Source organism: Salinicola salarius (assembly GCF_002179555.1).
GTDB lineage: Bacteria > Pseudomonadota > Gammaproteobacteria > Pseudomonadales > Halomonadaceae > Salinicola > Salinicola salarius_A.
Genome location: NZ_NHOU01000005.1, coordinates 113,219 through 170,008, shown reverse-complemented (window position 1 = coordinate 170,008; position 56,790 = coordinate 113,219). Strand labels below are relative to the sequence as shown.

Sequence of the window (56,790 nt, the reverse complement as noted above, 5' to 3'; positions counted from 1 at the left end):
CCCCAGTTGCCTCTGGGCCTGCGTTTCTATGCCATTGGCAGAGCCACCGCGCAGACGCTCCACGCGGAACTGGGCGTGCCGGCGGTCATTCCCTCCGGAGCGAACGGCGAGGACAGCGAAGGGCTGCTGGAAGTGGCATCGCTCAAGGCGATAGTCGGCAAGCGCCTGCTGCTGGCTCGCGGCGAATCGGGTCGGGAACTGCTGGCGGAACGGCTGCGTGAACGCGGCGCCGAGGTCGAAGCGGTTTCGCTTTACCGGCGTTGTTATCATCCGCCTTCTCCCCCCCTGGACACGTGTCTGGAAAGCGGAGATTTTGCCGCGTTGGTGGTGACCAGCGGGGAAATATTGCAACATTTGGTCACATGGTGTGGCCCGGTTGCGTTGAACCAACCGCTAATCGTCTCGAGTCCGCGGTTGGCTACACTGGCGGAAACGTTGGGGTTCGGCTCGCCTCATGTGGCGTCGGGCGCTTCCCCGGCGGCATTGAGCGCCGAGGTCCGCGCGGTGCTCGATCCGCGGGGCGCCACCTTCGATCAGGGTGATCACGAAAAAGGCAAGCGTAGATGAGCAAGCAAAGCAAAGATCAGCAACCGCCGTCGGCACCGACATCCGGTAGCGAGCAGACATCGGACGGCACGGCCAAACCGACCGGACATGACCCGAAGGCGGCCGCGGCGTCGAACGCGGACAATAGCCAGCCGTCATCACCTGCCGATCCCTCTGCCAAAAGCGGCTCGGCCAAGGCCGACCCGATCAAGCCGGATGTCGCGCAGCCGGCCACTACGGGTGATACGACTGGCGACACGAACGTCACCAGCAAACCGGATGCCACCAGCAAGTCGGGTAAATCCGGCGCTTCCGCATCGAACACGGCTCAGGCGGCCGCTGCATCCGGCGCCTCTGCTCAATCCGGCTCCGCGGGTGGCAAAAACGGCGCCACAGCCGGCAAGAAAAGCGGCAAGTCGGGTCCGGCAACGCCATCCTCGGGAGGCGCGGCCACTCCGCCAGGCGGTACTCCGCCAACGGCTGGCAAACGAGGCAATGGCGCCAAACTGGGGCTGCTGGCCTTGGTTCTGGTCATCCTGCTGGCGATTGCCGTGGCAATCGTCGGATATCTCGGCTGGCAGAAAATCCAGCAACAGCAGACGCAGTTGAGTCAGGTCGGTTCCAATAGCACCACGCTCGACCAGCTCGAGTCGAAAGTCGGCGAGCTCGACCAGAATCGTCAGCAGAATCTGAGAATGATGCGTGGCGAGTTCGATCAGTACCGTCAGAATCTCGACAACACCCTGGACAAGGTACTCAAGGAGCTGGCCCAGCAGCAGCAGGCCGACCCGCGGGAGTGGCTGCACGCCGAAGCCGAATATCTGCTGCGCCTGGCCAACCAGCGGCTGCAGCTCGAGCGTGACGTCGAGGGCGCCAAGGCGCTGTTGAACGCCGCCGACGCGCGTCTGCGCGAGGCGGACAATCCGGCGCTGGTGCCGATCCGTCGAGCCATCCAGTCCGAGCTGGCTTCGCTCGATTCCGTGCCGGTCATCGATCGCACCGGCCTCTATCTGGCGCTGATGGCGCAGCAGGAGCAGCTGGCGCGTCTGCCGCTGAAGCAGGACATCGAGGAGATCGCCGCCGGCGAGGGCGACACCAAGCCGACCGGCGGCTGGCGCCAGCAGCTGGCGACGCTGGGCAGCGAGCTCAAGGATCTGGTGACCGTGCGGCGTCATGACCAGCCGCTGGAAGCGCTGATCACGCCGCAGCAGGAGTCCTACCTGCGCCAGAACGTCCGGCTGCTTCTCGAACAGGCGCAACTGGCGTTGCTGAAATCGGAACCCAAGCTTTACCAGGCGAGCCTCGACAAGGCGATCGAACTGGTCGAAGGCTACTACGCGACCGACAACGACGGCGTGGCCAACTCGATCGACAAGCTCAAGAGCCTGCGTGACAACGAGGTTCGACCGGAGCTGCCCGATATCAGCGAATCCTCGCAGTTGCTCAAGCGCTTCATCGAGCAGCGCTTCGGCAACGGCAGCGGGAGCCAGGGCGGAAGCGGTTCACAGAACGGCGGCGCACAGGGCGGTACCAGCGGATCGGCACAGGGAGAGGGCGCATGAGAAAGCTGATCCTGCTGATCGTCTTCGGTCTGGCGGTCGGCGCGCTGTTTGGGCAGTTGATGCAGTCGCTGCCGGGCTACTGGTTCATTCGCGTTGGCGACACCTCCATCCAGACCTCTTTCTGGTTCGGCTGTGTCCTGCTGCTGGCCGCTTTCCTGATTCTGCATTTTCTGCTGCGTGCATTGACGCGCCTGCGCCGCCCGGTGAGCCGGCTCAAGGTCTGGAATAGCCGTACGCGTCACCGCACCGCGATGAAGCGCACCGTTCGCGGGCTGGTGGCGCTGGCGGAAGGCCGCTGGAAGCGTGCCGAGAAGTCTCTCACCAAGGCGGCCGATGATTCCGGCACGCCGCTGGTCAACTATCTCTCCGCAGCGCTGGCGGCCCATTACCAGGGCCGTTACGAGCAGGCCGACGTGCTGCTCAAGCGGGCGCATCACAGCACCGAGGGCGCCGATACGGCGGTGGGGCTGGTACAGGCACAGCTGATGCTGGATCGCCAGCAGTTCGAAGAAGCCCTGGCGACCCTGACGCGTCTGGAACAGCAACTGCCGGAGCATCCCCAGGTGCTCAAGCTGCTCAAGCAGGCCTATCTCAGCGTCAACGACTGGGATGGCATGCGTCGACTGCTGCCGCGTCTCGACAAGCATCGCTTGATTACCGAAGACGAACGTCGTGAGCTCGACCAGCGGGTCTATCGCGAGCTTCTGGTGCAGGCCGCGCAGCAGGAAGGCAATCTGCCGCGCGTCCGTTCGCTATGGGCGGACATGCCGGATAACCTGCGTGGCGACGTTGAACTGGTCGGGCTTTATGCCGAAGCGCTGATCAAGGGCGGAGAAGAGGGCGATGCCGAGCGCCTGCTGCGCAACGCACTGAAGGAGCACTGGGATACGCGGCTGGTGCTGCGCTACGGTCTGCTCAATGTCGACGCCGCCCGACAGCTGGCCTATGCCGAGAAGTGGCTGCAGGAGCGCCCCAACGATCCGGATCTGCTGCTCACCCTGGGCCGTCTGTCGCTGCGCAATGCCTACTGGGGCAAGGCACAGGAGTACTTCGAAGCGAGCCAGCGCCAGCGCCCGAGCGGGGTCGTCTGCGCCGAGCTGGCACGGCTGTATGCCAACCTCGGCGATCACAGCAAGAGCCAGCTCTACTACCGTCAGAGCGTGACGCTGCTCGACAAGTCGCTGCCGGCGTTGCCGCAGCCCAGCGACATGACGCGCTGATTCCGGCTGACGATCGATTGCTCTCCTGGGCGCCTGCGGGCGCCTTTTTTCGTGCGGTAGGTCACCGTCACCCAGTTTGAGGATCCCACGCATGCATTACGGTATCGATGTCGGCGGGACCAAGATCGAGATCGCGATCTACGACCCGGATTGGCAGTGTCTCGATCGCTGGCGCGAGCCGACGCCGGCGGATGACGGCGAGGCGCTGATGGCGCTGCTGGCCGGGTTGGTGCGAGAGGCGGATCGTCGTCATGGCGGACGCGGTTCGCTGGGACTGGGTTTTCCCGGTGTCCTCGATGAGCAGGGGCATCTGGTGTCGGCAAACCTGCCGGGGCTTCGTCCCTTCGTCCTGGAGACGGCGCTGGCGACGCATCTCGATCGTGATTTCATCATCGAGAACGACAGCCGCTGCTTCGTGGTGTCGGAAACCGGGCCCGGTGGCGCGGCCGAGGGCGTGATGCACGCCTTCGGCGCGATCCTGGGTACCGGCGCGGGTGGCGGCGCGATGGTGGACGGCCGGCTGCTCAAGGGCGCCGGGCGATTTGCTGGCGAGTGGGGGCATCTGCCGTTGCCCGCAGCGGCCGCCCAGCACTATGACCTGCCGCTGTTGCCTTGCGGCTGCGGTCTCGAGGCGTGCCTGGAAGGCTACATTGCCGGGCCCGGGCTGGTGAGATTGCACCGCCATTTTGGCGGCCGGTCGGCCTCCGCCGAGCAGTGGCATCAGGCCTGGCTGGCAGGGGAAGGCGCGGCGCGGCGCGCGCGCGAATGTCATCTGGCGTTGCTGGGCGGCGCTCTGGCCAATGTGGTCAAGCTGCTATCGCCCCAGGCGATCATCATCGGCGGCGGCCTGTCGGCCGTGGACGATCTTGTGATGGCACTGCCGGCGGCCATTGGTGAACACCTGTTCCCAGGTGTCGAGGTGCCCGACGTGATGCGCTCTCGCCTGGGTGATGCCAGTGGCGTGCGCGGCGCCGCCATGCTGGGCGCCGGTATGATGACGACTGCCTGACAACAGGACACAAACGAAAAGGGCCGCCCGAAGGCGGCCCGAAAAGACGAGGGGATTCCGGCTGACGGTCTAACGATCTAGCGTGGCTCGTCCGTCTCGTCGCCATCGACATCGTCGTCGGTGGGCTTTCGATGCGTCTCGTCCTGCGCTCGCTGATTCGGCGTCGATTCGGACCGGCTTTCGCCTTCGATCGCCGTGGGCGCGTCGGTTTGATGAGCCTTCGGCTGACCGGCGGGGCTGCCGTCGATCGTGAAGTCCTCCTGCATGATGCGCAGGTTGGCGGGCGGCGCCGAACCGGTGCGGTCCTGACCGAAGTAGAGCGTGGTATGCGGGAACGGAATCTCGATACCGGCCTTGTCGAAGTAGAGCTTGACGAGGCGGTTGTAGGCGCGCCCGACACCCCACTGATCCCCCGGCGTGGTCTTGATCACTACGCGGATGTTGACCGAGCTGTCTGCCAGCGCGATTACCCCTGCCACCGTCATTGGCGCCAGCAGTTTGTGGCCATGCTCCTCGCTCGCCTTGAGCTCCTCGAAGGCGGCTTCCAGCTGTTCGATGGCGTAATCGATGTTCTCGCGATAGGCGATACCGTATTCGCCGACATGGTTACCGAACTCGCGCATGAAGTTGGAGACGGTATCCACGGAAGAGAACGGCACGATGTGATAGGTGCCGGACAGATCGCGGATCGCCACGGAGCGGATGCTGATGCGCTCGGCGGTGCCGGTGATGCCGCCAGCGGTGACGACGTCTCCGGTGTTCATGGCGTTTTCCAGCTGGATGAACACCCCGGTGATGACATCCTGGACCAGCTTCTGGGCACCGAAGCCGATAGCCAGGCCCAGTACCCCGGCGCCAGCGATGAGCGGCCCGATATTGATGCCGATCTGAGACAGCACGATCATCACGGTCATGATGATCAGCGTGATGGCCAGGGCGTTGCGGAACAGGCTCATCAACGTCTGCGCGCGTGCGGTGGGCGCGCCGCCACCCGTTTCGGGATTGAGGTAGTTCTCGATCAGACTGGCCAGGCCAATCCACACGATGGCAGCGATGATCAGGATCAGAATGACCTGAATCACGGTCGCCACGGTGTGCGATCCCGCGTCGCTGGCGTACCAGGCGGCGAGGTCGAACGCGCCCCAGGCATCCAGGGTGTACATCACCACCGCAATCAGAATGAGGGCGCGGACGATCTTCAGCAGCGTCGGGATATAAGAGTTCAAGCGCGGTTCGAGCAACGGCAGTCGCTTGCGCATGTTGTCGCCGAGGTCGATGCGCCGGCCGATGAGCTGGGTCAGCAGGCCGGAGACGAGCATACCGATGCCGATGTAGAGAATCGTCTTCAACGTCGCGATCAGCACGAACGGTAGCGCGGTTTCGGGATGCAACAGCGTCACGGCGAACACCATGACGGCGTAGATCACGGCGATGACGTGCCAGACCCGCGCGAACAGGCGAAGCGCGACGCGCGATGCGGACAGCTGTGCCGAATCTGCCTTGGCGATGATCAGGTCGCGTACACCGGTACGGTTCTTGAACACGACGCCCAGCGACCAGATCAGCGCAATGAGCATGATCAAGACGCCCACTGCCTTGCCGAAGGCGAACGAGAGGCTGGTATTGAGGATGGGAACGGCCACCAGCATGCCGTAGCCGATGAAGCTGGCCAGTGTCGCCAGGAATCGGTTGCAGTACCTTGCCTGACCGTCCTCGATGGATACCAGGCGCAGCCCTTCGTGGCGCGAGGAGAAGAGTATCCGCAAGGCGCACTTGAACAGCTCGATCATCAAAAACGCATTGAGGAACAGCGAGAGCCGCGTGTCGAGACTGCCGCTTTCGCCGACCAGGAAGGTCGCCACCAGGTTGCCTGCCACATAGGCAAGAACGACGACGACGACATCGACGATGGCCGCTAGCACCACGCCCACGATGACGCGTAACAGGTGGCTGCGCCCTTCGCCCTGAAGCGCCCAGTGACTGAAGCGGGAAAACAGCGGTTTGGCGATGGCGCGTAGAATCAAAAAGGCTGCGACCGTGGCGATGATCACCAGGGCAAGGTCGATCGCCGCACTCAGGAAATCGCTCATGCTGAACGCCGGACCGGCGCTCGCGGCGGCGCTGTCGCTGGTGAAAAATCCGCCGATCATGGCCGCCAGACTGGTGATCTGGCCACCGATATCGCCGGCGAAACTGCTGGTGATCTGTGCCATTCGTCGAGGGAACGAAGTGGCGGTCTCGGCACTCTCGCCGCTTTCGTTGGCGGCGCTGCCAGTTGCTTGGGTAGCTTGCCCGGAGGCGGTGTCGCTACCGTCATTGTTCGCGGCCGCGTTGTCGGCTGCGCCCTCACTCTGAGCTGCGTCGGCTTGCGAATCGCCGGAGGAATCCTGTCGAGAAGCCAGCTGTCGTAGCTGGTCGATCAAGGCTTGCCGCGATTCCGGATTTTCCAGCAGATCCGCCATTGTGGAATAGGCAGGGCCATCCTGAGCAGACTGCCCTTCGGTGCCACTTTCCTGAGCCAGTGCGGGAATAGCGAATATCAAAAGTAGTAACAGTAGCCAGCGACTGAGCCAGCGATCGGGGCGAAGGGCTATCAAGCTCCAACCTCCTTGTCTTGTGGGCGGTTCGATTTCGGCGACACGCAGCCAGCCTAACCATTTTTAGGATAACACTTTATCGGTAATGGCAAATTCACACGCCCATGCAGGGCGATGACCATCTCGTGAGGCTAGCCGATTCGGGTGGGTTTTCCAGAGCGGGGTACGGCATTTGGTCGTTCGACGACTTGCCTCCTCCACCCGCTTTCGATGAGAACGCCACCGAGCCGGTAGTGGTAAACAATGAGGTTACTGGCCCCGGTACGCTGAAAAAGTTCATGCCCGACGGGCGATGTCGAGTCAGGTCAGCGCTGGGATATAGTGACGATGAAGCGAAAGATCAGAGACAGGATCCGGCATTAGGGCGGTGCGGGGCGATGCATTGACGGCGCAAGTGCCGGGCCATGGACGGGCACCATGACCGACGTCGTCATGGATGACGCAGGGCATGCGATGGCGAATGCGCGCTGAACCATCATGACGGCGCCATATCGTCAGCCTCCCGCCCGGAGTCTTCCGTTGCAACCATCAGGGAGCCGTTATGAATTCTTTTTCCGTTGCCGAACGCATCGAGGGGGCACCCGAGTTGATGGCCGAAGCTTCTGCTCGACTGGAAAGGCGCGACTTTTCGGACGTGATCGCCTTGCTGGAGCCGGCTTATGACTCGGGCGTCGACAGTCTCGATATTGTTCAGACACTGATGCAGGCCTACGAAGGTGCCGGTGATGCTGCCAAACACGAAGAGATGATGGCGGCCGCGCTGCAAAAATCCTCCCAGCCGCCGCTCAAGCTATGGATTGCCTACGCCGAAGCGGCCATGACGCGCAAGGACTGGCCGGCGGCTGTCGAAAGATGGCAGGCCATAGTCGATCGTTACACCGTATTCCCTTTCCAGCTCTATATACGTCAGGCGCGTGCCCTGCTTGCGGCACGCCAATTCAGTGCAGCACTTCACGTGGCCAATCTGGCGCTGGAGAAGCAGCCCGGGAATTCGGTCATCGGCGATCTCAAGAATGTCATCGCCAGTCAGAAAGCGAAGAAGTATCAGTTGGCGGGGCAGTCCATCGCCTCGCCGGTCTCCATGCGCTGGGATGCCGACGAGGGTCAGAAGTGGGTGGCCACACTCGAATTCTTTCGCCATTTTCGCATTCACGGACGGATCGAGACCGCTTCGGATCAGCAGCCCGTGTTGATTGCCAAGTCATCCGAGGAGGTCTCGACCCTGGCGCTCACTGTTCGTGAGCCGAGCTTATCGACAGAAGACCTGCCGACGGGAACGGTCGTTTGGGAATTCGAGCACGCGTTGGATCTCGCGCGCGACCTGGTCCTCGGTGTCCGGTTCGAGGATGACGGGGAAGTACACGATTGCGTGCGCTTCTCGTTGACGCCGGTCATGGAAGTCGTCGAAGGGAAAGAGGGGTGGCTCTTCCTGGCCAACGATACCAATGCCAGTATCGATCAGTTCATTGGCAAGAAGCGTCTGGGGGCGGAGGAAAAGCAGCAGTGGCAACGTTTCTCCGCTGAGATCAGACCGCTTCAACGGCAGCGCTCTCTACTGTTGTTGATCGCCAATTCCAAGGAAAAGGTCAGGCCGGAATATTACCCCTACGAGAAAGCCAGCATCACGCCTACCGAGCAGGTCGAGGAGCTTCTCCAGGCAGGAAGGATCGACTACTGCAACCCCGTGGCGGCCATGCAGGCGGAGCTAGATAGCTATTACCCCACGGATACGCACTGGAGTGGCCGCGGTGCTTATCTCGCATTTCTCGCCTGCATGCGGCATTTCGGCTTCGATGACGACTTCGCTTCGCTGTATGCCTTCGAACAGCGGGAAGTCGTGGGTGACCTGGGGTCCAAGATGGATCCTCCCGCCAAATCCCTGTCGACCGTCGCCGTTTTCCGGGAGAAGAGTGGCGTGTCCTGCCGCTTTTCCAATTACCTCCCGGGTACCGGGAACATCACGATCTTCGAGAACTCCAGGCCCATTCATGCCCGGACATTGGTCATCTTCGGTGGCTCTTCGGCTGGCGCGGGGGGGTTCGCGCTGCTGTTCGCCAACGTCTTCCAGCGGGTCGTCGTGGTCAACCTGCCTGGCAGCTATGTCCATGAAATCGTCGATCATGAAGCTGCGGATCATGTGATCCTGCAGACCAACGAGCGCTATCTCGCCACGCCCGGACGCATCATCAACACATTGGCCGAGGCCAATCTCGACCATGCCGTGCGAGGCGTGCCGGCGGCCGAGCGAGCCAAGCTGCTGCAAAGAATGAATCGCTACGCGAGCTGCGAGCCGTATCACGACTTCATGACTAGGCTACTGGCAGGATGAACCCGCGCTTCGGCATCGTGCGGTGGAGGGACGCATTGGTGATGTACCCCTGTCTTGTCGAAGCTTGCCTGGAGTCTCAAGGGTTGGCTCGTGATATGGCCCTTCGGGCTGGCTGGTCGGATCACCGCTAACATAACAAAACGGCCACTCACGAAGGGGCCGGTACCAAGGAACGACAATGCTAAAAGTCACGTTGGGTCTACGTTGCAACGTTTGTGGTGGGGAACGGTTCTTGCTGCCGACGCTGCATGAAGCGTCCGAGGATGTCCGTTGCGCCGACTGTTCTGCGTTCAAATGCAAGAACGATGATCTGGAGCGCGCCATGTCTGCGGTGCAACGACAGAAGGCAGCCGCCATGGCATCGGTTGCCTGAGAATCGCCGTTAGCTGGCTGGCATCTGGAAGCGCGAGCACAAAAAAGCACCCGATCGGGTGCTTTTTCATGTTTGGTGGAGGCGGGGTCCACTGAAAAGCTTGCCTATCTATCCGATTGGTAAAGGCTTTTCTATGGAGTCCTGATTATGTGCCCCCAGATATGCCCCCATTGGTGGCTCGTTGCCCTGGCTTCGATGTCATCGCGTTGAACATGTGCTTTGAACTCGAATGCGTTACCGGGATTGTGATTCGCTGACGTGCTGTAGTGCGATCAGGTAAGCGGCTTCCCCTCCTTCCTCTTCCTGCTCACCTGCTGCGATGCTCAGATACTCACTGGCCATTTCTGGATCGGTGCGCAGCATCTCGACCACTGCCTCATCGTGACTCGCCATAACCTTGGCCCTCTGTGAGTGATTCAGCGAGAGTAGCGCTGAAGGGGGGAGCGGTCGAGCCACTGGAGAATTACAGTTGCTGATTTTGCTGAATTGCTGAAAACAAGGCCCCAAGGGGCCGTCGAGGTGCTGAAAGCGTTGCTGATTTTCTGCTGAAAATGCATTGGTCAGGCTATCGTGCGGGGAAGGTGGGGGCGTTAGAACTGGCGCCAGCGACTGGTTGTGATGTTCGGAGTGAAATCGTTGCTCCGATGGGGCCCGTTCATCAAGTGGTTGGGGCTATCGCCCGTGGTGGTTACGGCAAGCTATTCGGGCTTTCCAATCAATGGGTTGTCTTGCTAGGCGCTGTAATGAGAGAGCCGCTTTCAGGTACGTGGCGTTAGGACGCGGCGTGATTGGCGACGAAACAACAACCAATGCTCTGGAAAATCTCGTAAGTAGCCAAATTCCGCGATGCTCTGCCCCCGTAGTTGGGGTAGGGGGTGGGGGAGGACCCAGTACAAAAAAAGGCGACGGGCGGGTAGCCGCCAGTCGCCAAGGCTGCGCTCGCGGAGCGCAACGCGCTTGCAGTCTTACGATTTGGAGCCGCGCACCATCCCCCGCCAGTCGAGAGGCGCCACGCCGGCATCGATACGGCACTTGTAGCTGACACCATCCACCGTCCAGCCAGTTTGCTGCTCGAGGTAAGGCGTGTCGACGCCATCCAGATACGCAACCTCGACCGTATCGCTCCCTTGAGCCGCGGTGACGTACCAGGATGAGTCCGAGCCGGCATCCAGTCGGCTTTCGACAATGAGTTCTCCCAAACCGTTGACCGGGTTCATGATGCCGCTGTTGCTCTCAGCTCCCGGCACCGAGGTGCTTCGCAGTACTTGCATGGCCGTGGACTCTAGCGCTGCCGGCACGATCACGAAGGCGGGCGCGATGTTCAAGGTGTGCCCCTTCCCGTCTACCTGCATCCGCATCAGCCGCCGGGCGTTGCCAAACGCCTCTGGGTTCAGAGTGTCGTAGCTGGTCACGTTCTTGTGGTCTTGGCTGAACAGTGCCTTTCCGTCGACGAACTTGCTATTCGAGGTCAGCACCGCGTAAACCAGGTCGCCGATCGTTCGACTGGCAGCGCGTCCCATGCTGGCGGGGATCGACTCGAAAGCACTCAAGTCATCGTTGATGATCGCCTGACGTGTGATCGAGAACAGCCCGCCATAGGTGGCCAACGCGATCGGGGCGGCGCGATCATCTGTCGAGACATACTTGTACTCCGAACCTTCTTTCACCACCGGGAGCGATGGAAAACTGTCCAGTCCGGTCCGATAAGCGGTATGGAAGTTTGTCAGTGTCCCCTTCTTGGTCCAGCGCGGATAGGTTTCGCCACTTGCGCCCCAGCCCGCCAGCATCGCTTTTTCGCTGACGTTGATGAGCACATTGCCGAAGTCACTGCTGGTATGCGTGAAGGCCGAGCCGACCAGTTGCATCTTGGTGCCGAACCCACTCACACCGATACCGCGCTCTGTAAGCGAGGCTCTGGCCATTTCCATTAGGCTCATGGTGCGGTAGGGATTGCCGGCGTCCTGCGATCGCTGAAGCCCTAGCCTGTCCGCCAGCGCATCAACCATGCCATCGCGAACGATACTACCGTTGCCAGCGTGCACGCCGTGATCGATTCGGGTTGGTGCTGTGGGTGTGGTGTTAGGGTCTGTTGACGTTTCAGCGCGAACCGCGTTGCTGCGCCAAATGGCGCCAGGCCAGGCGCGGGATGCAGAGAAGGGTGGTTCCCTTTTCCAATCCCGCAACGCCGCATGGCGCCATTTGCCGTGCAACCCGAAGGGCCGGGCCAGTTTTTGCACGGTGCTGCGTTATTCGTCGTTCATTTGGAATGACCAAACTACGCTCCTCACGCCTTGCCCCGCACAAAAACTGGCTCCGGCGCGGCCGTGCATGAAACGTCAACAGACCCTAGCACCGAGAGCTTGAAGGACAGCTTCACGGACTTGATTCGGGGTCTGGCTCATGATGTTGGGATCCTCTTTGAGAGCGGCCACAGCGGGTATATTGGGGAAGGTGTCCAGCAGTTCCGTTACCTGCTGCTCGCGACGTTGGGCCTTGGATTCAGTCGGGGTGGTGATGCTACTCAGGTAGGCCAATGCAACAGCGGTGAGCCGTGGCTTTTCTTGGTCGCTGGTTTCAACGCGGTGAGCAAATCCGGCCTCAACCGCTTCGGCGGCGTTGAACCAAGTTTCGGCTTCCATGATGGCTGCGATCGCCTCGGGCGCTTGCCCTGTGCGATCAGCGTATAGACGGATCATTTCCTCGCTGGCCTTATCGAGTGTTTCGGCAGCCTTCCGCATCTGATTGGCATCGCCTGCCGCGACTGTCCACGGGTCATGGACCATGATCAGACTGTGCTCAGCCATCACAATCTCATCGGCTGCCAGCATCACCAGCGTGGCCGAACTAGCGGCCAGCCCATCCACCCTCGCTGTCACCTGGCCCGGGTAGCTGCGCAAGTTGTTATAGATGGCCAGTGCGTCTGTCACACTGCCGCCGGGGCTGTTGATGTAGACGGTGATAGGAGTGTTACCGGCCAGAGCGTGCTTGACCTCAGCGGCTGTGGTCCCGTCGATAAGGTCATAGATCTCGATATCCACTATCGGCCCTCCTGCTCAGCTGACGCGGCCTGAGCTTCGCACCAGCCCTTGACCGCTTGTCTGGCCAGCATAGGGAGAGTGCAGAACGGCAGCGCGTAGTCGGGTAGCTGTTCGGCCAGCTTGACTCTCTGTTCTTCCAGGGCAGCTACGGTTTCTGCATCGAGATGGACTGTCATTCCTTTCTTGTCAGACATACGACACCTTTACTGGTTAAATATACAGTTAATTTAAATTCTATCTGTGAGAATAATCAATACTTAAGTTCTATTTGATAGAACTTATTCACAATATTTATCCACAGCCCTGAGCTGCTAAAGACTGATCCTGCATGTACTAAGGGCTATCGCTTGACTACCGCCAGCAGTGAGCGGTTCGCTGCGGCTCGGCCGCGGTTGGCTTTGAGGTGATGCTGGGGTTCGGCATCGGCTGCGGCGTGCCAGATATCCACGTAGCGCGTCGCGGTGCGTTCGGCGACGCGAGGCGGCAGGGTGCGCATCCGCTGACAGATGAAGGCTCGATCTTCCGCCAGCAATGCGCAGCGCTCAGCTATCCAGTCAATCCAGGGCACGCGGCCGCCGATCGTTTCTCGCCTTGCCGCTCTGGCCGTTGCATCACCCAGCAGGGCCAGTGCTTTTCGGCTGGCTTCGTCCAGGTCATCGGTGGAGGCGAGCGCATCATCCACAGCGATGGCCAGGTCTGCGCGTTCACGGCGCGACAGTGGTGCCATGGTTTCCCGTAGCTGGTGTGCCAGCCTGGCATCCACGTCGCGACCAGCGTTCACTAGGCTGGAGATGATCGTCTCGATCTCTCGCACTGGCGCGGGGCTGTGCTGATTCTGCTGAATTGCTGAAAGCCCCTCCGTGTCGGGCTTGGCGCCTGCTGAAAACGATGCTGATCGAGTTGCTGAAAAGGGCGCGGTGGTGGCTTCCCATAGCTGGCGCCCTTGCTCTACCAGATTCGTGACGGGCTGGGCATCGTCTGCTTGCGCGTTTGGATCGGCGTCGATGATTTCCCAGAGTCGGCGTCCGGCTTCTACCAGGTCGATCATGATTGAGCCTCCCGAATCCGCCAGCTGGCTGGCTTTCCGTGTTGGTTGCTGCTGGCTATCTGCAGGTGGCCGGCATCAACCAGGAAGGTCAGCAAGGGGCGTGCAGCTTTAGCGGTGCGGTACTCGCTCGGAAGACGGCTGAAGTCATGGCAATGCAGCTCGCCGCCGTGCGCCTGAATCCACTCCAGCAGATCACGGGCCTTGAGTTCGTTTGCATCCTGCCGCGCCTCTCCCGTGCGAACGGCCATCGATTCCAGGTAGTACGACATCAGCAGGCCGGCGCGCTCGATGTGCTGCGGCGTGGGGTTCGGCTCACCCTCCACGACTGCCAGCACGGTGGCGATGCGGGCGGCGTTGTCGGCTGCCTTGCTGGCGAACGCCTGCACGTCACGAAAGCGGCCCTCGGGGCTCAGCTGCCATTCGATGCTGTCGTGGAGCCGTGCCCATGCCTCGTAGGCAGCGCCATCGATGGTGGCAAGCCGCGGGGAAAGGGCGCCGTTCTCATCGGTTGCCAGGGGCTCGCGGATCAACGCCGCCAGCGTTTCCCAGTAGCGGACGATCGCCGGATCGTGGTGGGCGCCGTATCTTGGGTCGCGGCCCTTGAGTAGTCGACGGCCCACCAGGCTGGTTTCCTGCACGATCAGGAACCGCGCCAGGAAGCCTTGGCCCTGTAGCAATGGATCGCCCAACACCTTGGCAGCGACAACGGGTTGCACCATCAGGTGAGCGGATAGCCGGCGGCCTGACAGAAAGCCAGACTCCCCGGCGGTGCCACGGGTCCGGGTGATCGGTGAGCCGTCCCACAGCTTGGAAACCATGGCCACCGTACGGCCGCGGCTCTCGTCGCTCATGCCATGTCCGCCGAAGAACCCCACGCCTTCATCGCTGAATAGGCCGGAGCTTGGATAGCTGTGCTGTAGGTGCCGATAGATACCCTCGGCTGTCGGCTCGGCAAAGGTCATGCTCGGCGTGGCTGGCGGCTGTGGCTCCTGTCCATCGATCTCCGCCAGCTGTTCCTGCAGCAAGGCTTGATCCACTTCCTTCATGGGTTGCCGGCCCTTGGGCTTGCTCGCGTTTACCACAGATTCCCTGCGCATCTCCCACGCTTCACGGGCTGCCTTGTAGCCAGCCAAGGCTTCGGGGTGTCCCTGGCGCTTTTCGGCTTCCAAGTCGCGGATGGGTGCCAACGCCAGCCCGTCGAGGCTGGACTTGCGCTCTCCACTGCCGGCTACGGTCATGCAGAACAGTGAGACGGGGCCGCGACCGATCGGCCCGCGGGCGACATCGACTTGCCCTTGCACGGCCAGTGATGCTGCCGCCAGCACTGATTGGCCGGCCATGCCAGGCGGCGTCTGGACGTGGTAGGCCAGACGCTCCGCTGCCTCTCCCAAGATTGGCCCCAGCGCCTCGAGCGGAAATGCAGGGGATTTCTCCCGCTTCGCCAGCGGGATAGGGTTCAGCTCGAGTACGCTTCCGCGCTCGATTGGCTGCCCCAACTGCTGTTTGACGGCGGCGTGACTCATATGGCGCCCTCCCGTGATGTCTGGCAGCGAGCCAGGTCGTTGAAGTCGGTACAGGAGCAATCCATGCAGGAGAATCGCGGCCAGGTCAGATCCGCACGGATGGCGGCTGCTACCTCTTTGGCGGCTGTGATACCGGGATTGCCTTCGGTATGGCGATCGTTGTCGGCAGCAACGGTGATAGCCACGCTCGCCGGCAGGCGCTGGCGCAGCATTCGCCCAACGATGGCCAGGTTGTTGGCGGTCATGGCAGCGACCACGGGGTAGCCGGTTGCCTCATGAAGAGTTGCGGCCGTCGCCCAGCCTTCGCACAGGTACAGGCGCGATGCAGCCGCCAGCCGGCCGATGATCGTCGCGCAGCCCTTGAGGTGAGCTCGGGGCATGAAGCGCTTGCCACCGTCCGGGCCGATCCGTTGCAGGTTCACCAGTTGGCCGCCAGCAAACAACGGAACCAACAGCCGGTCGCCGTGCTGGCGCAGGCCATGGGGTGCCACCTGCTTGGCGACCAGGTAGGCGTGGTGCCGATCGGCAGGGCTGGCGCTCGCCCATAGCCGTCGGGCGCGTTTGGCTGCCTGCAACTGCTCTCGCTGGCGATGGGATTCCCTCACTTGGCGGGCTCTCTGCGCAGCCTGCCGGGCTTGCTCGGCGGCGATGGGGTCATGCTCGCCCGCCAGCGTCAGCGTGTGTTGCTCGCCGGTGTGCCAGAAGCCATAGACCGCGATCGTATCGGTGGGGCAGACGTACCAGCCCGACAGGTTGCCGCGACGCTTATCCGGTGCGTCGAAGCGATGGATCTCGCCATCGGCCCGAATGGATAGCTGTCCGATGCCGTGAGAGAACAACGCGTCCGCCAGCTGCTGCTCAATGTGATTGGACTGCATCGGCGGCGGTCTCCCTCAGCAGGTTGTCGAGCCGGTCGCGGCGATGCGCCAGCCGGCGGCGTAGATCGCGGAGTTCTTCCGCGTGCCAGCCTTGCAAGCTGCCATCGGCTTGCTCGAGGTCTTCGAGCGTGGCTTCGATCGCGAGACGTAGAGCATCATTCATGGTCGCCACCGTGCTGGCGGGTTGGTTCGAGGCGATCGGCGAGGGTGTCGAGACGCAGCCCCATACAGCCAAGGGCAACGCCCAAACCGGCCTGGCGCTCGTCGCTCAGGAACGGATCTTCATCAGGACTGCGACGGCGCAGGTTGTCTTCGCGCATCAGATCCGCCAGCGCGGTAACGGCAGCGCCGATCTCGCGCAGCTCTTCCAACTGATCGGCGGGGTTGTTGGATTGGTGGCGTGACTTCATGACAGCACCTCCCGGCTTTCCAGGAAGCGCGCTTTTTCAATGTGGTGGTTGTAGCGCTTGAGCCGGACGGCGGCGCTTGAATTGCTGAACAGGGCGGCTTTGGCCATCGCTCGATGAGCGGCAGCGCGTGCAGACGCAATTCGGGTAGGGAATAGGCGTGATGCCATGGGTGACGCTCCTTTGTGTTTGGAGTCGTCCCCGGCTGCGGCCAAGCAGCGGATGGGGGCGACTGTACGCGGGTTGGCCGACCGGTCACAAAGGAAACCGGCACACCGTGAGGTGTCCCGCGCACAGCCGCCATAGCGCATGGCAGGCACAAAAAAAGCGCCCATCATGGTGGTGGCGCTCGTGCGCCTTTGTGAATTCGACCGGCCAAGGTCGGTTACGGATTTTGCCGCAACGGTTGCAGCATATCGGCGCAAGGAGAGTAGGGCAAGCATTAGGCCACCTCCCCGCGCTCGGCTTCCCATGCCTCGAGGTCGGCAAGCCGCCAGCGCGTGCAATTGTCGCCCAACTTCACAGGTGTAGGGAATTTGTCTTCACGTGCCCAACGCCAGATGGTGCCGACGCTGACGCTTTCGCGCTGGGATACTTGACGAGCGGTAAGAAATACTACGGGTGTGGTGGGTGTATCGGGCTGTGACATGCCGGGTTGCCTCGTCGTTTGGAGTGACAAGGCAAGGCTGGCGTTTCAGGAGTGAGATAAGAGGGGAAAAACTACTACGAATTTTTAACCTTTTTGCGCCGGGTCGGATCCTTTATCCCCCATATTCGCATGTCGGCCCATATCGAATTGGGCGCTTTCTCTACCGCGCTCTTGATTGTGTCGGCCGAAACGCCCCGATATCCAAGCTGTTCCAGCTTTTCTGACGCTCGCTCATAGCCCGTTGGAGTCTTCTGGAACTGCCCCGGATATGCATGGCGCCAGGTGTAGAAGTGATTGGCAATTTCGATATGCTTCTCTTCGGTGGCAAGTGCGGATACTGCTTGTGGCGTGTCGGGTTTGATGGCGCCTTCACCGAGCGATGCCACCTTCTGCTTGGCGAACGTCACGAAGTTTTCGTCGATTGTGTCGGTGCTGGAGGTGGGAGGCGGGAAGTTGTGATGCCGCGAGTAGCCGTGCTCGACCAGCGCTTGTCTGAGTGGTTCGCCTGGGTACCGCTCGGGATAAACCTCTCGGACGCTTCGTATAGTGTCCCGATGGATCTTCCACTCGGAAGCGCCAGCCACCAGGTCTGTATGGCCCTTCTTCATCATGTGGAAGAGAACCGCCAGCGCTGCCTGGGGAAACCCATCGAATTTCCAGCGAGTAGCCATCTCTGGTAGTACGTTGTCACGATCGCTGGTAATGCCGGGTTCCATCTCTTCCATCCGCGCTTCGAGTGCGCTCAGCGCCTCAATGGCATTGGCAACGAGCGCATCGTCGATCGGTTTCTGGGTTTCCTCGTAACGCTGCCAAGCTTCCGCGTTCGGATCTTTGGCCGGGCCTTCGACTTGGACCAGTTCACCATCTCGACGAATGTAGCGACCGCCTTCCTTGGGATTCATGTTTTTCTCGTCATCCATCGCGGTTCTCCACACGCCAGCAGGTTTTCAGCAAACTTATCAGCAGGCTTTCAGCAGGGTCCGAACCCCGTAGCCATGCGGCTTTCAGCAATTCAGCAGAATCAGCAAGGGTCATGTGCCAGCTTTGCGCAGCGGGACCACGTTGGTGGTGCCAGCTCGCAGGGCGTCGAGGTAGTCCGCCCACGCCTGCAGCATCTCCCGGCGTTGCTCGAGGTGCTGTGTTCGGTTGTAGGCCCGGCCATTGGGATCGCGTACCGAGTGGGCCAGTTGCTGCTCGATGTACTCGCTGGGAAAGTTGAGACGTTCCGCCAGCACCGTCCGGGCCATGGCCCGGAAACCGTGGGCGGTCATCTGGCCTTTGAATCCCATCGTGTCCAACGCGGCCTTGATGGCGGCATTGCTCATGGGGCGTGCGTTGCTGCGGGCCCCGGGGAACACGTACCGGCTATGCCCGGTCAGTCCTTGGAGGTCAGACAGAATCGCCACGGCCTGGGTGGGCAATGGCACGATCAAGGGATCAGCGTTCTTGCTGGGTTGGAACGCCCATTCGCCGGCCTCGAGGTCGATGTCCTCCCACAGCGCTTGGCGCAGCTCTCCCGGCCGGACGAAGATCAGCGGGGAAACCCTGAGCGCGGCGATAACGGTCGGTGTGCCGCCGTAGCCGTCGATGGCTCGCATCAGTGGGCCTATCTGCTCGGGATCCGTCAGCGCGGCGTGGTGGCCGCCTCTGGCGCTGCGCAAGGCGCCCTTGAGGTCTGGCGTCGGGTCACGCTCGGCGCGGCCCTTGGAGATGGCATAGCGGAATACCTGCCCGCACAGTGTCTTGACGCGGTGGGCGGTTTCCAGATGCCCGCGGTCCTGAATCCGTTTGAGGCAGTCCAGCAGCTCCGGGGCGGTGATCTCGGCGATCGGCCGGCGTCCCAGTATGGGGAAGGCGTCGCGCTCCAGTCGGCGCTTGTTGCGCTGGTAGTGCTCTGGCACCACCTCATGCTGGTGGACCTGCTCCAGCCATTCCACGGCCACAGCCTGAAACGTGCTGGCGGCATTCTCAACGCCATACTGGCGGGTCAGTCGCTTGGCGGTGCTGGGGTCAGTGTCTTGGGCTAGCAGGCGGCGGGCTTCTTCTCGTGCCTCTCTCGCTTCTGACAGACCCACATCGGGATAGACGCCGATCGCCAGGCGCTTCTCCTTGCCATGGATCCGGTACTTCATCCGCCAATAGCGTCCGCCAGCGGGTGTGATCTCCAGATAGAGCCCGCCACCATCCGCCAGCCGCTGGATCTTCTCGCCGGGCTTGGCGTTACGAACGGCCGTGGCGCTGAGCTTGTTGGTTGGGCGAGACATTTGGGGGCACCTCGTGGCGTGGTAGTAGCCATGTGCCCCCAACTTGGCAGGGAGATGCCCCCACGTTGGGGGCATCTCTCATTCTCAGCCAGTGCCCATGGGGCGGGGATTTCCTGCCGCTTTGGGGGCATAAGATCGGGCGCTATGGCGATGTGCCCCCAAATATGCCCCCAAAGATAGTGATATTACAAGGTATGGGATGATATGCCCTGACAACAAAAAAGGGCCCGAAGGCCCTTGTTTGCTGGTCTCATGACACTTCCTGATATGCCCTGAAACCCTTGTTTGGTGGAGGCGGGGGGAATTGAACCCCCGTCCGCCGGCACTCGCCCATCAGCTCTACATGCTTAGTTCCGTCTTTTGATTTAACTCAGTGCTCTCCGACGGGCAGGATGGCACTTCGCGATCTCTCTAAGGTTTAACGAATGTCAGGAGAGCGCTGACATCCGCGGTCCCATCAGCTTTAGCTCGTATCCCCGCCGCGATGAATGGGCACATCGCTTTGGGGCCAGGCTAACAACTAGCAGTTTTTAAGCTGCCAGTGCGCCCTGAGCGTAGTTTTCGTCGTTTGCGACTATTTGATTGCAACGTTGGATTTACGAGATACGTTACGCTCTCGGCATGCACCTCAGGGATTGTCACCGGCGTCGAAGCCATGTCGCCCCCGTACAACTCGTTCATTCTACCAGATGGCGACGAGCCCACGCCATATCAAGTGCAATCTCGAACATTTATGACCGATACCGTACTCAAGCGTGATCCCGCATGACCCGGGCCTTCTCCCGATTCCAGTCGCGCTCCTTCTCAGTGGCGCGCTTGTCGTGAAGTTGCTTGCCACGTACCAGGGCCAGTTCACATTTGACCAGGTTCTGTTTCCAGTAGAGTTTGAGCGGCACGCAGGTGTGGCCCTTCTCCTGCGTCTTCGAGAAGATCTTGGCGATCTCCTTGCGATGCAGGAGCAGCTTGCGGGTCCGGGTCGGGTCCGCCAGAACGTGGGTGCTCGCCGTGTTGAGCGGCATGATATGGCTACCCAGCAACCAAGCCTCCCCATTCTTGACCAGAATGTAGGTGTCGGTCAGCTGAGCCTTACCGGCGCGCAGACTCTTGACCTCCCAGCCCGCCAGCGACAGGCCAGCTTCGAAGGTTTCGTCGATGTGATACTCGAACCGAGCCTTCTTGTTCTGGGCGATCGTGTTGCTGCTTGGCGCGTTGCCTTTTTTCTTACCCATGACACCTCTTTACGGCGATATCCGGTATGCCCTCGGGCGGTATGATGAATGGCTGCACTTTGGCGCGCCCCATTCTGCGCGCTCTTCCGCCAGACGCCAGAGAGCGGTATTGGCGAGTATCGTGTGAAGCCTAGTTATGAGGGCAGCCGTGATACCATTCAAGCATCGAAAACGGTGCCCCATGATACGCATGTCGGGGCGATAAATCAGTGGAGACCTCTATGCCCAATGTGAATCGGTCTGCATTCGTTCGGCATACACCGGAACAGATGTTTGAACTGGTCAATGATTTCGAACGCTATCCCGAGTTTCTGCCCGGATGTCGACGAGCCAGCGTCGTCGAGCAGGGGGATGACTATCTGGTCGGCCGAATGACCCTGGCCAAAGGCGGTGTGGAGCAGAGCGTGACGACCCGCAACGATCTCGAGCGTCCCGAACGCATCGATTTGTCGCTCGTCGATGGTCCCTTCAAGCGGCTTAGCGGCTGCTGGTACTTTCGTGCGATGGGAGAGGACGCCTGCAAGATAGAGCTCGAAATGAGTTTCGAATTCAGCAATCGGCTGCTGGGCATGGCCTTTGGCCGATTGTTCCAGCAGGTGGCGGGCCAGCTCGTCGACGCATTCACGCGCCGTGCCGATCAGGTCTACGGGCGTTAGGAGGCAACCTGATGGCAAATGTCGAAGTCGCGTTCGCAACGCCGGAGCATCAGGTCATCGTTCGGCTCTCGCTCGAGCCCGAGATGTCCGCAAGGCAAGCAGTCATGCTCGCCGATTTGCCGGCCAGGCACACGGCATGGGCAAGCTTCGACTTCGCAACGGCACCGCTAGGTATATTTGGCGAGCGTCTGCCAGCGCCGGAAGACTATTCGCCTCTCGAGGGAGAGCGGATCGAGGTCTATCGGCCGCTCGAAATCGATCCCAAACAGGCAAGACGTGAACGGGCAGCCAGCGTGTCTTCACGTTAGCTGCCATTCATTCATTATAGGAATCGTCAGCGTTTCAGATGCCGCTGGGGCCGATCTGCGGTACCGGTGTGCCTTCACCCGCCCCTTCGACTGCCGGCCCGGGGCCGCCGTCCTGGTTCAGTTCGACATCCGAATCCATATCGCCGGATTTGGCGATATCGGTCAGCTGGTCGTTCTGGAACGTCAGCGTCAGCCGCTTCTGCACGGTGCCGCCGTAGGCTTCGTCAAGATAGAAGACGTAGTCCCACTGATTCGACGAGAACGGGGCTTCCATCAGAGGCGTACCCATGATGTAGGCGACCTGTTCACGGCTCATGCCGGTGTGCAGTTGAGACACCATATCCTGGGTGATGAGATTGCCTTGCGGGATGTCCCTCTTGTAGACGCCCAAGTAGCTGCAGCCTGCGATGAGAGAGACTGCGAGGAGGAGTACGACCGTGCTGATCAGTTTTTGCATTTGAGTCCGTCTTTCACTATCGTTGCGTGGATTGATCATACCCGACACAAGACGCTACTGCGAAGAGCGACCATGGCCGACGAAAACCAAGAATTGCGTAAGGCAGGCCTGAAGGTCACGCTGCCACGCGTCAAGATTCTGCAAATCCTCGAAGCGACTCGCATGGAAGAAGAGCTCCATATGAGTGCCGAGGACGTCTACAAGGCGCTGCTGGAGTCGGGAGAAGATGTCGGGCTGGCCACCGTATATCGCGTCTTGACGCAATTCGAGGCGGCAGGGCTGGTCGTACGACATAACTTCGACGGCGGTCACGCGGTTTTCGAGATGTCCCAGGAAGAGCACCATGACCATATGGTGGATCTGGAATCCGGAGAGATCGTCGAGTTCTATGACGAAGAGATCGAGCGTCGTCAGCGCGAGATCGTCGAGGAACATGGCTATGAGCTGGTCGAGCATGCACTGGTGCTCTATGTCCGCCCCCGCGGCTCCAAGGCCACGCGTCAGGATGGCATCAAGAAGTAAGCGCTACTGACCCGCATTGCAAAACGCCGACCTTAGGGTCGGCGTTTTTCGTTTGGGTGCCTTTACAAGGCCGGGTTCGGGCTGATGCCCCGCTGCAGCCGATACCCGGTGAGTCAGCGCCTGGCGGAGCGGCGCTGGGGCTCGCAGTGCGCGAGTCAGTGCGCCGAGTTCTGACTGGCCGCCAGCATTTCGCGAGCGTGCGCCAACGTCTGATTGGAAAGTTTGACCCCGCCCAGCATTCGCGCCAGTTCGCGTACCCGGCCAGCCTCGTCCAATTGCGCCATTTCGGTGCGAGTCTCGTTGTCATTCGAGCGCTTCTCGATATGCAGATGCTGATGGGCCTGCGCGGCGACCTGCGGCAGGTGGGTGACGGTCATGACCTGGGCATCGCTACCTAGCCGACGCAGCAGTTGGCCGACGATTTCGGCGGTCGCGCCGGAGATGCCGACATCTACCTCATCGAAGACCAGCGTCGCCAGCGTGCTGTGGCTTGCGGCTACGACCTGAATCGCCAGGCTGACGCGCGAGAGCTCGCCGCCGGAGGCTACCTTGGCCAGCGGCCGTGGGGGTTGGCCCGGATTGGCGCTGATCTGCAGGCTGACCCGGTCCAGGCCGTGAGGCTGGGGCGTTTCCAGTGGCGTGACATCGACGGCAAAGCGAGCCTTGTCCATTCCCAGAAACGCCAATTGCTCCTGAACCTGCTGGGCGAAAACCGTGGCGGTGCGCTGGCGCGTCTCACTGATCTGTTTGGCGGCGTCGCGGTACTGCTGGCGCAGGTCGTCGAGCCTGGCTCTTAGCGTTTCGAGATCGTCGTCGCCGCTATCGAGCGCTTCCAGCTCGCCGCTCAGCCGGCGGTGCAGGTCGTGCAGCTCTTCCGGCATGACGTGATGTTTGCGGGCGATGCGATGAATCTCGCCGAGCCGCTCATCGACCCAGGCCAGGCGCTGCGGGTCGAGCTCGGTCGACTCGACATAGTGGTGGAGCTCGCGAGCGGCTTCCTCGAGCTGGATCTGTGCATCGTTCAGCATCACCAGAGCCTCGGACAGGCTGCCGCGATCGCTGCCGGGCACCCGGGATAGCCGTTGGGTCGCCTGAGACAAAAGGGTCAACGCGCCGCTCTCGTCGTGATCGCAGCTGTCGGCGGCGAACTGCGCCTCGCGCAGGCTCTCCTCGAGATGCGCCAGCGTCTCCTGTTCCTGTTCCAGGCTCTTCAGCTCGTCGGCCTGCAGATCGAGCTGATCGAGCTCCTCGACCTGATAGCGCAGCAGCTGGCGCTTGGCCTGACGCTCCTCGTCGTTCTCGCTGCGCTCGCGATACTGCCGGCGCAATGCGTGCCATTGACGATGCAGCTCGCCAAGCTCGGCCACCGCCTTGTGGTGGCCTGCCGCGTCGTCGAGCAGACGACGGTGAGTGTCCTCGTTGAGCAGTGCCTGATGCGCATGTTGACTATGCACGTCGATCAGACATTCGCCGAGCTCGCGCAGATCCGCGATAGTGCAGGGCTGGCCGTTGATCCACGCCTTGGAGCGTCCGCTGGCGGTGACGACGCGCCGCAGCAGGCAGTCGTCCGTGGCGAGCTCCCGCGCCGCCAGCCAGGCCTTGGCGTCGTCGCGTTCGGTGATATCGAAGCGGGCGCTCAGGTCGGCGCGGTCGGCACCATGGCGAACGCCGCCGGCATCCGCGCGCTCTCCCAGGCAAAGCCCCAGCGCCCCGAGCAGGATCGATTTGCCGGCGCCGGTCTCGCCGGTAATGGCGGTCATGCCGGCCTGAAACTCCAGGTCCAGTGTGTCGACGATAGCGAAGTCACGAATGGCGAGTTGAATCAGCATGCTGCCTCCCGGGATCGATGGCGGCCATACGGGGTCTGTTGGGCGATCGAGATCTGGCGGTGAACGATCGGGTCATTACTGTCTGGTTGTTTATACAGTAGTCGAAAACCCCGTTCAACGGCTGTGGCGACGGCTCGAAAGATCGGTGCTTGAGATCTGAATCGATAGCCCCATATAGGCAGACAACTCCGACGCTTGTCGAATCACGCTTTGTCGAATAACCGTCACAACACCTTGCCAGGAGAGACTCATGGCTAGAGATCCGCAGAATCCCGTAGACGAAGAACTCGAGCGCGCCGAACGCGACGGCGAGCCGCAACAGCAGACCACCAACGAGGCGTTGGACGGCGACCTGGAGCAGTTCGCGGAATCGCTCGAACACGAGGCGGATGACATCGAAGGCCAGGCCAATCCCGAAGCCGAAGTGCTGGCGGCCAGGGTCGAGGAGCTCGAGCAGGCGCTGGCGGAGGCCAAGGATCAGTCGATGCGTGCCGCTGCCGAAGCCCAGAACGCTCGCCGTCGGGCAGAGCAGGACGCCGACAAGGCAAAGAAGTTCGCGCTCGAGAAGTTCGTCAAGGAACTGCTGCCGGTCGTCGACAGCCTTGAGAAGGGCTTGGAAAGCATGCAGGAGGTCGACGAGACGCACCGGGAAGGGGTCTCGATGACGCTCAAGATGCAGCTCGACGTATTGAGCAAGTTCGGCGTCGAACAGCTCGAACCGCAGGGCGAACCGTTCGACCCGCAGTTCCACGAGGCGATGACAATGGTGCCCAACCCGGAGCTGGAGCCCAACACCGTGATGGATGTCATGCAGAAGGGATACACCCTGAACGGGCGATTGATCCGCCCGGCGATGGTGGTGGTCAGCAAGACAGCAGGCTGAGACAACAGGCTGAAGAGGGCCGCTATCGGTTCGACTCGGCGCTGTATCGGAATCGTCGATGAGGACTTGAAAGGCGCTTAGCAGCCCCCACATAGCAGTCAATCGCGCAGCAAGCGCCGTCATCAAAACGAATTCAGTCGTCAACGAATAGTTATGAGGTGAGGAATTATGGGACGCATCATTGGCATTGACCTGGGTACGACCAACTCCTGTGTCGCCGTACTCGATGGTGACAAGACCCGCGTGATCGAAAACGCTGAAGGCGGCCGCACGACGCCTTCCATCATCGCTTACACCGAAGACGGCGAAACGCTGGTCGGTCAGGCGGCCAAGCGTCAGGCGGTCACCAACCCCAAAAACACGCTCTACGCCATCAAGCGTCTGGTGGGTCGCAAGTTCAAGGACGACGTCGTCCAGAAAGACATCAAGATGGTGCCTTACGAGATCGTCGAAGCCGATAACGGTGATGCCTGGGTCAAGGTCAACGACAACAAGCTGGCGCCGCCGCAGGTCAGCGCCGAAGTGCTGAAGAAGATGAAGAAGACCGCCGAAGACTATCTCGGCGAGGAAGTGACCGAGGCGGTCATCACCGTACCGGCCTACTTCAACGACTCTCAGCGTCAGGCAACCAAGGACGCGGGCCGTATCGCCGGTCTCGAAGTCAAGCGCATCATCAACGAGCCGACGGCTGCCGCGCTGGCCTACGGCATGGATCGCTCCACTGGTGATCGCACCATCGCGGTCTACGACCTGGGTGGCGGTACTTTCGATATCTCGATCATCGAAGTGGCCGACGTCGACGGCGAGAAGCAGTTCGAAGTGCTGGCGACCAACGGCGACACCTTCCTGGGCGGCGAAGATTTCGACCTCAAGCTGATCGACTACCTGGTACAGCAGTTCAAGAGCGACTCCGGCATCGATCTGTCCGGCGACAGCCTGGCCATGCAGCGCCTGAAGGAAGCTGCCGAGAAGGCCAAGATCGAGCTCTCCTCTGCGCAGCAGACCGAAGTCAACCTGCCGTACATCACGGCTGACAACACCGGTCCCAAGCACTTGGCGATCAAGGTGACGCGCGCCAAGCTGGAATCGCTGGTCGAAGATCTGGTTCAGCGTTCGCTCGGGCCCTGCAAGACGGCCATGGAAGACGCCGGCCTCTCCAACAGCGAGATTCACGACGTGATTCTGGTCGGCGGTCAGACGCGCATGCCGATGGTCCAGAGCAAGGTTGCCGAGTTCTTCGGCAAGGAAGCGCGCAAGGACGTCAACCCGGACGAAGCCGTCGCCATGGGCGCCGCGATTCAGGGTGGCGTGCTCGGCGGTGATGTCAAGGACGTGCTGCTGCTCGACGTCACGCCGTTGACGCTGGGTATCGAGACGCTGGGTGGCGTGATGACCCCGCTGATCGAGAAGAACACCACGATCCCGACCAAGAAGACGCAAACGTTCTCGACCGCCGAGGACAACCAGACGGCCGTGACGATTCACGCGCTGCAGGGCGAGCGTAAGCAGGCAGGTCAGAACAAGTCTCTGGGTCGTTTCGACCTGGCCGACATTCCGCCGGCGCCGCGCGGTGTGCCGCAGATCGAAGTGGCGTTCGACCTGGACGCCAACGGTATCCTTAACATCACGGCGAAGGACAAGGCGACCGGCAAGGAACAGTCGATCGTGATCAAGTCCTCCAGTGGTCTCTCGGACGAAGAGATCGACCAGATGGTCAAGGATGCCGAGGCGCACGAAGCCGAGGACAAGAAGTTCGAAGAGCTGGTCCAGCTGCGCAACCAGGCCGACGGCATGATCCACGCCTCGCGCAAGACGCTCGAAGAAGCCGGCGACAAGGTCGATGCCGAGGAGAAGAGCAAGATCGAGGCCGCGATCAGCGAGCTCGAGGAAGCGCTCAAGGGCGACGACAAGGATGCCATCCAGGCGAAGCTGGATGCCTTGACCGAAGCCTCCGGCAATCTGGCCCAGAAGATGTACGCCGAGCAGGGCGAAGGTGCTGGCGCGCAGGCCGGTCAACCGGGCGACGATGCCCAGTCCAGCGGCAAGAAAGAGGATGACGTGGTTGACGCCGAGTTTGAAGAAGTCAACGACGATCAGAAAAAGCAATAACCACGACGTCTGACGTCGTGTGACCGGCAGTAGCGCGGGAGCCAGTGAAGACTCCCGCGTTGCTGTTTCCACGGCGTCGACACGGAGGCGGACTCAGTAATGTCCCAACGTGACTATTACGAAGTATTGGGCGTCGACAAGGGCGCTGACGGCAAGGACATCAAGAAGGCGTATCGCCGGCTGGCGCAGAAGTATCATCCGGACCGCAATCCGGACGACCAGCAGGCGGCGGAGAAATTCCGTGAAGTTTCCGACGCCTACGAGGTGCTTTCCGACAGCGAAAAGCGCGCCGCCTACGATCAGTTCGGTCATGCGGGCGTCGACGGTCAGGCCGGCGGTTTCGGCGGCGGTGGCTTCGGCGGCGGTGGCTTCGGCGGTGCCGGGGCCGGTGGTTTCAGCGACATCTTCGGCGACGTGTTTGGGGATATCTTCGGTGGCGGCGGCGGGCGGCGCAACCCGAACGCGCCGCAGCGTGGCAGCGACCTTCGCTACAACCTCGAACTCGATCTCGAGAGCGCGGTGTTCGGTACCACGGTCGACATTCGCGTGCCGCGGCACATCGAATGCGGGCATTGCGATGGCAGTGGCGCCGAGCCGGGCTCCAGCAAGGAGACCTGCCCGACCTGTCACGGCCAGGGCCAGGTACGGATGCAGCAGGGCTTTTTTGCCGTGCAGCAGACCTGCCCGACCTGTCACGGCAGTGGCCAGAGCATCAAGGTGCCGTGCCGCAAGTGCCATGGCGAAGGCCGCGTTCGCGAGACGCGCACGCTGTCGGTGAAGATTCCGGCGGGTGTCGATACCGGCGATCGCATTCGGCTCAACGCCGAAGGCGAATCCGGGCTCAACGGCGGCCCCGCGGGCGATCTGTACGTCCAGGTCGAGATCAAGGCGCACCCGATCTTCGAGCGCGACGGCCGGCACCTGCACTGCGAAGTGCCGATCAACTTCGTCGACGCGGCGCTGGGTGGCGAACTGGAAGTGCCGACGCTGGAAGGCCGGGTCAAGCTCAAGATCCCGCCCGAAACCCAGACCGGCAAGCTTTTTCGGCTGCGCGGCAAGGGCGTCAAGCCCGTTCGCGGCGGCCCGGCCGGCGATCTGCTCTGCAAGGTGGTGACCGAGACCCCGGTCAACCTCAACGAAGAGCAGAAAGACCTGCTGCGCAAGTTCCAGGACAGCCTGGGCAGTGCCAGCCGCCACTCGCCCAAGAAAGAGGGCTGGTTCGACGGCGTGAAGCGCTTTTTCGAGGATATGAAGCCTTAAGAAGCATGCGCGCTGGCTAGCTTGAGAGGCCTCATCCGATCAGTCGGGTGGGGTCTTTTGTTTATCGGGAGCTTTCGCTGCCAGTATATCTTGGTGCGGTAATTGCTTGGCCTGCGGCAGAGGTTATCTATCCGGCTCGAGAATCATTGGGCTTTAGGGTCGATGTCTTTCACGGCAAAGCAGCTCAGCAGGGTGCGCTGTCTCAGGCTGAAGTTGTCGTCGCTGACCATCAGGTAGCGATGTTCGCCGATATGGGTCAGGCCTTCGAAGTTGTCCACCGACCAGCCGTCGCTGTTGGAGAGCCTGGCCAGCTCGCTGATCTCGACGCCGCCATCGTCATCGAGATGGGCACGACGCAGCCGGATCACGATCGATGCCGGCGGAGTATAGGCGCGCTCCAGAGTCAGCAAGTCACCATCCAGGCTTTCCATCGCGGTCAGGGCGCTATTGGCATTGGCCGCTAGCGGATAACGCCACGCCTGCCGGTCGTCGAGGGTAAAGAGCCGGGTCACTTTCTCGGGCCAGTCGTCGGGTGGATTTTCTATACCACCCACTAGTCCATGCCCGGGCAGCGACGCAATCGCCTCCAGTCCGCCATTGGATTGGATGCCCAACAATCCCTCGGGACGATGCGTCGGTTCGCTGGCGATACCCGAAGGCAGGAAGCGTTGCCAGCGGGCGTTGCTTTCTACATTTCCCGCCGTATCACTCTCCGCGCCACCTTCGAAACCGATCACCAGCTGGGTGTTGCCGCGGATGCCGTCGTCCGCGTTTTCCAGCGACAACGCTTCGGCGTCGCTTTCGGCGCTTGCCAGAATGGCGCCGTCCTCGCCGCGCAGCGGATAGGTGTCCAGCGGTTCATAATCACGGAGTTCGCCACTGCCATCGAATGTCAGCCGGGCGCGATGCAGCCAGCCTCGGTCCGAGATCAGGAACAGCATCGCCTCGTCTTCGTCCCAGCCGAGACCGGAAAGCCCACCTACCGGCGTGCCATCCTGCCACTCGCCAGGTAAAGACAGCGTGCCGCACCACTCGATGTTCGGCGTGCTCGCCAGCAGGTCCGCCGGGGCGATGGCCGTGCGATGGGGCGTGGCACTGCAGCCGGTGAGCCACGCCACGGTGATGGGTAGCAGAACAGAAAAGAAGCGAGGCGGCATGGGCTGGTGGCTCCCCGAAGTCGTCGACGTCACCCAGTGTAGCCCGTGCCGACGGTAAGACGTCGGCTGATATACTGTTGCCACTGACGATCACCAGCGCAGCCTGGCTGCGCCAAATGAAGGTAACGGGAGGAAGCATGACGCGGATTGCGATCATGGGAGCGGCCGGACGGATGGGGCGCATCTTGCTGGAAGCCACGCACAATAGCGAAGCCGCGCAACTGGGAGCGGCGATCGTGCGTCCCGATAGTTCGCTCCTCGGATGCGATGCCGGTGAGATGGCTGGGCTCGGCAAGCTGGGCGTCGCCTTGCGGGGATCGCTGGATGAAGTCAGGGAGGAATTCGATGTCCTGATCGACTTTTCCACCCCGGCCTTGACCCTCGACAACCTCGCCTGGTGCGCCGACAACGGCAAGGCGATCGTGATCGGCACGACGGGGCTCGACGAAGCCCAGCTGAAGACGCTGGACAGCCATGCCGACCGGCTTCCGATGGTGTTCGCGGCCAACATGAGTACGGGCATCAACCTGACAGTGAACCTGCTCAAGACCGCGGCCAGGGCGCTGGGGGATGCCGGCTACGATATCGAAGTGATCGAGGCGCATCATCGTCACAAGGTCGATGCGCCCTCCGGCACGGCGCTGATGCTGGGCGAGGCGGTGGCCGAGCCGCTGGGACGTGACCTGAAGACCCACGGAGTATTCCAGCGCGTCGGCCAGATCGGCCCGCGCGATCCCAAGGAGATCGGCTTTGCCACGGTGCGCGGTGGCGATATCGTCGGCGAGCATACGGTGCTGTTTGCCGCCGAAGGCGAGCGCATCGAGATTACCCACAAGGCCTCGAGCCGCCTGACCTTCGGCAACGGCGCGGTCAGGGCGGCAGTCTGGCTGGCCGAGCGAGCCGCTGGACGTTACGACATGCAGGACGTGCTGGGATTGAAAGCGTAGCGTTATCGAACGGCCAGGTGCGAACGTCTGGGCGCCGGGGAAGCGCCGTTCAAGGCATCATTGGGTCGAATTGCGTTCGGTACTGGAGCCGGGCGTTGGTTTCCGGTATCATTTCGCCAATTTGGCCGGGCCAGAGCCGCAGGCAATAGAGATTCGCCGCAGATGATGCAGCAGTCAGGACAATAAGCGGGATGAAATCGGTTTTCCGGATTTCGTCCCGCTTTTTTACGACCTTGCGGCGGCTCGCTCGACCAATGCACGAAGCAGGGGCGTGATGCTAGACCTCGACGTAATGTGTTGATGACCAGTTAAGGAGGATGTTGCCTTGAACAGACCCGCGATACTGGCTCTCGAAGACGGCAGTGTGTTTTACGGTACTGCGATCGGAGCTGATGGACAAACTAGCGGGGAGGTGGTCTTCAATACCGCCATGACCGGTTATCAGGAAATCCTCACCGATCCCTCCTACACCCGCCAGATCGTTACGTTGACCTACCCGCATATTGGCAATACCGGCGTCAATCTCGAAGACGTCGAATCGGATCGCATCTGTGCGGCCGGTTTGGTGATTCGGGACCTGCCGCTGATCGCCAGCAATTTCCGCAGCACGATGTCGCTTTCCGAGTATCTGACCGCGCAGAACGTCGTCGGCATCGCCGACATTGATACCCGCCGCCTGACGCGCATTCTGCGCAACAAGGGTTCGCTGAATGGTGCGATTCTGGCCGGTGATGCCGCCCAAGGCGATGACGCCGTCGAGCGGGCGCTGGCGGCGGCTCGCGACTTCCCGGGGCTCAAGGGGATGGACCTGGCCAAGGAGGTCTCGTGCGAGTCCACCTATGAATGGACTGAGGGCGAATGGACGCTGGGCCAGGGTTACGCCGATACCGCCAGCGGTGAGCGGCCTTATCACGTGGTCGCCTACGACTACGGGATCAAGCACAACATCCTGCGCATGCTCGCCTCTCGCGGCTGCCGCCTGACCGTCGTGCCGGCCCAGACGCCGGCCAGCGAGGTGCTGGCGATGAACCCGGACGGCGTCTTCCTGGCCAACGGCCCGGGCGACCCCGAGCCCTGCGACTACGCGATCAGCGCGATCCGGGACGTGCTTGAGACGGATATCCCGGTCTTCGGTATCTGCCTGGGTCATCAACTGCTGGCGCTGGCCGCCGGTGCCAGGACGGTGAAGATGAATCACGGTCACCATGGCGCCAACCATCCGGTCCAGGATCTCGATAGCGGCCAAGTGATGATCACCAGTCAGAACCATGGCTTTGCGGTGGACGAAACCAGCCTGCCCGGAAACGTGCGCGCCATTCATCGGTCGCTGTTCGACGGCACGCTGCAGGGCATCGAACTGACCGATCGTCCGGCGTTCAGCTTCCAGGGCCATCCGGAAGCAAGCCCGGGGCCTCAGGATGTCTCGCCACTGTTCGATCGCTTCGTGACGATGATGCAGCGTCGTCAGCAAGCCGCTTGAGTCAGCAGCGGCGGTTTGGAATTCAGTCTATCGGGTCGGCGCCAGCCGCCGACACCCTCATTTTCGACGAGTGTTAGCGCATGCCAAAACGTACGGATCTCGACAGCATTCTGATCATCGGCGCCGGCCCCATCGTTATCGGGCAGGCGTGCGAATTCGACTACTCCGGGGCCCAGGCCTGCAAGGCACTGCGTGAAGAGGGCTACCGCGTCATCCTGGTCAACTCCAATCCGGCGACCATCATGACCGATCCGGTGATGGCCGATGCCACCTACATCGAGCCGATCACCTGGCAGGCGGTGGAGCAGATCATCGAGAAGGAGCGCCCGTCGGCGATCCTGCCGACCATGGGCGGGCAGACCGCGCTCAACTGTGCGCTGGAGCTCGACAAGCACGGCGTGCTCGAGAAGTACGGCGTGGAGATGATCGGTGCCAACGCCGATGCCATCAACAAGGCCGAAGATCGCGACCTGTTCGACAAGGCGATGAAGAACATCGGGCTCGAGTGCCCCAAGGCCAAGGTCGCCCATACCATGGACGAGGCCTGGGAAATCCAGGCTTCGCTCGGCTTCCCGGTAATCATCCGCCCCTCCTACACCATGGGCGGCTCCGGCGGCGGCGTGGCCTACAACAAGGAAGAGTTCGAAGAGATCTGCGATCGCGGCTTCGAGCTTTCCAACAACCATGAGCTGCTGATCGACGAGTCGCTGCTGGGTTGGAAGGAGTACGAGATGGAGGTCGTTCGCGACAAGAACGATAACTGCATCATCGTCTGTGCGATCGAGAACTTCGACCCGATGGGCGTGCATACCGGCGACTCCATCACCGTCGCGCCAGCGCAGACGCTGACCGACAAGGAGTACCAGATCATGCGCAACGCATCCCTTGCGGTGCTGCGCGAGATTGGCGTCGAAACCGGTGGCTCCAACGTGCAGTTCGGTGTCGATCCGGACACCGGGCGCATGGTCGTGATCGAGATGAATCCGCGTGTGTCGCGCTCCTCGGCACTGGCCTCCAAGGCGACCGGTTTCCCGATCGCCAAGATCGCCGCCAAGCTGGCGGTGGGCTATACCCTGGACGAGCTCCAGAACGACATCACCGGCGGCGCCACGCCGGCCTCCTTCGAGCCGTCGATCGACTATGTCGTCACCAAGATTCCGCGCTTTACCTTCGAGAAGTTCCCGCAAGCCAATGATCGCCTGACCACGCAGATGAAGTCGGTCGGCGAGGTGATGGCGATCGGCCGGACCTTCCAGGAGTCGATGCACAAGGCGCTGCGCGGCCTGGAAATCGGCGTCGACGGGCTCGATCCGAAGATCACCGACTTCAATGCCGAGAACATGGCGCTGATCAAGGGCGAGCTTCAGGCTGCCGGTGCCGATCGGATCTTCTATATCGCCGACGCCATGCGCAGCGGCATGAGCGTCGACGAAGTCTTCGCGCTCACCAATATCGACCGCTGGTTCCTGGTCCAGCTCGAGGATCTGGTGCTGGCCGAGGCAGCCGTCGCCAAGCGCTCGCTGCACGACTTGAGCGCCGACGATCTCTACCGTCTCAAGCGCAAGGGCTTCTCCGACGCGCGTCTGGCATCGCTGCTGGGCGTCTCCGAGAGCGAGTTCCGCCAGCGGCGTCAGCAGCTCGACATTCGCCCGGTCTACAAACGGGTCGACACCTGCGCGGCGGAGTTCGCTTCCGATACCGCCTACATGTACTCCACCTACGAGGAGGAGTGCGAGGCGGAGGTCAGCGATCGTCAGAAGATCATGGTGCTGGGCGGCGGTCCCAACCGGATCGGCCAGGGGATCGAGTTCGACTACTGCTGCGTGCATGCGGCGCTGGCCATGCGTGAAGACGGTTACGAGACCATCATGGTCAACTGTAATCCTGAAACCGTCTCCACCGACTACGACACCTCGGATCGCCTCTATTTCGAGCCGGTGACGCTGGAAGACGTGCTCGAGATCGCCGACAAGGAGAAGCCGGTCGGAGTGATCGTGCAGTTCGGCGGCCAGACCCCGCTGAAGCTGGCGCGTGCGCTGGAGGCAGCCGGCGTACCGATCATCGGCACCACGCCGGATGCCATCGACCGCGCCGAAGACCGCGAACGTTTCCAGAAGATGATCGACAAGCTGGGCCTCAAGCAGCCGCCCAACGCGACCGCGCGCAGCTTCGAGGATGCCTTTGCCAAGGCCGAGAAGATCGGCTATCCGCTGGTCGTTCGTCCGAGCTACGTGCTCGGCGGCCGCGCCATGGAGATCGTCTATACCGCCGAAGAGCTCGAGCGCTACATGACCCACGCGGTCAAGGTCTCCAACGATTCGCCGGTACTGCTGGATCATTTCCTCAATGCGGCGATCGAGATCGACATCGACGCGGTCAGCGACGGCGAGCAGGTGGTGATCGGCGGCATCATGCAGCACATCGAGCAGGCCGGCGTGCACTCCGGCGACTCCGCCTGTTCGCTGCCGCCGTACTCGTTGCCCGCCGAGGTGCAGGACGAGATGCGCGAGCAGGTCAAGCGCATGGCGGTCGAGCTCAACGTGGTCGGGCTGATGAACGTGCAGCTGGCCTGGCAGGATGGCGAGATCTACATCATCGAGGTCAACCCGCGCGCCTCGCGCACCGTGCCGTTCGTCTCCAAGTGTATCGGCACGTCGCTGGCGCAGATCGCGGCGCGCTGCATGGCTGGCAAGACGCTGGCCGAGCAGCAATTCACCCGCGAGATCATTCCGGGGTATTTCAGCGTCAAGGAAGCGGTGTTCCCGTTCAACAAGTTCCCGGGTGTCGATCCGATCCTGTCGCCGGAAATGAAGTCGACTGGCGAGGTGATGGGCAGTGGTGCGACCTTCGCCGAGGCCTTCTACAAGGCCCAGCTGGGCGCAGGCGAAGCGATTCCCAGGCTGACCGGCGAGCGCCAGGCATTTCTCTCTGTGCGCGACCCGGACAAGCAAGGTGTTATCGAGGTAGCGCAATCTCTGCTAGCCTTGGGCTTCAGTTTAGTGGCAACGCGTGGCACGGCCAGGGCTCTGGAAGAGGCTGGTCTGTCCGTTGCTGTCGTCAACAAGGTTTTTGAAGGCCGTCCGCATATCGTCGATCTGCTCAAGAACGACGAAATCGCCTATATCGTGAATACCACGGAAGGCCGCCAGGCGATCAATGATTCCTCGGTCATCCGGCGCACTGCGCTGGCCCGCAAGGTGCCCTATGCCACGACGCTGGCGGGGGCGCGGGCCGTTTGCATGGCACTGGAGTATGGCAACGAGATCACGGTGCGGCGGCTGCAGGAACAGCACGCAGGAGTAGTTCATGAATAAGGTCCCGATGACCGTCCACGGCGAGCAGGCCTTGCGCCAGGAGTTGGAGCAACTGAAAGGCGTCGAACGCCCGCGAGTGATCAGTGACATTGCGGAAGCCCGGGAACACGGCGATCTCAAGGAGAACGCCGAGTATCACGCTGCCCGCGAGCAGCAAGGGTTCATCGAGGGGCGTATTCAAGAGATCGAGGGCAAGCTGTCGTCGGCGCAGGTCATCGACGTGACCAAGATGCCGAAGACCGGCAAGGTAATCTTCGGCGTTACCGTCGAACTGCTCAATCTCGAGACCGACGAAGAGGTGTGCTACCGGATCGTCGGCGAGGACGAGGCCGATATCAAGGCCGGCAAGATTTCGGTCACCTCGCCCATCGCACGAGCGCTGATCGGCAAGCAGGAAGGCGACGTGGTCAACGTTCGCACGCCAGGTGGCGACGTGGAATACGAAATTTCCAGCGTCGAGCATCTCTAAGCTACGAGCTACGGGCTACGGGCTACGACTGCGCCGGCTTCGGGGCGCTAAACGGCAGCTACGAGCCAAAAAAACCGCGACGATGTCGCGGTTTTTTGTATGGAGCGGTCAATGCCTATTTCGCGGCTTGCGGCCCGGCTTCAGTGCCGCCCGTGATGGTCTTCGGCGCGCTGGATGTTGGAAAGCTTGGGATTGACGTTGGGGTTGTGGCGATAGAGCAGTGCCACTTTTCCCAGCGTCTGGACCAGTTCCGCGCCGGAAAGCTCGACCAGTTCCTCGACCATGGCCTGGCGCTCCTCGCGCTCGGGAATCGCCAGCTTGACCTTGATCAGTTCGTGGTCGCGTAGCGCGCGCTCGAGTTCCTGCTGGGCACCTTCGCTCAATCCGTTTTCACTGACGGTGACGATCGGCTGCAAGTGGTGGCCGATGCTGCGGAAGGCTTTCTTTTGTGCGGATGATAGGCTCATGATAGTCTGACCGTTGAACTTCGCGATAATTGTCAGCGGTGCTGCAATCGGTCTCACCACCGCACTGTCGAAACGCGTCATGGTACGGGTTTCGGCCGCAACAGGAAAGATGTCGTCGATTCAGAAGGCGTGTCCGAAGGTGGCAGGAATGCCTCGGAGGGCATGAAAACAAGCGCCATCGGCTCTTTCGCTTCGGGCTTCGAGCCTCGCATCTCCGCTATACGTACTTTGACTATTCTTTCAGGTGATCATCAGTGGCGCGCTCTTCCGGTTCAGGCCCCAAATCCAGCTCCGACAAGACCGGTTCCTCGACCCGGCAGAGCAAAAGCAGCGCTGGCTGGTTGAAGGAGCATTTCGATGATCGCTACGTGCAGCAGTCATGGAAGGACGGTTATCGTTCGCGTGCAAGCTATAAGTTGCTGGAACTGGACGAGCGTGACAAGTTATTGCGCACTGGCATGACGGTGATCGATCTGGGGGCCGCCCCTGGCGGCTGGAGCCAGATTGCCGCGGAGAAGGTTGGCAGCGACGGCCTGGTGATCGCCTCCGACATCCTGGAAATGGATGCGCTGGCGGGCGTCAGCTTCGTACACGGTGACTTTACCGAAGAGAGCGTGCTGGAATCGATTCTGGCAGAGCTGGGCGGTCGCCCCGTCGATCTGGTGCTTTCCGACATGGCGCCGAACATGAGCGGCATGGCGGCGATCGACCAGCCACAGGCGATGTATCTGGTCGAGCTGGCGCTCGATCTCGCGAAACAGACGTTGTCGCCCGGCGGCCATTTTCTGGCCAAGGTATTTCAGGGCGAAGGATTCGATGACTACCTGCGTGATCTGCGAGGCAGCTTCCGCAAGGTGGTAACGCGCAAGCCGGAGGCATCACGGGCCCGTTCTCGCGAAGTCTATCTGCTGGCGCAAGGATTTCAGGGCTAGGCTTGCAAGCGTGGTTGAACGCCCCCATCTGGTGTAGTGTCAGATCACGGCAAGCGCAGGCAGCAAGATTCGTACTACGAGGGTGGTGTCTTGAACGACATGGCGAAGAATTTAATTCTCTGGTTGGTCATCGCGGCTGTGCTGCTGACGGTGTTCAACAACTTTAGCGTCGATAGCTCGCCGCAGACGACGAGCTATTCGCAGTTCGTGCAGCAGGTCCAGAACGACCAGGTGCGTAGCGTGACCATTGATGGCTACACCATCAATGGCGAGCGCAGGGACGGCACGCAGTTCCAGACGATCCGCCCGGCGGCGCAGGATCCCAAGCTGATGGACGATCTGCTGGCGCATGACGTCACCGTCGTCGGCCAGAAGCCAGAAGAACAGAGCCTGTGGACGCGCTTGCTGATTGCCAGCTTCCCGATCCTGCTGATTCTAGGCATCTTCGTCTTCTTCATGCGCCAGATGCAGGGTGGCGGCAGCGGCCGAGGCGGCCCGATGAGCTTCGGCAAGTCGAAAGCCAAGCTGCTGAGCCAGGATCAGATCAAGTCTACTTTTGCCGACGTTGCGGGCTGTGACGAAGCCAAGGAAGAGGTCGTCGAACTGGTCGACTTCCTCAAGGATCCGTCGAAGTTCCAGCGCCTGGGCGGTCAGATTCCCCGCGGCGTGTTGATGGTGGGGCCGCCGGGTACGGGTAAGACGTTATTGGCCAAAGCGATCGCCGGCGAGGCCAAGGTACCGTTCTTCAGCATCTCCGGCTCGGACTTCGTCGAGATGTTCGTCGGCGTGGGTGCATCCCGTGTTCGTGACATGTTCGAGCAGGCCAAGAAGCAGGCCCCATGCATCATCTTCATCGACGAAATCGACGCTGTCGGCCGCCATCGTGGCTCCGGCATGGGTGGCGGTCACGATGAGCGCGAGCAGACGCTGAACCAGCTGCTGGTCGAGATGGACGGTTTCGAAGCCAATGACGGCATCATCGTCATCGCGGCGACCAACCGTCCGGACGTGCTGGACCCGGCACTGCTGCGCCCCGGCCGCTTCGACCGTCAGGTCACCGTGCCGCTTCCCGACATTCGGGGACGTGAACATATCCTCAACGTTCACCTGCGCAAGGTGCCGATGGGTGACGGCGTGCAGGCGAGCATCATTGCCCGTGGTACGCCGGGTTTCTCCGGTGCCGACCTGGCCAACCTGGTCAACGAGGCAGCGCTGTTCGCGGCTCGCCGCAACCGCCGCACCGTGGGCATGGAAGAGCTGGAGCTGGCCAAGGACAAGATCATGATGGGCGCCGAGCGCCGGTCCATGGTCATGTCGGAGAAGGATAAGCTGAACACCGCTTATCACGAGTCCGGGCACGCCATCATCGGCCTGGTCATGCCGGAGCACGATCCGGTCTACAAGGTCACCATCATCCCGCGTGGCCGAGCGCTGGGCGTCACCATGTTCCTCCCCGAGGAAGATCGTTACAGCTACTCGCGGCAGCAGATCATCAGTCAGCTTTGTTCCCTGTTCGGCGGCCGTATCGCGGAAGAGATGACGCTGGGGCCGAATGGCGTGACCACCGGCGCTTCCAACGACATCAAGCGTGCTACCGAGCTGGCGCACAGCATGGTCGCCAAGTGGGGTCTGTCCGAAGAGATGGGGCCGTTGATGTACGACGAGGACGAGTCTCATCAGTTCCTCGGCGGGCCGGGCCAGGGCGGCGGCAAGCTGACCTCCGGCGAGACATCGACCCGTCTCGACAAGGAAGTGCGTCGCATCATCGACGAGTGCTACGCGATGGCGCGCAAGATCCTCGAGGACAACCGCGACAAGCTCGACTTGATGGCAGAAGCGCTGATGCAGTACGAGACCATCGATGCCGCGCAGCTCAAGGACATCATGGAAGGTCGTAAACCGCGTCCGCCGAAGGATTGGGGCGACGACGGACCGACTTCGGGTTCCGGCCGTCCTGTCGACGATCCGGAGCCACAGCCGAGCGGTGAAGGCACGCCGGATGACGAGTCGGGGAATCGGCGGCCCTCGGATCCGCTAGGCGGGTCATCGGGGCTATAATGTGATCCGATGATGAAATGAAATGGCAGATTTGCAGCGGGGCGTCAGAAATGACGCCCCGCTGTATTTCGGCCGGTTGCGTAGCCCTCTCGGCCTGCCTAGAGTGAACGCTTTTGTGAGCGACGGACTTCAATGACAGATTCGGTACCCACCAGCGCCCGATTGCGCTGTGGTCAACATCATCTCGACCTTTCACGCCCCTGCGTCATGGGCATTCTCAATGTGACCCCGGATTCATTTTCGGATGGTGGTCGACACGACCGGCTGGATGATGCCCGTCGTCATGCCGAACGTCTGCTGCGAGAAGGCGCTGCCATCATCGACGTCGGCGGCGAGTCGACACGGCCGGGGGCCGAGCCGGTGACGCTGGAAACCGAACGGGAGCGCGTGTTGCCCGTGGTCGAGATGCTGGTGTCGGAGTTCGATGCGCTGGTCTCGGTCGACACCAGTGCGCCCGAACTGATGCGGGAAGTCGCCGAAGCCGGTGCCGGCATGATCAATGACGTGCGCTCGCTGACGCGCCCAGGCGCGCTCGAGGCGGCGGCGGACACTGGTCTGCCCGTGTGTCTGATGCACATGCTGGGAAAGCCGCAGACGATGCAGCAGGCGCCGCACTACGATCGCCCCGTCGAAGCGGCCGTCGCCGATTTCCTGCGCGAGCGTATCGCGGTTTGCGAGGCGGCGGGCATCGCGCGGGAGCGGCTGCTGCTGGACCCGGGTTTCGGCTTTGCCAAGACGCTGGAGCACAACCTGCGGTTGCTCAATCGCATGGATGCGCTGGAAGCGCTGGGACTGCCGTTGCTCGTGGGAATGTCGCGCAAGAGCATGATCGGACAGGTACTGGAGCGCCCCGTCGATCAGCGCTTGCCTGGCGGGCTGGCGTTGAGCGTGATGGCGGTCGAGCGGGGCGCTAGAATCATCAGAGTGCATGATGTTGCGCCCACGGTCGATGCCATCAATATGGCTTGGGCAGTACTTCAGGAACGACCAGCTTCAGGAGCGAGGCGATCATGAGTAGACGTTATTTCGGTACCGACGGGATTCGCGGCACCGTTGGAGAGTATCCCATCACCGCCGACTTCATGCTGAAGCTGGGCTGGGCCATGGGCCGAGTGCTGGCGCGCAAACTGAGCAGCCATCAGGCTCGGCAGAAGTCCGCCCAGTCGACGCGGCCCAAGGTGATCATCGGTAAGGACACGCGCATTTCCGGGTACATGTTCGAATCGGCGCTGGAAGCGGGGCTTTCGGCTGCCGGGGCCGATGTCTCGTTGCTCGGGCCGATGCCGACACCGGGCATTGCCTATCTGACACGCACGTTCCGAGCCGATGCCGGGATCGTGATTTCGGCATCGCATAATCCCTATCAGGATAACGGCATCAAGTTTTTCTCGGCGGAAGGGCTGAAGCTCGCCGACGAGGTCGAGACCGAGATCGAGAACGAGCTCGACAAGCCGCTGGAGACCATGGCGCCGAACCAGCTCGGCAAGGCGGTCCGTATCAATGACGCCGCCGGACGCTACATCGAGTTCTGCAAGTCCACGGTTCACAATCGCCTCGAGCTGCACGGTTTGCGAATCGTGCTGGACTGCGCCCATGGCGCGACCTATCACATCGCACCCAACGTCTTTCGCGAGCTCGGTGCCGATGTCAGCGTGATCGGCGGCGAGCCCGACGGTCTCAACATCAATCAGAACGTGGGCTCGACGCATACCGAACGCTTGAGCGAGGCGGTTCTGGCGCGCCAGGCCGACCTGGGTATCGCGTTCGACGGCGATGGCGATCGCGTCCTGATGATCGATCGGCACGGAAAGCTGGTAGACGGCGACGAGATCCTCTATATCATCGCTCGTGACCTGCACGCTCGCGGTAAATTGAATGGCGGCGTCGTGGGCACGCTCATGACCAATTTCGGCCTGGCGGCAGCCTTCGAGAAGCAGGGGATTCCCTTCGAGCGGGCCAAGGTGGGGGATCGTTATGTCGTCGAACGTCTGCTCGCCAACGACTGGCTGCTGGGAGGCGAGGCCTCCGGTCATATCGTCTGCCGCAACGTGCAGACCACTGGCGACGGTATCGTTTCCGCGCTGCAGGTGCTGGCAGTGATGGTGCGGGAAGAGGTGCCGCTGGAGCAGTTGCTGGAAGGCTTCGAAAAGGCACCGCAGTCGCTGGTCAATGTGCGCCTGCCTAGTGGTACCGACGCCAAGGCGCTACTGGAGAGTCGAGCGCTGAGCCAGGCGGTAAATGCCGTCGAAGAGGAGTTGGGCGATAGCGGCCGGGTGCTGCTGCGCCCCTCGGGTACCGAGCCATTGATTCGCGTCATGGTGGAGGGGCGGCCCCGCTTCGACGTCCAGGCCATGGCGCAGCGAATTGCCGATAGTGTCGAAACTCTGATTGCCTGAGCCGACCAGATAGCCGAGAGCACTTGTTGTCTTGCTGTCAAGGCTCTTATACCATACCGCACCACCGACGGGAGGTCGCATGCGCAAGCCGCTGATCGCGGGTAACTGGAAGATGAACGGCTCGGCAGAACTGGTCGAGACGTTTGGTCGAGCATTCGCCGAAATCGATCTGATGTCAGTCGATGTGGCGATTCATCCGCCGTTTCCCTATCTCGATGCCGCGCGCCAGGCGTTTGCGGCTACGCCCCTCAAGCTCGGGGCGCAGACGTTGAATCCGTTGGATTCCGGGGCGCGTACCGGTGAAGTCAGCGGGCAGATGCTCGCCGAGTTCGGCGTAGAGTACGTGCTGGTCGGCCACTCCGAGCGTCGCCAGCTCTATCACGAAAGTGATGAACAGGTTTACGAGCGCGTGATAGCGGCGCTCGGCGCGGGCCTCAAACCGATTCTCTGCGTGGGCGAAACCCTCGAAGAGCGTGATGCTGGCCTATCCGAGGATGTCGTGTTGCGGCAGGTGGGCTACGTCATGGCCCGGCTTGAGCCTGGGCAGCGCCAGCAGATGACGATCGCCTACGAGCCCGTCTGGGCCATCGGCACCGGGCGCACGGCGACGCCAGAGCAGGCTCAGCAGATGATGGCTGCGATACGCGGCTATCAGGCCGGTTTCGATCGTGAACTGGCCGATGCATTGCGTCTGCTCTATGGCGGCAGCATGAATGCGGGTAACGCCCAGGAGTTGCTCGCGCAGCAAGATATCGACGGCGGCCTGATCGGCGGTGCGTCGCTCAAGGTCGACGATTTCACAGCGATTTGTCAGTCAGCAGGTTGATTTCATGCAGATAGCGATTTTGTTGGTTCACGTTCTGGCCGCCATTGCATTGGTGGTACTGGTCCTGCTGCAGCAGGGCAAGGGTGCCGAGGCCGGTGCAGCTTTTGGTGGCGGGTCCTCGCAGACCGTCTTCGGGTCACGCGGCAGTGGCGGGTTCCTGTCCAAGCTGACCGGCGGTCTGGCAGCGCTGTTTTTCGTCACTTCATTGGGGTTGGCCTATTTCGCGACCAACGCCAGTAGCGCTCCGCAGAGCGGTATTCCCGATGCGCAAGTGATCGAACAGCAACATAATGGCGCGCCGACCCTTGACGACGGCGACCAAAGCAGGAATAATGCTGCGCCAGCACTTGAGGAAGGTGGCGGTCAGGAATCGTCAAATCCTTGAGTGCAAAGGAAAATTCACAAGCTTCGATGAAGCGATTGAAAGCAGTGAATTTAGTGTAGCGCTTAGGTGCTGCACGCCCCCTGATGCCGAAGTGGTGGAATTGGTAGACACGCTATCTTGAGGGGGTAGTGACCTTACGGTCGTGCGGGTTCAAGTCCCGCCTTCGGCACCATCGTCAAGTCTTCCGGTCGAACTGACTCGGACCTCTGAACGATACCAAGACGATTCTTGCGAAAAGAATCAGGCGATATCGCGACCTTCCTTGACCCATCTCAAGGTCGTTTCTATAATCGCCAACCTGATGTTGCGGGGTGGAGCAGTCTGGTAGCTCGTCGGGCTCATAACCCGAAGGTCGTCGGTTCAAATCCGGCCCCCGCTACCAAGTTTTTATGAAAGGCCCCTTCCTGAGAAGGGGCTTTTTGTTAGCGGCTTTGTCGACTTTCAACATTGCCTGCTGACGTCATTGCCAGTCAGCCACCTAGCACCTTGCATTTCTCTCAACTCCCGGTCAGGTGCCTGATGCAACTGCTGTAGGAGTCGTTTGTGGTCACCAAGGACGCAGCACTGTATGCGATCATCGAGCCGGTGGTAACTGCCATGGGCTTTGAGTTGTGGGGCCTCGACTATCTGGCTCAGGGCAAGCATTCCAAGCTGATGATCTACATCGACAGCCCTAACGGGATCTCGGTTGACGATTGCGCCGGCGTCAGCCGCCAGGTCAGTAGTGTCATGGATGTCGAAGATCCGATCTCGGGCAACTACAACCTGGAAGTTTCTTCTCCAGGACTCGATCGCCCACTTTACACGCTCGATCATTTTTCGCGCTTCAGCGGTCATGTGGTGCAGCTCAAGTTGCGCACGGCATTCGACGGTCGACGCAAATTCCAGGGGCGTCTGGCCGGAATCGATGGCGACGAAGTGCTGCTGCATATCGACTCGGAAGAGTACTGCTTTCCGATAGAAAGCATCGATCAGGCTCGTGTCGTCCCGCAGTTCGACGATTGATTCGACCACCTATCATTTGGTGACCCAGTTATTCGTGGCTGACTCAGGATTCGACACCGATTCAGTTATTCGAGATCAAGAACCGGTTTTTCGGCGAGGCATAGGCATGAGCAAAGAGATACTGCTGGTCGTTGACGCCATCTCCAACGAGAAGAGCGTGCCCCGAGATGTCATTTTCGAGGCTGTCGAAGCGGCGTTGGCCAGCGCGTCGCGCAAGCGTTTCGAAGGTCAGGACGTCAGTATTCGCGTCCAGATTGATCGCCGCACCGGCGAGTACGATACTTTCCGTCGCTGGGTCGTGGTCGAGGACGAAGAGTACCTCAGCGAAGATCGTGAAATTCCGCTCTCCGAGGCAGAAAAGCGCGAGCCGCCGCTGGCGGTGGGCGATGTCGTCGAAGAACAGATCGAATCGGTGGCTTTCGGGCGCATCGCGGCGCAGACCGCCAAGCAGGTCATCGTGCAGAAGGTGCGCGAAGCCGAGCGTGCCCAGATCGTCAGGCATTACGCCGAGCGAGAAGGCGAACTGGTCGCGGGTATCGTCAAGAAAACGACACGTGACGGCCTGATCATCGACCTCGGCGAGAACGCAGAGGGCTTTTTGCCGCGGGGCGAGATGATTCCCGGCGAGCGCTACCGCATGAACGAGCGGGTACGGGCCCTGTTGTGGAAAGTCGATGCGGAAGCGCGCGGTTCCCAGCTCATCCTGTCCCGGACCAAACCGGGCATGCTGGTCGAGCTTTTCAAGATCGAAGTGCCGGAAATTGCCGAACAGCTGATCGAGATCAAGGGGGCCGCCCGCGATCCGGGGGCGCGCGCCAAGATCGCGGTCAAGACCAATGACAGGCGCATCGACCCGGTCGGTGCCTGTGTCGGCATGCGTGGTTCACGCGTGCAGGCGGTATCCAACGAGCTGCGTAACGAGCGCGTGGATATCATTTTATGGGACGACAACCCTGCGCAGTTGGTGATCAACGCCATGGCGCCGGCGGAAGTCGCTTCTATTCTCGTCGATGAAGATGCCCATTCGATGGACGTCGCCGTCGGCGAAGACAACCTCGCTCAGGCCATCGGTCGTAGCGGCCAGAACGTCAGACTCGCCAGCGAGTTGACGGGGTGGACGCTCAACGTGATGACCGTTGACGAAGCCGAGGGCAAACGCGAGCAGGAAGTCGACAGCCTGGTCGAATATTTCATCAACCATCTCGAGATCGACGAAGACGTCGCCCGTATCCTGGTCGAGGAAGGGTTCACGACGATCGAAGAGCTGGCCTACGTGCCGCTCGAAGAGATGCTGGAGATCGAAGAGTTCGATGAGGATCTGGTCGAGGAACTTCGTGCAAGAGCCAAGGATGAGCTTCTCAACTTGGCCATCGCAACGGAAGAGCAATTGGATGGCGCTCAGCCCGCCGAAGACCTTCTCACGATGGACGGCATGGACCGCCACCTGGCTTTCATTCTTGCCAGCCGTGGCATCGTCACCATGGAGGACCTCGCAGAACAGTCCATCGAGGATCTGAAGGATATCGACGACGTGGACGAGGAGCGCGCAGCGGCACTGATCATGACTGCCCGTGCGCCTTGGTTTCAGAGCGAAGAGTAACGTGGTCACGGGTTCAGGAGGGTCGTAATGTCAGACATGACCGTAAAAGAGTTTGCCGGCAAGGTGGGACGCGATGTGTCCCGCCTGCTTGAACAGATGAAGGATGCGGGTCTGCCGCATCAGAAGGAAAGCGACGCCGTCTCCGAAGAGGACAAGCAGCGTCTGCTCGATCACCTGACCAAGAGTCACGGTGGGGGACGCGGTCCGCGTAACCGCATCACCTTGACGCGCAACACCCGCAGCAAGATCCGCTCGGGCGATCGCGGCAAGACCATTGAAGTGCAGGTGCGCAAGAAGCGTACCTATGTCAAGCGGGAAGAACCGGCCGAAGAAGCGCCGGTCGAAGAGACTGGTCCGCGTCAGTTGGTTGGCGACATGGCCGATCAGGCGCAACAGCAGGCCGCCGAGCAGGCCAGTGCCCAGGCTGCGGCGGCGAGCGAAGCGGCTCAGAATCAGACCGCAGGTCAGGAAAGCTCCAACAAGGCTGCCGCGCCGGCGCCTCAGCCCCAGGCACCCGGGGATGACATTCCCGATGAGCCGCAGGTCGAGGATGACGAGCCGACTTCCAACAGTCAGCCGTTCGTCGAGCCGCCGCCCAAGGAGCCGCGCACCGAAAATCGTCGCGCCCATCCGAAGAAGGACAAGGAGCGTGATCAGGGTCGCCGTGGGCGCCGTGATGACGACGACGACCGTTCCGAGCGTCGCCGTGGCGGCGGGGCCAAGAAGGTCAAGCGTGCCGAGCGTCGCGGTAGCCGTCGTGGTCGTGGCGACAACCAGCACGGCTTCCAGAAGCCGACCCAGCCGATCGTGCGTGAAGTCGCGCTGCCGGAATCGATCAGCGTTGCCGAACTGGCCGACAAGATGTCGATCAAGGCCAACGAAGTGATCAAGGCCATGTTCAGCATGGGTGCGGCGGTGACCATCAACCAGACCATCGATCAGGATACTGCCGCGATCGTGGTCGAGGAGATGGGTCACAAGCCGAAGCTGGTCAAGGAAGATGCGCTCGAGACCGAAGTGCTCGAAGGCATCTCCTACGAAGGTGACGAAATCACCCGCTCGCCGGTCGTCACCGTCATGGGTCACGTCGACCACGGCAAGACCTCGCTGCTCGACTTCATCCGTCGCACCAAGGTCGCGACTGGCGAAGCCGGCGGTATCACCCAGCATATCGGTGCCTACCACGTCGAAGGCGAACATGGTGGCGTCACCTTCCTGGATACGCCGGGTCACGCAGCGTTTACCGCCATGCGTGCTCGTGGTGCCCAGGCGACCGACGTCGTCATCCTGGTGGTGGCCGCCGACGACGGTGTCATGCCGCAGACGATCGAGGCGATCGAGCATGCCAAGGCTGCCGGCGTACAGCTGGTCGTCGCGATCAACAAGATCGACAAGGAAGGTGCCGACCTCGACCGGATTCGCAACGAGCTGTCACAGCACGGCGTGATCTCCGAAGAGTGGGGCGGCGACACCCAGTTCGTTCCGGTCTCGGCGAAGACCGGCGAAGGCATCGATCAACTGCTGGAATCGGTGCTGCTGGTCTCCGAAGTGCTCGAGCTCAAGGCCGTGCCGGAAGCGCCGGGTAAAGGCGTGGTGGTCGAGTCTCGCCTCGACAAGGGTCGCGGTCCGGTTGCCACCGTGCTGGTCCAGAACGGCACGCTCAAGCGTGGCGACATCGTCCTTGCCGGCCTGCACTACGGCCGTGTGCGGGCGCTGACCAACGAACTCGGCAAGCAGGTCGAGTCGGTGGGGCCGTCCATGCCGGTCGAGATCCAGGGTCTCGACGGCACGCCGGAAGCCGGTGAAGACTTCATGGTTCTGGCCGACGAGAAGAAGGCGCGTGAAATCGCCAACTTCCGTCAGGGAAAATACCGCGAAGTTCGTCTGGCGCGACAGCAGAAGGCCAAGCTGGAGAACATGTTCAGCCAGATGGGCCAGGACGAAGTGGCCAAGGTCAATGTCGTCCTCAAGGCCGACGTCCAGGGTTCGCTCGAGGCGATTCGTGGCGCGCTGGAAGAACTCTCCACCGACGAAGTTCAGGTGGCGGTCGTCTCTTCCGGGGTCGGCGGTATCACCGGTACCGACGCCAACCTGGCGCTGGCCAGTGAGGCGATTCTGGTCGGCTTCAACGTCCGTGCCGACGCCTCCGCGCGGGAAATCGTCGAGCGTGAAGGGCTGGATCTGCGCTACTACAGCGTCATCTACCAGCTGATCGACGAGGTCAAGCAGGCCATGAGCGGCATGCTGGCGCCGGAGTGGAAAGAAGAGATCGTCGGTGTCGCCGAAGTGCGCGACGTGTTCAAGGCGCCGAAGATCGGTGCCATCGCTGGCTGTATGGTCATCGAGGGCTCCGTCCACCGCAACAAGAAGATCCGCGTCCTGCGCGACAACGTGGTCATCTATGAAGGCGAGCTGGAATCCCTGCGTCGCTTCAAGGATGACGTCAACGAAGTCCGTAACGGCATGGAGTGCGGTATCGGCGTCAAGAACTACAACGACGTTCAGGTCGGCGACAAGATCGAGGTCTTCGACCAGGTCAAGGTCGAGCGTACCCTGTAAGTGACAGGATCCCGCGGGGGCCCAGGTTTTTATGAACCAGGCGCCTGCGGAATCTCGAGAGGCAACGATGCGCGAATTCAAACGAACCGATCGGGTCGCCGACCAGCTGCAGCAGGAGCTGGCCGTACTGATCCAGCGTGAGATCAAGGATCCGCGTCTGGGGATGGTCACGGTCAGCTCGGTCACGGTCAGTCGGGATCTCGGCTATGCCGATATCTACGTGACGCTGCTGGGCGAGAACGATCCGGCTCGGGTCAAGGAAAACCTGGCCGTGCTCAAGCGGGCTGCCGGCTTTCTGCGTTCGCAGATCGCGCGCCGCATCAAGCTTCGTCACGTACCCGAGCTGCGTTTTCACTACGACGAGAGCGTGGTGCGCGGGCACAAGCTGTCGGCATTGATCGATGAAGCCGTCGCCAGCAACCGCCCGCAGGAGAATGACGAAGCGGCGCCGCAGGATGGAGCGCAGGAAAGCGATCCTCGAAAAGAGGATGGAGAGCCACGCTGATGGCGCGCCGTCGCAAGGGGTTGCCCATCAACGGCGTGCTGCTGCTCGACAAGCCCAAGGGCGTGTCGAGCAACCATGCGCTCCAGCGTGCCCGGCGGCTGTTTCAGGCGCGCAAGGCGGGTCATACCGGGACGCTGGACCCGATGGCGACCGGGCTGTTGCCGGTCTGCCTGGGCGAGGCGACCAAGTTCTCCGCCCATCTGCTCGAAGCCGACAAGGTCTACCGCACCCGGATCCAGTTCGGTGCAGTGACCGATACCGGAGACGCCGAAGGCGAAGTGGTGGAGCGTCGTCCGTTGCCCGAGACGCTGGATCGTGACGCCGTCGAAGCCGTGCTCGAACGCTTTCGCGGCGAGATCGAGCAGGTGCCGCCGATGTACTCGGCACTCAAGCACCAGGGCCGCAAGCTCTACGAGCTCGCGCGCCAGGGGGAAACGGTAACGCGTGCGCCCAGGCGCGTGACGATATATGATATGCGCCCGCTCGAGTGGGAGTCCGATGGTATCTGGTTGCAGGTTCGCTGCAGCAAGGGCACCTACATACGGACGCTGGCCGAGGATATCGGCGCAGCACTCGGTTTCGGCGCGCATATCACGGCGTTGGAGCGCCTGGAAACGGGCCCCTTCGACAGTCGAGCGCGGCTCTCTTTCGAGACGCTCGAGGCGATGAGCGACGAAGAGCGGCTGGCGCAGCTGTTGCCGGTCGATGTCATGCTCGAGCATCTGCCGACGCTCAGCGTGGCGGAGACGGTGGCCCAGCGCTTGCTGCTGGGTCAGCGGGTATCGGTAGCGGATACCGAGCTGACGCCGGGCACGACGGCAAGATTGTATCGCGACGAATCCTTTCTGGGATTGGTCGAACTGACCGCACCGGGGGAAGTCATTCCCCGGCGTCTGGTCGACACGGCAGCTTTGAATGCGGTTCAAGCCTGAGCCGGGATCGAGACCCGACAGGTGAAGCCGATCGATCTGTCAGCATCGATTCGATGCACCCGTCCCCGTGACGGTCAACCGGGAGGCTGCAAATATGCGTGGTCTCCGACATTCATCATTCAGGCATATTGCTTGCTGGAGAGTTTTTCATGGCATTGACTGCTGAAAAGAAAGCCGAGATCGTCAAAGAGTTCGGTCAGGGCGAAAGCGACACCGGTTCCCCGGAAGTCCAGGTTGCACTGCTGAGCGCCAACATCGACGGTCTGCAGAGCCACTTCAAGGATCACAAGCAGGATCACCACTCCCGTCGTGGTCTGATCCGCATGGTCAACCAGCGCCGTAAGCTGCTGGACTACCTCAAGGGCAAGGACTTCGATCGCTATCAGTCGCTGATCAAGAAGCTCGGCCTGCGTCGCTAAATCGCTCGGCCGCCGAATCCGGCGGCTCATGCATCCGCGACAACCGATGGCCTCGTGCCGTTGGTGACAAAAGCCCTACCGATCCGTTCGGCAGGGCTTTTTCTTTGTCTGGAACTCCGCATTTCCTGTCGCGCGCGAAGTCTCGCTCATGGCATAAACTGAGACGACCGTATAAAGACAACGATTACGGGGTTTCTCCATGGCCGAACATGCAATCGACATCGGCGGTCGTCGCTACCGCTTCGACAGCCTCGGCGCGTTGATGGCCGCCGCTTCACCGCGCCGTTCCGGCGACGAGCTGGCCGGCATCGCGGCTACCAGCGCGGAAGAGCGGGTCGCCGCCCAGATGGCGCTGGCGGAACTGCCATTGACCACCTTTCTGGAAGAGCCGCTGATTCCCTACGAGGAAGATGAGGTCACGCGGCTGATTCTCGATCGTCATGATCGTGCCGCGTTCGCGCCGGTTGCCTCGCTGAGCGTCGGCGAATTCCGCAACTGGCTGCTTTCCGAGCAGGCCGATGGTGAATCGCTGAAGGCGCTGGCCCCCGGTCTGACGCCGGAAATGGTTGCTGCGGTCTCCAAGCTGATGCGCGTACAGGATCTGGTGCTGGCGGCGCGCAAGTGCCGGGTGGTCACGCGCTTTCGCAGCACGATCGGCCTGCCCGAAAGACTCTCGACGCGGCTGCAGCCCAACCATCCCACCGATGACGCCTCCGGTATTGCAGCCAGCATTCTCGATGGCCTGCTCTACGCCAGCGGCGACGCGGTGATCGGCATCAATCCGGCGACCGACAACACCGCCACCGTGGTGACGCTATTGAAGATGCTCGACGAGATCATCGCGCGTTACGAGATTCCGACCCAGAGCTGCGTGCTCGCGCACGTTACCACGGCCATCGAGGCGATCGAGCGCGGCGCGCCGACCGATCTGATATTCCAGTCGATCGCCGGCACCGAAGCCGCCAACCGTGGCTTCGGCATCGATCTCGCGCTGCTGCGGGAAGGGCGCGAGGCGGCGTTGTCGCTCAATCGTGGTGGCTTGGACAGCAACGGCCTGGGCAATAACGTGATGTACTTCGAGACCGGCCAGGGCAGCGCGCTCTCCGCCAATGCCCACCACGGAATCGATCAGCAGACGCTGGAAGCGCGCGCCTACGCGGTGGCGCGGGAATTCGAGCCGCTGCTGGTCAATACCGTGGTCGGCTTCATCGGCCCCGAATATCTGTTCGACGGCAAGCAGATCATTCGCGCCGGGCTGGAGGATCACTTCTGCGGCAAGCTGCTCGGCGTGCCGATGGGCTGCGATATCTGCTACACCAACCATGCCGAAGCCGATCAGGACGACATGGACATGCTGCTCACCTTGCTGGGAGCGGCGGGCTGCAACTACATCATGGGCATTCCCGGCTCCGACGACATCATGCTCAACTACCAGACCACCTCGTTTCATGACGCCCTCTATCTGCGCCAGGTTCTCGGGCTGCGTCCGGCGCCGGAGTTCGAGGCCTGGCTGGAGAGCAGCGGGATCTATCATCACGACCGCGGCATCGCCTTCGAGCACGAGTTGCCGCCACGCTTTCGGGGCGTGCTGGCACGAATGCCGACGGAAGCGCTCGGCAAGGGGACAACATGAGCGATCCCGGCGATTCATCGAAGTTGACCGTCACCAATCCCTGGCAGCGGCTACGCGAGCTGACCGACGCCCGGATCGGATTGGGTCGAGCCGGCGGCAGCCTGCCCACGGCGGCGCAGCTGGCGTTCCAGCTGGATCACGCCCGCGCCCGGGATGCCGTCCACATGGCGCTGGATACCGAACGCCTGATGCCGGCGCTGGATGCGCGCTTTCCGTTGGCGCTGCGGCTTCACAGCCGTGTCGCCGACCGTGACGAATACCTGCGTCGGCCGGATCTCGGGCGGCAGCTGTGCGAGGAAGCCGAGCGGGAGCTGGCCGGGCTCGAACCGGCGCCCTGCGACGTCTCGATCTGCGTGGTCGACGGTCTCTCCGCCCGGGCGATTCACGAGCAGGCGATCCCGTTCCTCGATGCCGCGCTGGCGGAGATCGAACGACTCGGGCTGTCGCCGGGGCCAGTCGCGCTGGTCGAGCAGGGGCGGGTCGCGATCGGTGACCCCATCGGCGAAGCGTTGGGCGCCCGCATGAGCGTGGTGCTGATCGGCGAGCGCCCCGGTCTCAGCTCGCCGGACAGTCTCGGGCTCTATTTTACCTGGGCACCCCGGTCGGGCCGGCGCGACAGCGAGCGCAACTGTATCTCCAACATTCGCCCGCGCGGCTTGTCTTGTGCCAACGCCGCCAGGCTGCTTGGCTACCTGATGCGCCAGGCCCAGGTGCTGGGCGCCTCCGGCGTCGCGCTGAAAGACGATAGCGAGGTCGAGTCCCGACTCGGCGACGGTCGGCAAGGCAACTTCCTGCTGCCACCCGAGACGTAGCCCGATAAAAGCCCAAGCCTGCCTTGGCCTCAGGCGTCGAATTGATCGTTTGCGCTAATCCATGCGTGGCGCGCAAGCTGAGAGCGTATCTCGAACGCCCAATACAACGACGCAGGGGAGGGAGCATGACGCGACCGAATATTCTGGTGCTGATGGCGGATCAGGTGAACGGCACGCTGTTCAAGGATGGGCCGGCGGACTTTCTGCACGCGCCCAACCTGAAGAAGCTGGCCAGGCGCGCGGTCAATTTCAACAACACCTACACGCCGAGCTACCTGTGCGCGCCGGGGCGGGCGGCCTTCATGTCCGGTCAGCTGCCCTCGCGTACCGGCGTCTACGACAACGCCGCCGAATTTCGCTCCGCCGTGCCGACCTGGGCGCACCACCTGCGTCGCGCCGGCTACTCCACCTGTCTCTCGGGCAAGATGCACTTCGTGGGTCCGGATCAGTTGCACGGCTTCGAGACCCGGCTGACCACCGATGTCTATCCTGCCGACTTCGGCTGGACGCCGGACTACCGCAAGCCGGGCGAGCGCATCGACTGGTGGTATCACAACCTGGGATCGGTCACCGGCGCCGGCGTGGCCGAGATCTCCAACCAGATGGAGTACGACGACGAAGTCGCCTTTCATGCCGAACAGAAACTGTTCGATCTCTCCCGCGGGCACGATTCGCGGCCGTGGGCGATGTGCGTGAGCTTCACCCACCCGCACGACCCGTATGTGGCGCGGCGCAAGTTCTGGGATCTCTACGAGGATTGCGAGCATCTCGAGCCGGAGCAGGACGTGGTGCCGTTCGACGAGCTCGATCCGCACAGCCAGCGGATCTTCGAAGCCAACGACTACACCAAGTTCGACATTCAGCCGGAAGACGTACGTCGGGCGCGGCGGGGGTATTTCGCCAATATCTCCTACATCGACGACAAGGTCGGCTCGATTCTGGACGTGCTCGAGCGCACCCGAATGCTCGACAACACCATCATCGTGGTGACGTCGGATCACGGCGACATGATTGGCGAGAAGGGGCTGTGGTTCAAGATGAGCCCGTTCGAAGGCTCGTCGCGCGTACCGTTGATGATCGCCGCGCCGGGGCTGGAGCCGCGCTCGGTGGAGGCGCCGGTTTCGACCATCGATATCAACGCCACACTGGCCGATCTGGTGGGGATCGATCTCTCCGAAGTCGAACCCTGGACCGATGGCGAGTCGCTGCTTCCCCTGGCCCGCGGCGGCACGCGCGAGGCGCCGGTCTACATGGAGTACGCCGCCGAGGGCACGCAGGCGCCGCTGGTCACGATTCGCGAAGGAAAGTGGAAGTTCAACCACTGCGAGATCGACCCGCCGCAGCTGTTCGATCTCGAGGCCGATCCGCACGAGACCCGCAATCTGGCCCAAGACCCGGACTACGCCGAAATACTGGCGGAATTCCAGGCCAAGGTTCGCGCACGCTGGGACATGCAGCGCTTCGATGCCGAGGTCCGTGAAAGCCAGGCGCAGCGGCTGGTCGTCTACGAAGCGCTGCGCAACGGTCACTACTATCCGTGGGATCACCAGCCGTTGCAGGACGCCTCCCAGCGCTACATGCGCAACCATATGGATCTCAACATCGTCGAGGAGTCACAGCGCTTCCCGCGTGGCGAGTGACATCGCGGCCGCCGGCCGGTCACGGCGTGAATCATTTCGCCCGCGGCATATGAGCGGGCGCTGCATCTGCGTATAATCTGATACGAACGTCCAAACCGTCTGCACCAGACGAACGTTCAGGACGAAGGTCGGGCTCGCCTCGGCTTTCGTCGTTCTATTCATCCCGTCGTCGTTTCATTCACGCCGTTTCCCGCGAGATTCCCCGCTGTGCTCTCTACTGCCAACATCACCATGCAGTTTGGCCCCAAGCCGCTGTTCGAGAACGTATCCGTCAAATTCGGCGGTGGCCATCGCTACGGCCTGATCGGCGCCAACGGCTGCGGCAAGTCCACCTTCATGAAGATTCTGGGGGGCGACCTGGAGCCGACCGGCGGTCAGGTGATGAAGGACGTCACCACGCGACTGGGCAAGCTGCGCCAGGATCAGTTCGCGTTCGAGAACGAGCGCGTGATCGATACCGTGATCATGGGCCACGAGGAGCTGTGGGCAGTCACCGCAGAGCGCGAGCGCATCTACTCCCAGGCAGAGATGAGCGACGAGGACGGCATGAAGGTCGCCGACCTGGAAGTGCGCTTCGCCGAACTCGAGGGTTACACCGCCGAATCCCGTGCCGGCGAGCTGCTGCTCGGGCTGGGCATTCCGCTGGAGCAGCACACCCAGCCGATGAGCGTGGTGGCGCCGGGCTGGAAGCTGCGCGTGCTGCTGGCCCAGGCGCTGTTCTCGGACCCCGACGTGCTGCTGCTCGACGAGCCCACCAACCATCTGGATATCAACACCATCCGCTGGCTGGAAGAAATCCTGCGGGCGCGCAGCTCGACGATGATCATCATCTCCCACGATCGCCACTTCCTGAATAGCGTCTGCACTCATATGGCGGATCTGGATTACGGCGAGCTGCGGTTGTTCCCGGGCAACTATGACGAGTACATGATCGCCGCGACCCAGGCCCGCGAGCGCCTGCACGCCGACAACGCCAAGAAGAAGGCGGAAATCGCCGAGCTGCAGCAGTTCGTCAGCCGCTTCTCGGCCAACGCCTCCAAGGCCAAGCAGGCCACCTCGCGCCAGCGCAAGATCGACAAGATCCAGCTCGAGGAGGTCAAGCCCTCCTCGCGTGTCAGCCCGTTCATCCGGTTCGAGCAGAGCAAGAAGATCCACCGTCACGCACTGACGGCGGACAAGCTCTCCAAGGCGTGGGGCGACAACGTGCTGTTCGACCGTTTCGGCCTGCAGGTCGAAGCCGGCGAGCGTGTCGCCATCATCGGCCCCAACGGCATCGGCAAGACCACGCTGCTCAATTGCCTGGTCGGCACGATGGCGCCGGATGCGGGCGAGGTGAAGTGGACCGATGCGGCGGAAGTGGGCTACTTCGCCCAGGATCACGCGACCGACTTCGAGGGTGGCGAGACGCTGTTCGACTGGATGCGCCAGTGGACCACCGAAGGCGAGCAGACCGTGCGCGGCGCGCTGGGGCGGATGCTGTTCTCCAACGACGATATCGGCAAGTCGGTGAAGGTGATCTCCGGCGGCGAGCAGGGGCGGATGCTGTTCGGCAAGCTGATCCTGCAGAAGCCCAACGTGCTGGTGATGGACGAACCCACCAACCACCTCGACATGGAGTCGATCGAGGCGCTCAACCTGGCGCTGGACAACTATCCCGGCACGCTGATCTTCGTCAGCCACGACCGTGAATTCGTCGGCTCGCTGGCCACCCGCATCATCGAGATGAAAGAGGACGGTATCGTCGACTTCAGCGGCAGCTACGACGACTATCTGCGCAGCCAGGGCGTGTACGACTAGCGCCCGCTTCGCCACCGCGCGCCGGCCGGAGATGGGCTATGCTGCACGACAGCGAGTCCATTTCCGTGAAGGAGCGTCCCGCCATGACCGCCAATGCCCTCCAGACGATCGACCCCGCCAAGACGGCCCTGGTCCTGATCGAATTCCAGAACGACTTCACCACGCCGGGCGGCGTGCTGCACGACGCCGTAAAAGGCGTCATGGCCCGTGAAGACATGCTGGCCAAGACGCAGGATCTCGTCGCCAGGGCGCGTGCCGCCGGTGTCAGCATTCTCCACGCGCCGATCCATTTCGCGCCAGGCTATGGCGAGATCACCGCCCAGCCCTACGGCATCCTTGCCGGCGTGGTGAACGGCAAGGCGTTCGTCAAAGGCGAATGGGGTGCCGAGATCTGCGAGGCGCTCACCCCGCAGGCTGGTGACATCGTCATCGAAGGCAAGCGTGGCCTGGATACCTTCGCCTCGACCAATCTCGATTTCATCCTGCGCAGCAAGGGGATCGAAACGATCGCCCTGGCCGGCTTCCTGACCAACTGCTGCGTGGAATCGACCATGCGCTCGGGCTACGAGAAAGGCTTCGAGGTGCTGACGCTGACCGACGGCGTCGCGGCCACCAGCGAGGCCGAGCACGATGCGGCGATCGCCTACGACTACCCGATGTTCTCCAAACCGATGACCGTCGCCCAGTTCGCCGAGGCGTTACCGGGCGCAGCCTAGCCACGAAACGTTCCGGCTCAGGGATCGAAACGCCATTGCGAGGGT

General features: G+C 61.9%; 52 protein-coding genes, 2 tRNA genes and 1 other RNA gene (1 of these 55 running past the window's edge). 35 read left to right on the top strand and 20 right to left on the bottom strand.

Annotated elements, in window-relative coordinates; genetic code table 11:
• From CCD76_RS06195 to CCD76_RS06180, 4 genes are all read left to right on the top strand, one after another.
• Positions 1 to 567, top strand: partial view of a uroporphyrinogen-III synthase gene (locus CCD76_RS06195; protein WP_087718644.1) — the 3' portion only. It extends 231 nt beyond the left edge of the window; only the last 567 of its 798 coding nucleotides appear in the window; the start codon falls outside the window, past its left edge; it ends in the stop codon at positions 565 to 567.
• A complete protein-coding gene (locus tag CCD76_RS06190) occupies positions 564 to 2,108 on the top strand; it encodes a uroporphyrinogen-III C-methyltransferase (protein ID WP_087718643.1) in 1,545 nt (514 codons plus the stop codon). The genes CCD76_RS06195 and CCD76_RS06190 overlap by 4 nt, the downstream gene beginning before the upstream one ends.
• Positions 2,105 to 3,328 carry a heme biosynthesis HemY N-terminal domain-containing protein gene (locus CCD76_RS06185; RefSeq protein ID WP_071230980.1) on the top strand — a complete coding sequence of 408 codons (1,224 nt, stop codon included), beginning with the start codon at positions 2,105 to 2,107 and terminating at the stop codon, positions 3,326 to 3,328. Before CCD76_RS06190 ends, CCD76_RS06185 begins: the two co-directional genes overlap by 4 nt.
• Positions 3,329 to 3,419: 91 nt before the next feature.
• Positions 3,420 to 4,337, top strand: a complete 918-nt coding sequence (locus tag CCD76_RS06180) for an ROK family protein (RefSeq protein WP_087718642.1) — start codon at positions 3,420 to 3,422, stop codon at positions 4,335 to 4,337.
• A gap of 77 nt (positions 4,338 to 4,414) precedes the next feature.
• Here the strand turns inward: CCD76_RS06180 and CCD76_RS06175 are convergent, their stop codons facing one another.
• A complete protein-coding gene (locus CCD76_RS06175) occupies positions 4,415 to 6,934 on the bottom strand; it encodes a mechanosensitive ion channel domain-containing protein (RefSeq protein WP_087718641.1) in 2,520 nt (839 codons plus the stop codon).
• Positions 6,935 to 7,475: 541 nt separating this feature from the next.
• Between CCD76_RS06175 and CCD76_RS06165 the strand changes: the two genes are divergently transcribed.
• A complete protein-coding gene (locus tag CCD76_RS06165; RefSeq protein ID WP_087718639.1) occupies positions 7,476 to 9,263 on the top strand; it encodes an alginate O-acetyltransferase AlgX-related protein in 1,788 nt (595 codons plus the stop codon).
• Between the two features lie 232 nt (positions 9,264 to 9,495).
• Positions 9,496 to 9,636, top strand: a complete 141-nt coding sequence (locus tag CCD76_RS20020; RefSeq protein ID WP_179208866.1) for a hypothetical protein — start codon at positions 9,496 to 9,498, stop codon at positions 9,634 to 9,636.
• Positions 9,637 to 9,870: 234 nt separating this feature from the next.
• Here the strand turns inward: CCD76_RS20020 and CCD76_RS20015 are convergent, their stop codons facing one another.
• From CCD76_RS20015 to smpB, 15 genes are all read right to left on the bottom strand, one after another.
• A complete protein-coding gene (locus CCD76_RS20015) occupies positions 9,871 to 10,029 on the bottom strand; it encodes a hypothetical protein (protein ID WP_179208865.1) in 159 nt (52 codons plus the stop codon).
• Between the two features lie 572 nt (positions 10,030 to 10,601).
• On the bottom strand, positions 10,602 to 11,873 hold the full coding sequence (locus CCD76_RS06155; protein ID WP_256961147.1) for a ClpP-like prohead protease/major capsid protein fusion protein: 1,272 nt from the start codon (positions 11,871 to 11,873) through the stop codon (positions 10,602 to 10,604).
• A 99-nt stretch (positions 11,874 to 11,972) separates the two neighbouring features.
• Positions 11,973 to 12,674, bottom strand: coding sequence for a head maturation protease, ClpP-related (locus CCD76_RS06150; protein ID WP_087718637.1), 702 nt, complete (start codon positions 12,672 to 12,674; stop codon positions 11,973 to 11,975).
• Positions 12,674 to 12,868, bottom strand: coding sequence for a hypothetical protein (locus CCD76_RS06145; protein WP_087718636.1), 195 nt, complete (start codon positions 12,866 to 12,868; stop codon positions 12,674 to 12,676). The genes CCD76_RS06150 and CCD76_RS06145 overlap by 1 nt, the downstream gene beginning before the upstream one ends.
• 146 nt (positions 12,869 to 13,014) lie before the next feature.
• Positions 13,015 to 13,722 (bottom strand): hypothetical protein, encoded by a 708-nt coding sequence (locus CCD76_RS06140; RefSeq protein WP_087718635.1) that lies wholly within the window; start codon positions 13,720 to 13,722, stop codon positions 13,015 to 13,017.
• The gene (locus tag CCD76_RS06135) at positions 13,719 to 15,245 is read right to left on the bottom strand and encodes a YfjI family protein (RefSeq protein WP_087718634.1); all 1,527 of its coding nucleotides are present in this window, start codon (positions 15,243 to 15,245) and stop codon (positions 13,719 to 13,721) included. Before CCD76_RS06135 ends, CCD76_RS06140 begins: the two co-directional genes overlap by 4 nt.
• Complete coding sequence (locus CCD76_RS06130; RefSeq protein ID WP_087718633.1) at positions 15,242 to 16,123, bottom strand: toprim domain-containing protein; 882 nt, start codon at positions 16,121 to 16,123, stop codon at positions 15,242 to 15,244. The genes CCD76_RS06135 and CCD76_RS06130 overlap by 4 nt, the downstream gene beginning before the upstream one ends.
• The gene (locus CCD76_RS06125; RefSeq protein ID WP_087718632.1) at positions 16,104 to 16,286 is read right to left on the bottom strand and encodes a hypothetical protein; all 183 of its coding nucleotides are present in this window, start codon (positions 16,284 to 16,286) and stop codon (positions 16,104 to 16,106) included. Before CCD76_RS06125 ends, CCD76_RS06130 begins: the two co-directional genes overlap by 20 nt.
• Positions 16,279 to 16,533 (bottom strand): hypothetical protein, encoded by a 255-nt coding sequence (locus CCD76_RS19690; protein WP_143543256.1) that lies wholly within the window; start codon positions 16,531 to 16,533, stop codon positions 16,279 to 16,281. The genes CCD76_RS06125 and CCD76_RS19690 overlap by 8 nt, the downstream gene beginning before the upstream one ends.
• Positions 16,530 to 16,700: a hypothetical protein gene (locus tag CCD76_RS20010; protein ID WP_179208864.1), complete on the bottom strand. Its 171-nt coding sequence runs from the start codon at positions 16,698 to 16,700 to the stop codon at positions 16,530 to 16,532. The genes CCD76_RS19690 and CCD76_RS20010 overlap by 4 nt, the downstream gene beginning before the upstream one ends.
• A gap of 272 nt (positions 16,701 to 16,972) precedes the next feature.
• Positions 16,973 to 17,179 (bottom strand): helix-turn-helix transcriptional regulator, encoded by a 207-nt coding sequence (locus CCD76_RS06115; RefSeq protein WP_087718630.1) that lies wholly within the window; start codon positions 17,177 to 17,179, stop codon positions 16,973 to 16,975.
• A gap of 74 nt (positions 17,180 to 17,253) precedes the next feature.
• Positions 17,254 to 18,099 carry a hypothetical protein gene (locus CCD76_RS06110; RefSeq protein ID WP_087718629.1) on the bottom strand — a complete coding sequence of 282 codons (846 nt, stop codon included), beginning with the start codon at positions 18,097 to 18,099 and terminating at the stop codon, positions 17,254 to 17,256.
• A gap of 111 nt (positions 18,100 to 18,210) precedes the next feature.
• Complete coding sequence (locus CCD76_RS06105) at positions 18,211 to 19,443, bottom strand: tyrosine-type recombinase/integrase (RefSeq protein ID WP_087718628.1); 1,233 nt, start codon at positions 19,441 to 19,443, stop codon at positions 18,211 to 18,213.
• A 286-nt stretch (positions 19,444 to 19,729) separates the two neighbouring features.
• Positions 19,730 to 20,109: a transfer-messenger RNA gene (gene ssrA / locus CCD76_RS06100) on the bottom strand.
• 83 nt (positions 20,110 to 20,192) lie between these two features.
• A complete protein-coding gene (gene smpB / locus CCD76_RS06095; protein WP_087718627.1) occupies positions 20,193 to 20,672 on the bottom strand; it encodes an SsrA-binding protein SmpB in 480 nt (159 codons plus the stop codon).
• A gap of 221 nt (positions 20,673 to 20,893) precedes the next feature.
• Between smpB and CCD76_RS06090 the strand changes: the two genes are divergently transcribed.
• Positions 20,894 to 21,328, top strand: coding sequence for a type II toxin-antitoxin system RatA family toxin (locus CCD76_RS06090; protein WP_087718626.1), 435 nt, complete (start codon positions 20,894 to 20,896; stop codon positions 21,326 to 21,328).
• A gap of 11 nt (positions 21,329 to 21,339) precedes the next feature.
• Positions 21,340 to 21,636 (top strand): RnfH family protein, encoded by a 297-nt coding sequence (locus CCD76_RS06085; protein ID WP_087718625.1) that lies wholly within the window; start codon positions 21,340 to 21,342, stop codon positions 21,634 to 21,636.
• Positions 21,637 to 21,670: 34 nt separating this feature from the next.
• On the opposite strand, the gene CCD76_RS06080 is transcribed toward CCD76_RS06085, so the two are convergent.
• Positions 21,671 to 22,093 (bottom strand): outer membrane protein assembly factor BamE, encoded by a 423-nt coding sequence (locus CCD76_RS06080; RefSeq protein WP_087718624.1) that lies wholly within the window; start codon positions 22,091 to 22,093, stop codon positions 21,671 to 21,673.
• Between the two features lie 72 nt (positions 22,094 to 22,165).
• On the opposite strand from CCD76_RS06080, the gene fur reads away from it, so the two are divergent.
• Positions 22,166 to 22,615 (top strand): ferric iron uptake transcriptional regulator, encoded by a 450-nt coding sequence (fur, locus tag CCD76_RS06075; protein ID WP_071230959.1) that lies wholly within the window; start codon positions 22,166 to 22,168, stop codon positions 22,613 to 22,615.
• A 155-nt stretch (positions 22,616 to 22,770) separates the two neighbouring features.
• Here the strand turns inward: fur and recN are convergent, their stop codons facing one another.
• The gene (gene recN, locus CCD76_RS06070) at positions 22,771 to 24,444 is read right to left on the bottom strand and encodes a DNA repair protein RecN (RefSeq protein WP_087718623.1); all 1,674 of its coding nucleotides are present in this window, start codon (positions 24,442 to 24,444) and stop codon (positions 22,771 to 22,773) included.
• Between the two features lie 250 nt (positions 24,445 to 24,694).
• Between recN and grpE the strand changes: the two genes are divergently transcribed.
• From grpE to dnaJ, 3 genes are all read left to right on the top strand, one after another.
• Positions 24,695 to 25,327, top strand: a complete 633-nt coding sequence (grpE, locus tag CCD76_RS06065) for a nucleotide exchange factor GrpE (protein WP_087718622.1) — start codon at positions 24,695 to 24,697, stop codon at positions 25,325 to 25,327.
• A gap of 168 nt (positions 25,328 to 25,495) precedes the next feature.
• Positions 25,496 to 27,436, top strand: coding sequence for a molecular chaperone DnaK (gene dnaK / locus CCD76_RS06060; RefSeq protein WP_087718621.1), 1,941 nt, complete (start codon positions 25,496 to 25,498; stop codon positions 27,434 to 27,436).
• Between the two features lie 99 nt (positions 27,437 to 27,535).
• Positions 27,536 to 28,696 carry a molecular chaperone DnaJ gene (dnaJ, locus tag CCD76_RS06055; protein WP_087718620.1) on the top strand — a complete coding sequence of 387 codons (1,161 nt, stop codon included), beginning with the start codon at positions 27,536 to 27,538 and terminating at the stop codon, positions 28,694 to 28,696.
• Between the two features lie 143 nt (positions 28,697 to 28,839).
• Here dnaJ and CCD76_RS06050 read toward each other — a convergent pair whose 3' ends face one another.
• Complete coding sequence (locus tag CCD76_RS06050) at positions 28,840 to 29,853, bottom strand: esterase-like activity of phytase family protein (protein ID WP_087718619.1); 1,014 nt, start codon at positions 29,851 to 29,853, stop codon at positions 28,840 to 28,842.
• Between the two features lie 137 nt (positions 29,854 to 29,990).
• On the opposite strand from CCD76_RS06050, the gene dapB reads away from it, so the two are divergent.
• The 4 genes from dapB to greA all read left to right on the top strand — a co-directional run bounded on the left by dapB (position 29,991) and on the right by greA (position 36,063).
• Positions 29,991 to 30,800 (top strand): 4-hydroxy-tetrahydrodipicolinate reductase, encoded by an 810-nt coding sequence (dapB, locus tag CCD76_RS06045; protein WP_087718618.1) that lies wholly within the window; start codon positions 29,991 to 29,993, stop codon positions 30,798 to 30,800.
• 325 nt (positions 30,801 to 31,125) lie between these two features.
• A complete protein-coding gene (carA, locus tag CCD76_RS06040; protein ID WP_087718617.1) occupies positions 31,126 to 32,280 on the top strand; it encodes a glutamine-hydrolyzing carbamoyl-phosphate synthase small subunit in 1,155 nt (384 codons plus the stop codon).
• Between the two features lie 80 nt (positions 32,281 to 32,360).
• On the top strand, positions 32,361 to 35,594 hold the full coding sequence (carB, locus tag CCD76_RS06035; RefSeq protein ID WP_087718616.1) for a carbamoyl-phosphate synthase large subunit: 3,234 nt from the start codon (positions 32,361 to 32,363) through the stop codon (positions 35,592 to 35,594).
• Complete coding sequence (gene greA, locus CCD76_RS06030) at positions 35,587 to 36,063, top strand: transcription elongation factor GreA (protein WP_087718615.1); 477 nt, start codon at positions 35,587 to 35,589, stop codon at positions 36,061 to 36,063. The genes carB and greA overlap by 8 nt, the downstream gene beginning before the upstream one ends.
• Before the next feature lie 140 nt (positions 36,064 to 36,203).
• Here greA and yhbY read toward each other — a convergent pair whose 3' ends face one another.
• Complete coding sequence (gene yhbY / locus CCD76_RS06025; protein ID WP_087718702.1) at positions 36,204 to 36,530, bottom strand: ribosome assembly RNA-binding protein YhbY; 327 nt, start codon at positions 36,528 to 36,530, stop codon at positions 36,204 to 36,206.
• Between the two features lie 254 nt (positions 36,531 to 36,784).
• Between yhbY and rlmE the strand changes: the two genes are divergently transcribed.
• The 19 genes from rlmE to CCD76_RS05925 all read left to right on the top strand — a co-directional run bounded on the left by rlmE (position 36,785) and on the right by CCD76_RS05925 (position 56,745).
• Positions 36,785 to 37,462, top strand: a complete 678-nt coding sequence (gene rlmE, locus CCD76_RS06020; protein ID WP_087718614.1) for a 23S rRNA (uridine(2552)-2'-O)-methyltransferase RlmE — start codon at positions 36,785 to 36,787, stop codon at positions 37,460 to 37,462.
• 90 nt (positions 37,463 to 37,552) lie between these two features.
• A complete protein-coding gene (gene ftsH / locus CCD76_RS06015) occupies positions 37,553 to 39,520 on the top strand; it encodes an ATP-dependent zinc metalloprotease FtsH (protein ID WP_087718613.1) in 1,968 nt (655 codons plus the stop codon).
• A gap of 132 nt (positions 39,521 to 39,652) precedes the next feature.
• Positions 39,653 to 40,534, top strand: a complete 882-nt coding sequence (gene folP, locus CCD76_RS06010; protein WP_256961138.1) for a dihydropteroate synthase — start codon at positions 39,653 to 39,655, stop codon at positions 40,532 to 40,534.
• Complete coding sequence (gene glmM / locus CCD76_RS06005; RefSeq protein WP_087718611.1) at positions 40,531 to 41,916, top strand: phosphoglucosamine mutase; 1,386 nt, start codon at positions 40,531 to 40,533, stop codon at positions 41,914 to 41,916. Before folP ends, glmM begins: the two co-directional genes overlap by 4 nt.
• Before the next feature lie 79 nt (positions 41,917 to 41,995).
• Complete coding sequence (gene tpiA / locus CCD76_RS06000) at positions 41,996 to 42,742, top strand: triose-phosphate isomerase (protein ID WP_087718610.1); 747 nt, start codon at positions 41,996 to 41,998, stop codon at positions 42,740 to 42,742.
• A gap of 4 nt (positions 42,743 to 42,746) precedes the next feature.
• Complete coding sequence (gene secG / locus CCD76_RS05995) at positions 42,747 to 43,127, top strand: preprotein translocase subunit SecG (RefSeq protein WP_087718609.1); 381 nt, start codon at positions 42,747 to 42,749, stop codon at positions 43,125 to 43,127.
• Positions 43,128 to 43,212: 85 nt separating this feature from the next.
• A tRNA-Leu gene (locus tag CCD76_RS05990) sits at positions 43,213 to 43,299 on the top strand.
• 133 nt (positions 43,300 to 43,432) lie between these two features.
• Positions 43,433 to 43,509 (top strand) — tRNA-Met (locus CCD76_RS05985).
• A 161-nt stretch (positions 43,510 to 43,670) separates the two neighbouring features.
• Complete coding sequence (rimP, locus tag CCD76_RS05980) at positions 43,671 to 44,132, top strand: ribosome maturation factor RimP (RefSeq protein ID WP_087718608.1); 462 nt, start codon at positions 43,671 to 43,673, stop codon at positions 44,130 to 44,132.
• 106 nt (positions 44,133 to 44,238) lie between these two features.
• On the top strand, positions 44,239 to 45,732 hold the full coding sequence (gene nusA / locus CCD76_RS05975) for a transcription termination factor NusA (protein WP_087718607.1): 1,494 nt from the start codon (positions 44,239 to 44,241) through the stop codon (positions 45,730 to 45,732).
• A gap of 27 nt (positions 45,733 to 45,759) precedes the next feature.
• The gene (gene infB, locus CCD76_RS05970; protein WP_071230936.1) at positions 45,760 to 48,291 is read left to right on the top strand and encodes a translation initiation factor IF-2; all 2,532 of its coding nucleotides are present in this window, start codon (positions 45,760 to 45,762) and stop codon (positions 48,289 to 48,291) included.
• 67 nt (positions 48,292 to 48,358) lie between these two features.
• Positions 48,359 to 48,796 (top strand): 30S ribosome-binding factor RbfA, encoded by a 438-nt coding sequence (gene rbfA, locus CCD76_RS05965; RefSeq protein WP_087718606.1) that lies wholly within the window; start codon positions 48,359 to 48,361, stop codon positions 48,794 to 48,796.
• Entirely contained in the window at positions 48,796 to 49,728 is a 933-nt protein-coding gene (gene truB, locus CCD76_RS05960; protein WP_087718605.1) for a tRNA pseudouridine(55) synthase TruB, read from the top strand. Before rbfA ends, truB begins: the two co-directional genes overlap by 1 nt.
• Positions 49,729 to 49,877: 149 nt before the next feature.
• Positions 49,878 to 50,147: a 30S ribosomal protein S15 gene (gene rpsO / locus CCD76_RS05955; RefSeq protein WP_071230933.1), complete on the top strand. Its 270-nt coding sequence runs from the start codon at positions 49,878 to 49,880 to the stop codon at positions 50,145 to 50,147.
• Positions 50,148 to 50,346: 199 nt separating this feature from the next.
• The gene (locus CCD76_RS05950) at positions 50,347 to 51,780 is read left to right on the top strand and encodes an ethanolamine ammonia-lyase subunit EutB (protein WP_087718604.1); all 1,434 of its coding nucleotides are present in this window, start codon (positions 50,347 to 50,349) and stop codon (positions 51,778 to 51,780) included.
• Positions 51,777 to 52,592 carry an ethanolamine ammonia-lyase subunit EutC gene (gene eutC / locus CCD76_RS05945; RefSeq protein WP_087718603.1) on the top strand — a complete coding sequence of 272 codons (816 nt, stop codon included), beginning with the start codon at positions 51,777 to 51,779 and terminating at the stop codon, positions 52,590 to 52,592. Before CCD76_RS05950 ends, eutC begins: the two co-directional genes overlap by 4 nt.
• Positions 52,593 to 52,717: 125 nt before the next feature.
• Complete coding sequence (gene betC, locus CCD76_RS05940; protein ID WP_087718602.1) at positions 52,718 to 54,232, top strand: choline-sulfatase; 1,515 nt, start codon at positions 52,718 to 52,720, stop codon at positions 54,230 to 54,232.
• 207 nt (positions 54,233 to 54,439) lie between these two features.
• Positions 54,440 to 56,029, top strand: a complete 1,590-nt coding sequence (locus tag CCD76_RS05930; protein WP_087718600.1) for an ABC-F family ATPase — start codon at positions 54,440 to 54,442, stop codon at positions 56,027 to 56,029.
• Between the two features lie 38 nt (positions 56,030 to 56,067).
• Entirely contained in the window at positions 56,068 to 56,745 is a 678-nt protein-coding gene (locus CCD76_RS05925; RefSeq protein ID WP_218776978.1) for a cysteine hydrolase family protein, read from the top strand.
• Positions 56,746 to 56,790 lie beyond the last annotated feature (45 nt).

Excerpts from the sequence above, each read along its gene's own strand:
- CCD76_RS06190 (WP_087718643.1), top strand. The coding sequence starts at position 564 with ATGAGCAAGCAAAGCAAAGATCAGCAACCGCCGTCGGCACCGACATCC.
- CCD76_RS06185 (WP_071230980.1), top strand. The coding sequence starts at position 2,105 with ATGAGAAAGCTGATCCTGCTGATCGTCTTCGGTCTGGCGGTCGGCGCG.
- CCD76_RS06180 (WP_087718642.1), top strand. The coding sequence starts at position 3,420 with ATGCATTACGGTATCGATGTCGGCGGGACCAAGATCGAGATCGCGATC.
- CCD76_RS06165 (WP_087718639.1), top strand. The coding sequence starts at position 7,476 with ATGAATTCTTTTTCCGTTGCCGAACGCATCGAGGGGGCACCCGAGTTG.
- CCD76_RS20015 (WP_179208865.1), bottom strand. The coding sequence starts at position 10,029 with ATGGCGAGTCACGATGAGGCAGTGGTCGAGATGCTGCGCACCGATCCA.
- CCD76_RS06145 (WP_087718636.1), bottom strand. The coding sequence starts at position 12,868 with ATGTCTGACAAGAAAGGAATGACAGTCCATCTCGATGCAGAAACCGTA.
- CCD76_RS06140 (WP_087718635.1), bottom strand. The coding sequence starts at position 13,722 with ATGATCGACCTGGTAGAAGCCGGACGCCGACTCTGGGAAATCATCGAC.
- CCD76_RS06135 (WP_087718634.1), bottom strand. The coding sequence starts at position 15,245 with ATGAGTCACGCCGCCGTCAAACAGCAGTTGGGGCAGCCAATCGAGCGC.
- CCD76_RS06130 (WP_087718633.1), bottom strand. The coding sequence starts at position 16,123 with ATGCAGTCCAATCACATTGAGCAGCAGCTGGCGGACGCGTTGTTCTCT.
- CCD76_RS06125 (WP_087718632.1), bottom strand. The coding sequence starts at position 16,286 with ATGAATGATGCTCTACGTCTCGCGATCGAAGCCACGCTCGAAGACCTC.
- CCD76_RS19690 (WP_143543256.1), bottom strand. The coding sequence starts at position 16,533 with ATGAAGTCACGCCACCAATCCAACAACCCCGCCGATCAGTTGGAAGAG.
- CCD76_RS20010 (WP_179208864.1), bottom strand. The coding sequence starts at position 16,700 with ATGGCATCACGCCTATTCCCTACCCGAATTGCGTCTGCACGCGCTGCC.
- CCD76_RS06115 (WP_087718630.1), bottom strand. The coding sequence starts at position 17,179 with ATGTCACAGCCCGATACACCCACCACACCCGTAGTATTTCTTACCGCT.
- CCD76_RS06110 (WP_087718629.1), bottom strand. The coding sequence starts at position 18,099 with ATGGATGACGAGAAAAACATGAATCCCAAGGAAGGCGGTCGCTACATT.
- CCD76_RS06105 (WP_087718628.1), bottom strand. The coding sequence starts at position 19,443 with ATGTCTCGCCCAACCAACAAGCTCAGCGCCACGGCCGTTCGTAACGCC.
- smpB (WP_087718627.1), bottom strand. The coding sequence starts at position 20,672 with ATGGGTAAGAAAAAAGGCAACGCGCCAAGCAGCAACACGATCGCCCAG.
- CCD76_RS06090 (WP_087718626.1), top strand. The coding sequence starts at position 20,894 with ATGCCCAATGTGAATCGGTCTGCATTCGTTCGGCATACACCGGAACAG.
- CCD76_RS06085 (WP_087718625.1), top strand. The coding sequence starts at position 21,340 with ATGGCAAATGTCGAAGTCGCGTTCGCAACGCCGGAGCATCAGGTCATC.
- CCD76_RS06080 (WP_087718624.1), bottom strand. The coding sequence starts at position 22,093 with ATGCAAAAACTGATCAGCACGGTCGTACTCCTCCTCGCAGTCTCTCTC.
- fur (WP_071230959.1), top strand. The coding sequence starts at position 22,166 with ATGGCCGACGAAAACCAAGAATTGCGTAAGGCAGGCCTGAAGGTCACG.
- recN (WP_087718623.1), bottom strand. The coding sequence starts at position 24,444 with ATGCTGATTCAACTCGCCATTCGTGACTTCGCTATCGTCGACACACTG.
- grpE (WP_087718622.1), top strand. The coding sequence starts at position 24,695 with ATGGCTAGAGATCCGCAGAATCCCGTAGACGAAGAACTCGAGCGCGCC.
- dnaK (WP_087718621.1), top strand. The coding sequence starts at position 25,496 with ATGGGACGCATCATTGGCATTGACCTGGGTACGACCAACTCCTGTGTC.
- dnaJ (WP_087718620.1), top strand. The coding sequence starts at position 27,536 with ATGTCCCAACGTGACTATTACGAAGTATTGGGCGTCGACAAGGGCGCT.
- CCD76_RS06050 (WP_087718619.1), bottom strand. The coding sequence starts at position 29,853 with ATGCCGCCTCGCTTCTTTTCTGTTCTGCTACCCATCACCGTGGCGTGG.
- dapB (WP_087718618.1), top strand. The coding sequence starts at position 29,991 with ATGACGCGGATTGCGATCATGGGAGCGGCCGGACGGATGGGGCGCATC.
- carB (WP_087718616.1), top strand. The coding sequence starts at position 32,361 with ATGCCAAAACGTACGGATCTCGACAGCATTCTGATCATCGGCGCCGGC.
- greA (WP_087718615.1), top strand. The coding sequence starts at position 35,587 with ATGAATAAGGTCCCGATGACCGTCCACGGCGAGCAGGCCTTGCGCCAG.
- yhbY (WP_087718702.1), bottom strand. The coding sequence starts at position 36,530 with ATGAGCCTATCATCCGCACAAAAGAAAGCCTTCCGCAGCATCGGCCAC.
- folP (WP_256961138.1), top strand. The coding sequence starts at position 39,653 with ATGACAGATTCGGTACCCACCAGCGCCCGATTGCGCTGTGGTCAACAT.
- glmM (WP_087718611.1), top strand. The coding sequence starts at position 40,531 with ATGAGTAGACGTTATTTCGGTACCGACGGGATTCGCGGCACCGTTGGA.
- tpiA (WP_087718610.1), top strand. The coding sequence starts at position 41,996 with ATGCGCAAGCCGCTGATCGCGGGTAACTGGAAGATGAACGGCTCGGCA.
- secG (WP_087718609.1), top strand. The coding sequence starts at position 42,747 with ATGCAGATAGCGATTTTGTTGGTTCACGTTCTGGCCGCCATTGCATTG.
- nusA (WP_087718607.1), top strand. The coding sequence starts at position 44,239 with ATGAGCAAAGAGATACTGCTGGTCGTTGACGCCATCTCCAACGAGAAG.
- infB (WP_071230936.1), top strand. The coding sequence starts at position 45,760 with ATGTCAGACATGACCGTAAAAGAGTTTGCCGGCAAGGTGGGACGCGAT.
- rbfA (WP_087718606.1), top strand. The coding sequence starts at position 48,359 with ATGCGCGAATTCAAACGAACCGATCGGGTCGCCGACCAGCTGCAGCAG.
- truB (WP_087718605.1), top strand. The coding sequence starts at position 48,796 with ATGGCGCGCCGTCGCAAGGGGTTGCCCATCAACGGCGTGCTGCTGCTC.
- rpsO (WP_071230933.1), top strand. The coding sequence starts at position 49,878 with ATGGCATTGACTGCTGAAAAGAAAGCCGAGATCGTCAAAGAGTTCGGT.
- CCD76_RS05950 (WP_087718604.1), top strand. The coding sequence starts at position 50,347 with ATGGCCGAACATGCAATCGACATCGGCGGTCGTCGCTACCGCTTCGAC.
- eutC (WP_087718603.1), top strand. The coding sequence starts at position 51,777 with ATGAGCGATCCCGGCGATTCATCGAAGTTGACCGTCACCAATCCCTGG.
- betC (WP_087718602.1), top strand. The coding sequence starts at position 52,718 with ATGACGCGACCGAATATTCTGGTGCTGATGGCGGATCAGGTGAACGGC.
- CCD76_RS05925 (WP_218776978.1), top strand. The coding sequence starts at position 56,068 with ATGCTGCACGACAGCGAGTCCATTTCCGTGAAGGAGCGTCCCGCCATG.